Origin of the sequence: Cupriavidus sp. P-10 (assembly GCF_003402535.2) — a bacterium.
GTDB lineage: Bacteria > Pseudomonadota > Gammaproteobacteria > Burkholderiales > Burkholderiaceae > Cupriavidus.
On the sequence record NZ_AP025173.1, the window covers coordinates 284,698 to 342,368 of the forward strand.

48 protein-coding genes and 1 pseudogene (2 of these 49 only partly in view) are annotated in these 57,671 nt (G+C 63.5%); 19 read left to right on the forward strand and 30 right to left on the reverse strand.

Annotation, left to right across the window (positions count from 1 at the left end; genetic code table 11):
* Positions 1-234 carry the 3' portion of an SDR family NAD(P)-dependent oxidoreductase gene (locus CTP10_RS38885; protein WP_058697543.1) on the forward strand. It extends 483 nt beyond the left edge of the window, so the window shows 234 of its 717 coding nt (coding positions 484-717); its start codon lies off the left edge, out of view; the stop codon is at positions 232-234.
* A 15-nt stretch (positions 235-249) separates the two neighbouring features.
* Complete coding sequence (locus tag CTP10_RS38890; RefSeq protein WP_058697542.1) at positions 250-1,308, forward strand: SDR family oxidoreductase; 1,059 nt, start codon at positions 250-252, stop codon at positions 1,306-1,308.
* Positions 1,309-1,350: 42 nt separating this feature from the next.
* Here CTP10_RS38890 and CTP10_RS38895 read toward each other — a convergent pair whose 3' ends face one another.
* On the reverse strand, positions 1,351-3,033 hold the full coding sequence (locus CTP10_RS38895; RefSeq protein WP_058697541.1) for a sigma-54 interaction domain-containing protein: 1,683 nt from the start codon (positions 3,031-3,033) through the stop codon (positions 1,351-1,353).
* Positions 3,034-3,301: 268 nt separating this feature from the next.
* Between CTP10_RS38895 and CTP10_RS38900 the strand changes: the two genes are divergently transcribed.
* From CTP10_RS38900 to CTP10_RS38955, 12 genes are all read left to right on the forward strand, one after another.
* A complete protein-coding gene (locus CTP10_RS38900) occupies positions 3,302-4,531 on the forward strand; it encodes a CaiB/BaiF CoA transferase family protein (RefSeq protein WP_058697540.1) in 1,230 nt (409 codons plus the stop codon).
* A gap of 12 nt (positions 4,532-4,543) precedes the next feature.
* On the forward strand, positions 4,544-5,323 hold the full coding sequence (locus tag CTP10_RS38905; RefSeq protein WP_058697539.1) for an enoyl-CoA hydratase-related protein: 780 nt from the start codon (positions 4,544-4,546) through the stop codon (positions 5,321-5,323).
* A 16-nt stretch (positions 5,324-5,339) separates the two neighbouring features.
* On the forward strand, positions 5,340-7,022 hold the full coding sequence (locus CTP10_RS38910; protein WP_058697671.1) for a class I adenylate-forming enzyme family protein: 1,683 nt from the start codon (positions 5,340-5,342) through the stop codon (positions 7,020-7,022).
* A gap of 2 nt (positions 7,023-7,024) precedes the next feature.
* Positions 7,025-7,795 carry an enoyl-CoA hydratase/isomerase family protein gene (locus tag CTP10_RS38915; RefSeq protein ID WP_058697538.1) on the forward strand — a complete coding sequence of 257 codons (771 nt, stop codon included), beginning with the start codon at positions 7,025-7,027 and terminating at the stop codon, positions 7,793-7,795.
* Positions 7,788-8,543, forward strand: coding sequence for an SDR family NAD(P)-dependent oxidoreductase (locus CTP10_RS38920; RefSeq protein WP_058697537.1), 756 nt, complete (start codon positions 7,788-7,790; stop codon positions 8,541-8,543). The genes CTP10_RS38915 and CTP10_RS38920 overlap by 8 nt, the downstream gene beginning before the upstream one ends.
* Positions 8,544-8,745: 202 nt before the next feature.
* Positions 8,746-9,912 (forward strand): acyl-CoA dehydrogenase family protein, encoded by a 1,167-nt coding sequence (locus CTP10_RS38925; RefSeq protein ID WP_058697536.1) that lies wholly within the window; start codon positions 8,746-8,748, stop codon positions 9,910-9,912.
* 9 nt (positions 9,913-9,921) lie between these two features.
* Positions 9,922-10,797 (forward strand): 3-hydroxyacyl-CoA dehydrogenase family protein, encoded by an 876-nt coding sequence (locus CTP10_RS38930; protein WP_081050224.1) that lies wholly within the window; start codon positions 9,922-9,924, stop codon positions 10,795-10,797.
* Position 10,798: 1 nt separating this feature from the next.
* Positions 10,799-11,464: a 3-hydroxyacyl-CoA dehydrogenase family protein gene (locus CTP10_RS38935; protein ID WP_058697535.1), complete on the forward strand. Its 666-nt coding sequence runs from the start codon at positions 10,799-10,801 to the stop codon at positions 11,462-11,464.
* Positions 11,465-11,469: 5 nt separating this feature from the next.
* A complete protein-coding gene (locus CTP10_RS38940) occupies positions 11,470-12,582 on the forward strand; it encodes a CaiB/BaiF CoA transferase family protein (RefSeq protein WP_058697669.1) in 1,113 nt (370 codons plus the stop codon).
* 12 nt (positions 12,583-12,594) lie between these two features.
* The gene (locus CTP10_RS38945) at positions 12,595-13,584 is read left to right on the forward strand and encodes an NADPH:quinone oxidoreductase family protein (protein WP_058697534.1); all 990 of its coding nucleotides are present in this window, start codon (positions 12,595-12,597) and stop codon (positions 13,582-13,584) included.
* 111 nt (positions 13,585-13,695) lie between these two features.
* Positions 13,696-15,240 carry a 3-hydroxyacyl-CoA dehydrogenase gene (locus CTP10_RS38950; protein WP_058697533.1) on the forward strand — a complete coding sequence of 515 codons (1,545 nt, stop codon included), beginning with the start codon at positions 13,696-13,698 and terminating at the stop codon, positions 15,238-15,240.
* Positions 15,237-15,869 (forward strand): hypothetical protein, encoded by a 633-nt coding sequence (locus CTP10_RS38955; protein WP_143010700.1) that lies wholly within the window; start codon positions 15,237-15,239, stop codon positions 15,867-15,869. The genes CTP10_RS38950 and CTP10_RS38955 overlap by 4 nt, the downstream gene beginning before the upstream one ends.
* Before the next feature lie 82 nt (positions 15,870-15,951).
* Here the strand turns inward: CTP10_RS38955 and CTP10_RS38960 are convergent, their stop codons facing one another.
* The 6 genes and pseudogenes from CTP10_RS38960 to CTP10_RS38985 all read right to left on the reverse strand — a co-directional run.
* Positions 15,952-16,986: a branched-chain amino acid ABC transporter permease gene (locus CTP10_RS38960; protein ID WP_081050223.1), complete on the reverse strand. Its 1,035-nt coding sequence runs from the start codon at positions 16,984-16,986 to the stop codon at positions 15,952-15,954.
* Positions 16,986-17,873 (reverse strand): branched-chain amino acid ABC transporter permease, encoded by an 888-nt coding sequence (locus CTP10_RS38965; protein ID WP_058697531.1) that lies wholly within the window; start codon positions 17,871-17,873, stop codon positions 16,986-16,988. Before CTP10_RS38965 ends, CTP10_RS38960 begins: the two co-directional genes overlap by 1 nt.
* A 14-nt stretch (positions 17,874-17,887) precedes the next feature.
* Positions 17,888-18,613, reverse strand: coding sequence for an ABC transporter ATP-binding protein (locus CTP10_RS38970; RefSeq protein WP_058697530.1), 726 nt, complete (start codon positions 18,611-18,613; stop codon positions 17,888-17,890).
* A gap of 13 nt (positions 18,614-18,626) precedes the next feature.
* Positions 18,627-19,397: an ABC transporter ATP-binding protein gene (locus CTP10_RS38975; protein ID WP_058697529.1), complete on the reverse strand. Its 771-nt coding sequence runs from the start codon at positions 19,395-19,397 to the stop codon at positions 18,627-18,629.
* Between the two features lie 136 nt (positions 19,398-19,533).
* Positions 19,534-20,733 (reverse strand): ABC transporter substrate-binding protein, encoded by a 1,200-nt coding sequence (locus CTP10_RS38980; protein WP_058697528.1) that lies wholly within the window; start codon positions 20,731-20,733, stop codon positions 19,534-19,536.
* Between the two features lie 288 nt (positions 20,734-21,021).
* Positions 21,022-21,202 (reverse strand): annotated as a pseudogene (locus CTP10_RS38985) (electron transfer flavoprotein-ubiquinone oxidoreductase); the annotation flags it as partial.
* Between CTP10_RS38985 and CTP10_RS41525 the strand changes: the two are divergent.
* On the forward strand, positions 21,196-21,615 hold the full coding sequence (locus tag CTP10_RS41525; protein WP_412459398.1) for a tripartite tricarboxylate transporter substrate-binding protein: 420 nt from the start codon (positions 21,196-21,198) through the stop codon (positions 21,613-21,615). The pseudogene CTP10_RS38985 and the gene CTP10_RS41525 sit on opposite strands and share 7 nt — an antisense overlap.
* Before the next feature lie 297 nt (positions 21,616-21,912).
* Here CTP10_RS41525 and CTP10_RS38995 read toward each other — a convergent pair whose 3' ends face one another.
* The 3 genes from CTP10_RS38995 to CTP10_RS39005 form a co-directional block, all read right to left on the reverse strand.
* Positions 21,913-23,574, reverse strand: a complete 1,662-nt coding sequence (locus CTP10_RS38995) for a thiamine pyrophosphate-binding protein (protein WP_143010699.1) — start codon at positions 23,572-23,574, stop codon at positions 21,913-21,915.
* A gap of 388 nt (positions 23,575-23,962) precedes the next feature.
* Positions 23,963-25,081: a branched-chain amino acid ABC transporter substrate-binding protein gene (locus tag CTP10_RS39000; protein ID WP_058697525.1), complete on the reverse strand. Its 1,119-nt coding sequence runs from the start codon at positions 25,079-25,081 to the stop codon at positions 23,963-23,965.
* Positions 25,082-25,317: 236 nt separating this feature from the next.
* A complete protein-coding gene (locus CTP10_RS39005) occupies positions 25,318-26,556 on the reverse strand; it encodes an aminotransferase-like domain-containing protein (RefSeq protein WP_058697524.1) in 1,239 nt (412 codons plus the stop codon).
* A gap of 687 nt (positions 26,557-27,243) precedes the next feature.
* Between CTP10_RS39005 and CTP10_RS39010 the strand changes: the two genes are divergently transcribed.
* Positions 27,244-28,143, forward strand: coding sequence for a helix-turn-helix domain-containing protein (locus CTP10_RS39010; RefSeq protein WP_058697523.1), 900 nt, complete (start codon positions 27,244-27,246; stop codon positions 28,141-28,143).
* A gap of 118 nt (positions 28,144-28,261) precedes the next feature.
* Here the strand turns inward: CTP10_RS39010 and pntB are convergent, their stop codons facing one another.
* The 11 genes from pntB to CTP10_RS39065 form a co-directional block, all read right to left on the reverse strand.
* Positions 28,262-29,719 carry a Re/Si-specific NAD(P)(+) transhydrogenase subunit beta gene (pntB, locus tag CTP10_RS39015; protein ID WP_058697522.1) on the reverse strand — a complete coding sequence of 486 codons (1,458 nt, stop codon included), beginning with the start codon at positions 29,717-29,719 and terminating at the stop codon, positions 28,262-28,264.
* Positions 29,720-29,743: 24 nt separating this feature from the next.
* A complete protein-coding gene (locus tag CTP10_RS39020; RefSeq protein WP_058697521.1) occupies positions 29,744-31,366 on the reverse strand; it encodes a Re/Si-specific NAD(P)(+) transhydrogenase subunit alpha in 1,623 nt (540 codons plus the stop codon).
* A 434-nt stretch (positions 31,367-31,800) separates the two neighbouring features.
* Positions 31,801-33,594, reverse strand: coding sequence for an acyl-CoA dehydrogenase (locus CTP10_RS39025; RefSeq protein ID WP_058697520.1), 1,794 nt, complete (start codon positions 33,592-33,594; stop codon positions 31,801-31,803).
* A 147-nt stretch (positions 33,595-33,741) separates the two neighbouring features.
* On the reverse strand, positions 33,742-34,536 hold the full coding sequence (locus CTP10_RS39030) for an enoyl-CoA hydratase-related protein (protein WP_058697519.1): 795 nt from the start codon (positions 34,534-34,536) through the stop codon (positions 33,742-33,744).
* Between the two features lie 29 nt (positions 34,537-34,565).
* Entirely contained in the window at positions 34,566-35,441 is an 876-nt protein-coding gene (locus CTP10_RS39035) for a DMT family transporter (protein ID WP_058697518.1), read from the reverse strand.
* 80 nt (positions 35,442-35,521) lie between these two features.
* Entirely contained in the window at positions 35,522-36,295 is a 774-nt protein-coding gene (locus CTP10_RS39040; RefSeq protein WP_058697517.1) for an enoyl-CoA hydratase/isomerase family protein, read from the reverse strand.
* Complete coding sequence (gene badI, locus CTP10_RS39045; protein ID WP_058697516.1) at positions 36,292-37,092, reverse strand: 2-ketocyclohexanecarboxyl-CoA hydrolase; 801 nt, start codon at positions 37,090-37,092, stop codon at positions 36,292-36,294. Before badI ends, CTP10_RS39040 begins: the two co-directional genes overlap by 4 nt.
* Positions 37,093-37,110: 18 nt before the next feature.
* Positions 37,111-37,878 carry a glucose 1-dehydrogenase gene (locus CTP10_RS39050; protein WP_058697515.1) on the reverse strand — a complete coding sequence of 256 codons (768 nt, stop codon included), beginning with the start codon at positions 37,876-37,878 and terminating at the stop codon, positions 37,111-37,113.
* Positions 37,879-37,905: 27 nt separating this feature from the next.
* Positions 37,906-39,555, reverse strand: coding sequence for an AMP-binding protein (locus CTP10_RS39055; protein WP_058697514.1), 1,650 nt, complete (start codon positions 39,553-39,555; stop codon positions 37,906-37,908).
* A gap of 28 nt (positions 39,556-39,583) precedes the next feature.
* Positions 39,584-41,614 (reverse strand): NADPH-dependent 2,4-dienoyl-CoA reductase, encoded by a 2,031-nt coding sequence (locus CTP10_RS39060; protein WP_058697513.1) that lies wholly within the window; start codon positions 41,612-41,614, stop codon positions 39,584-39,586.
* Positions 41,615-41,953: 339 nt separating this feature from the next.
* Entirely contained in the window at positions 41,954-43,294 is a 1,341-nt protein-coding gene (locus CTP10_RS39065) for an MFS transporter (protein ID WP_058697512.1), read from the reverse strand.
* Positions 43,295-43,639: 345 nt separating this feature from the next.
* Between CTP10_RS39065 and CTP10_RS39070 the strand changes: the two genes are divergently transcribed.
* From CTP10_RS39070 to CTP10_RS39080, 3 genes are all read left to right on the forward strand, one after another.
* Positions 43,640-44,632, forward strand: a complete 993-nt coding sequence (locus CTP10_RS39070; RefSeq protein WP_058697511.1) for an NADPH:quinone oxidoreductase family protein — start codon at positions 43,640-43,642, stop codon at positions 44,630-44,632.
* A 78-nt stretch (positions 44,633-44,710) separates the two neighbouring features.
* The gene (locus tag CTP10_RS39075) at positions 44,711-45,121 is read left to right on the forward strand and encodes an HIT family protein (protein ID WP_058697510.1); all 411 of its coding nucleotides are present in this window, start codon (positions 44,711-44,713) and stop codon (positions 45,119-45,121) included.
* Positions 45,122-45,328: 207 nt separating this feature from the next.
* Positions 45,329-46,252 (forward strand): LysR family transcriptional regulator, encoded by a 924-nt coding sequence (locus tag CTP10_RS39080; protein ID WP_058697509.1) that lies wholly within the window; start codon positions 45,329-45,331, stop codon positions 46,250-46,252.
* A gap of 59 nt (positions 46,253-46,311) precedes the next feature.
* On the opposite strand, the gene CTP10_RS39085 is transcribed toward CTP10_RS39080, so the two are convergent.
* The 9 genes from CTP10_RS39085 to CTP10_RS39125 form a co-directional block, all read right to left on the reverse strand.
* Positions 46,312-47,409 (reverse strand): branched-chain amino acid aminotransferase, encoded by a 1,098-nt coding sequence (locus CTP10_RS39085; RefSeq protein ID WP_058697508.1) that lies wholly within the window; start codon positions 47,407-47,409, stop codon positions 46,312-46,314.
* 172 nt (positions 47,410-47,581) lie between these two features.
* The gene (locus tag CTP10_RS39090) at positions 47,582-48,283 is read right to left on the reverse strand and encodes an ABC transporter ATP-binding protein (protein ID WP_058697507.1); all 702 of its coding nucleotides are present in this window, start codon (positions 48,281-48,283) and stop codon (positions 47,582-47,584) included.
* The gene (gene livG / locus CTP10_RS39095) at positions 48,283-49,062 is read right to left on the reverse strand and encodes a high-affinity branched-chain amino acid ABC transporter ATP-binding protein LivG (protein ID WP_058697506.1); all 780 of its coding nucleotides are present in this window, start codon (positions 49,060-49,062) and stop codon (positions 48,283-48,285) included. The genes CTP10_RS39090 and livG overlap by 1 nt, the downstream gene beginning before the upstream one ends.
* The gene (locus CTP10_RS39100; protein ID WP_058697505.1) at positions 49,059-50,318 is read right to left on the reverse strand and encodes a high-affinity branched-chain amino acid ABC transporter permease LivM; all 1,260 of its coding nucleotides are present in this window, start codon (positions 50,316-50,318) and stop codon (positions 49,059-49,061) included. Before CTP10_RS39100 ends, livG begins: the two co-directional genes overlap by 4 nt.
* A 7-nt stretch (positions 50,319-50,325) precedes the next feature.
* Positions 50,326-51,252, reverse strand: a complete 927-nt coding sequence (livH, locus tag CTP10_RS39105; RefSeq protein ID WP_058697504.1) for a high-affinity branched-chain amino acid ABC transporter permease LivH — start codon at positions 51,250-51,252, stop codon at positions 50,326-50,328.
* An 85-nt stretch (positions 51,253-51,337) separates the two neighbouring features.
* Entirely contained in the window at positions 51,338-52,456 is a 1,119-nt protein-coding gene (locus tag CTP10_RS39110; protein WP_058697503.1) for a branched-chain amino acid ABC transporter substrate-binding protein, read from the reverse strand.
* Between the two features lie 88 nt (positions 52,457-52,544).
* Positions 52,545-53,663 (reverse strand): branched-chain amino acid ABC transporter substrate-binding protein, encoded by a 1,119-nt coding sequence (locus CTP10_RS39115; protein ID WP_058697502.1) that lies wholly within the window; start codon positions 53,661-53,663, stop codon positions 52,545-52,547.
* Positions 53,664-53,812: 149 nt separating this feature from the next.
* Positions 53,813-57,382, reverse strand: coding sequence for an indolepyruvate ferredoxin oxidoreductase family protein (locus tag CTP10_RS39120; protein WP_058697501.1), 3,570 nt, complete (start codon positions 57,380-57,382; stop codon positions 53,813-53,815).
* Positions 57,383-57,407: 25 nt separating this feature from the next.
* Positions 57,408-57,671, reverse strand: partial view of an SDR family oxidoreductase gene (locus CTP10_RS39125; RefSeq protein ID WP_081050222.1) — the final stretch only. Its footprint extends 528 nt past the window's final position; the window shows 264 of its 792 coding nt (coding positions 529-792); the start codon falls outside the window, past its right edge; the stop codon is at positions 57,408-57,410.

The window sequence follows — 57,671 nt, forward strand, 5'->3', positions numbered from 1 at the left end:
AACGACGGCATTCGCGTCAACGCGATCTGCCCCGGCACCGTCGATACCCCGATGTTCCGCAACATTCATGGCAACACCGCGGATCGGGCCCAGGAGCGGCTGGCGTTGCATCCCCTGAAGCGAATCTCGACCGCGGAAGACCAGGCAGCGGCGGCGGCCTTCCTGTGCAGCGCGGAAGCCGCCTTCATCACCGGAGCGTCCCTGAGCGTCGACGGCGGCCGGGCCATTCGATAACCAGCAAAAGACACCATGACACAACCAAGGAAGACCGCACTGATTGCCGGCGCCACCGGCGTGGTAGGACGGAACCTGCTGCGGCTGCTTGCCGCCGACCCGGAATGGGATGTGATCGCCGTTTCGCGTCGCGAGCCAGATATCACCGGCGAGTACCGCCACATCCCGGCCGACCTGCTTGACGCCGGCGATACGAAGGCCAAGCTCGGCGGGCTGCGGGAGGTCACCCATATCTTCTTCTCTGCCTACATCGAGAAGGCCGGCTGGGCCGAAATGGTGGCGCCGAACATGGCATTGCTCGCGAACCTGATGGATGCCATCGAGCCGGTGGCGGACCGGCTCCAGCACGTCAACCTGATGCACGGCACCAAGTGGTATGGCAATCATCTCGGACCGTTCAAGACGCCCGCAAAGGAAACCGACCCGGGTCACATGCCGCCCAACTTCTACTATGACCAGCAGGCATTCATCGCCCAGCGCCAGAAAGGCAAGGCGTGGACGTGGTCTGCCGCGCGCCCCCACGGCATCTGCGGCTTTGCCATCGGCAACCCGATGAATCTCGTCATGGTCCTCGCCGTGTACGCCACTATCTCCAAGGCACTGGGGCTGCCGTTGCGCCATCCGGGCTCCGAGGCCAACGCGCGCGCGCTGTACAACGTGACCGACAGCGGCTTGCTGGCACGCGCCTGCAAGTGGATGGCAACCGATCCGGCCGCTGCCAACGAGCCGTTCAACATCACCAACGGCGACATTTTCCGGTGGCAGGACTTGTGGCCCGCCATCGCGCGCTACTTCGACATGGAAACCGCTGCGGCCCAGAAGATCGATCTGGTCCACATGATGGCCGACAAGGGACCGCTCTGGGAGCGACTGGTCAGGGAGCACGACCTGCGGCCGATCCCGTACGAGCAACTGGTGGGCTGGAAGTACGGAAACTTCGTCTTCACCCCGGAGTTCGACGTCATTTCGTCCACCACCAAGGCTCGCCAGCATGGCTTCAGCGAAGCCGTGGATTCGGAGCAAATGTTCCTGCGCCAGTTCGACGAACTGCGCGCAAACCGGATCATTCCGTAGGCGGGCACTAGCGACGCTTGCACCGCCGGCCCGCGCAACCGCCTAGCGCGGCGCCGGCACCTCGCTCTTTTCTTCCTCCATCATGCTCAGGCGCTTGTAGAGGTACGAACGCGAGATCCCAAGTTCTTCGGCGACGCGCTTCTTGTTACCACCGGTACGGCGCATGGCTTCCAAAATCAACGCCGATTCCAGCCGTTCCTTCGCTTCACGGATATCGGGCTGCCGCGACTTTTCCGCGGCGCCCGCCGGGGCTCCGCTCTGGCGCCACGCCAGCGTCTGCTCAGCGCCTTCCATACTGCCGAACTCTGCGACCGACAAGACCGGTCCGTCGCAGAAGATTGCCGCGCGCTCGATCGCATGTTGCAGTTGCCGGATATTTCCCGGCCAGGCGCGCGACTGGAGGAAGCGGATCGCGGATTCGGCAATCGACTTCTTCGGCGCGCCGTGCCGGATCGCAAACGCCTCCAGGAAGGTATCGGCCAGCTCCGGAATGTCCTCCAGACGGTCGCGCAATGCCGGCAGCCGCAGCGTCACCGCGCTGATCCGATAGAACAGGTCCAGCCGGAAGCTCGAGTTGGCGATCATCGCCTTGAAGTCCCGATTGCTGGCCGATATCAGGCGGAAATCCGAATGCCGGGCGCGATCGCCCCCGACACGCTCGAACTGGCCATCCTGCAGCACGCGAAGCAGCTTGACCTGCATGTCGATCGGCATGTCGCCGATTTCATCGAGAAACAGCGTGCCGGTATCGGCGGCCTCGAACTTGCCCTTGCGGCCTTTTCGGTCCGCGCCGGTGAAAGCGCCGGGCTCATAGCCAAACAGTTCGCTCTCGACCAGGTTGGGCGGCATCGCCGCCGAGTTCACCAGCACTAACGGCTTGTCGCTGCGCGGGCTTAGCATATGGATCGCGTGCGCCACCATCTCCTTGCCGGTCCCGCTCTCGCCCGCCAGCAATACCGGCACATCCAATGGCGCCACGCGCAGGATGTCCTCCTTCAGCCGTCGCACGGCATCGCTGCTGCCCACGATCTGATCCAGGCCGTAGCTCCGGTTGCGGATCCCGGACAACTCCCGGCGATAGAAATCGAGTTCCTGCTTGACCTTGGCAAGCTCCACGGTGAGTTCGCGCATGGCCTCGGGCCCCTTGAACATCACCTGCCCGATGGCTGCCACGACGCGCTTGTTGCGATCGAAGATCGGCAGCCGCGACACCACGCGCGTCACGCCGTTCATCTCCTGCAACTGGGCCACCTGCCCCTTGCCGGTCGCTACCACCTCCTGCAGCTTCGTGTTCTCGATCACCGATGTCACATCCCGCCCGATCGCCTCGCCATGCTTGAGGCCGAAAAAGCGCTCATGGACCGGGCTCATGTAAGTGATGCGCGCCGACGTATCCACCACGACCATCGCCTTGTAGGGATCGGTAATGAAATGCCTGAGGATGTCCGGCGCCGCATCCACGCTTGCCAGGAACTCGCTCAGCTCATCGCCTTCCTGCACGGCAAAGATCAGGAAGCACACTGAATCGCGCGTCGGGATCGCCGCGACCGTCAGTGGGCGCTCCAGGTCGGCCATGGCCGACATCCGCCTGAGCGGCACGCGGTCGCGGTTCTGCCAGAGCCGGCCCAGCGACTTGGCGACCAGCGAATCCCTGCCGAGTCCGCTGGCGAATGTTGTGTTGCCCTCGGCATCGAGTACGAGGACGCCCTCTGATTCTCGTTTCATGTCTCCACCACGGTTCGTCTGTTTTACGGAACGCTGTGTATTCGGCGACTACACAATTGCCTTCTCGATGGCAGGCAAGGACACTGCAAAGACAGTCTCATTCTAAGCAGTTTCCCCCCGGTTCGTCGGCCTTCCGATCCGCCCGCAAGGCCGCTAACGCAGGCAGTGCCTAAGCCCCCAGGCAATCACTCGCGTAGCCGCAAATTTCGCGCCATGTGTTGGCACACGCTTTGCAGTATGTCGGTCACTTGCGTAGATCCGACCTGAAATGGACACACTGAAGACACTCCCGTTCCAGACACCCGGCGCAGGCCTTTCCTGCCTGCGGGGTATTCGCGTGCTCGACTTCACCACCTCGGTGGCTGGCCCTTATGGCACGCTCCTGCTCGCCGACCTGGGGGCCGAGGTCGTCAAGGTGGAAAAGCGCCATGGCGGCGACGATACACGCAGCTGGGGGCCGCCGTTCCTGGACGGTGAGTCCCTGTGGTTCCTGAGCATGAACCGCAACAAGCAGAGCATGACCATCGACCTCACACGCCCGGAGGGCCAGCGGGTGGCGCATGAACTGGTGCGCCATGCCGACGTCGTCGTCCTCAACACCGCCCAGCGTGTGCAGGAAAAGCTCGGCCTCGATTACACGACGCTCAAGGCCATCAACGGCAGGCTGATCCATGTGTCCGTGACCGGGTTCGGGCTCGAGGGCGAACGCGCCGACCTGCCATGCTACGACCTCATCGCAGAGGGCTACTCAGGAGTCATGCACCTGACCGGCGAGGCGGATCGCCCGCCCCAGAAGGTCGGCACCCCTGCCGCCGATCTGCTGTCCGGCCAGGACATTGCCATGGCCACGCTGGCCGCGCTGTTCGAACGGGAACGCACGGGGGCCGGAAAGCAGATCGATGTGTCGATGGTGGCGACGATGGCGCGGTTCATGGCGCCGCGGATCGTGCCCTATCTGGGTTCCGGCGAGGCGCCGAACCGCTCGGGCGGGACTGATTCCGTGATCGCGATCTATCAGGTCTTCGATACCGCGGATTCCCCCATCACGCTGGGACTCGGCAACGACGCCATCTGGCAGCGCTTCTGGACGGCGGTCGGGCGTCCGGACTACGCGCGGCAACCGGGATTCGAGACCAACGCCCGCCGGCGCGAGGCGCGCCAGGCGATCGTGCAGGCCATTGCCGAACTCCTTGCGACGCAACCACGCCAGCACTGGCTTGCGCTGTTTGCGCAACACCGCATCCCGTCCGGCCCCATCAACAGCATTGACCAACTGGCCGACGACATCCCGCTGCGCGAGAGCGGCATGTTCTTCGCCACCCAGGGCATTACCGGCCTGGTGCCGCAGGTTGGCCTGGGCATCCGCTTCGACGGCGCCAGTGCCGTGCTCCGCAACCCGCCGCCGGCGCTGGGCGAGCACACCGAACGCATTCTCAGGGAAGAACTTTCCATGTCCGCGACATGCATCGCGGGCCTCATCGACTCAGAAATCGTCTAAACAGGAGACACGATGTCCTATACCGAAATTCTCTACAAGGAAGACGGCCCCATCGGCACGATCACGCTGAACCGTCCCCACGACGGCAACATGTTCACCGAGACCATGTGCCACGAGATCCGTGACTGCATCAACGCGATCCGCCGCGAAACCCGCACCCGCGTCATCGTGATCACCGGCGCGGGCGACAAGTTCTTCTGCACTGGCGGGCGCAAGGACGGCATGCAGGACACCACGCTCTACGCGGGCGTGCTGCCGACGCTGGAGATGTACGAAAGCATCGACCGCCTGCAGAAGCCGGTCATCGCCTCGGTGAACGGCTTTGCCGTCGGCGGCGGCAACGTGCTGCAGGTGGTCTGCGACCTGACCATTGCCAAGGAGTCGGCCATCTTTCGCCAGGTCGGTCCGATGGTCGGCAGCTTCGATGCGGGCTATGGCACCTGGTATCTGGAAGACCTGGTGGGAAAGAAGCGCGCCAAGGACATCTGGTATCGCAATCCCAAGATGACGGCACGCGAAGCCATGGAAATCGGGCTGATCAATCGCGTCGTCCCGGATGAGCAACTGGCCGAAGCCACGCGCGAATATGCGCTGGAGGTGGCCGAGCGCGGCGCGTTTGCGCTCGCCTCGCTGAAGAGCGCGTTCAACGCGCGTCATGGCGGTGTCAGCGGGCTGTCCCGCATGGCGCATGACCTGCTGCTGCGCGGTTATCTCGACACCAGCGAACACGACGAACTGGCGGCGGCGTTTGCCGAACGCCGCAAGCCGGATGCTTCCAAATTTGGCCATTGATGCCCGGGTGAAGATCATGCAAAACATCCTGACGCTGCACAATCCGCAGAATGCACGGGACTACTACCTGTCGGGGATCTGGCAGCAGGAGACCCTTTACACGCTCGCCCGTCGCCATTCGCGGGAACGCCCCACGTCGGCCGCCCTGCGCGACGCGGATGTCCGGTTGACCTGGCGCGAAGTGGTCGACTGGGTCGATAGCGTAGCCGAGGCGCTGCACAGGCAGGGCCTGAAACCTGGTGACCGGGTCGGCATCTGGCTGCCCAACGTGGTACAGGCAACCATCGTGTTCCTGGCCTGCTCGCGCAATGGCTACGTCTGTTGCCCGTCACTGCACCAGAACTACACCGTCGACGAGATCTGCACGCTGCTGAACCGCATCCAGTGCCGGGCCCTGTTCGCAATGCCCGGCTACGGCGCCGATTCGGACCACAACTCGATCTTCGGCCGCGCCGCCGACATTCCGACGCTCGCCGCCATGTTTGCCATGCCCGGCCAGGCCAATGGCGACTTCACCCTGCCCGCCGACGCCCATCCATTCCCGGATCAGCTGCCGCCCTCCGCACTGTCGACGCCGGACCTGAACCCGGACAAGATCGTGTATCTGGCCTTCACGTCTGGCACCACAGGCCTCCCCAAGGGTGTGATGCACAGCGACAACACGCTGCTGGCCAACGGACGCGCACTGGTCAACGACTGGGGTCACTCGGCCGATACCACGGTTCTGACGCTGAGCCCGATGAGCCACCACATTGCCACCGTGGCCCTGGAACAAGTGCTGGTGGCAGGCGCGGAGCTGGTCATGACCAACCTGCGTGCCGGCAAGCATGCTCTCGATTGGATCCTGGAAACCGGCGCCACGTATGTGATGGGGGTGCCGACCCACGCCATGGACATTCTGCAGGCCGTGCGCGACCGCAAGCTGACGTCCCTCGGCGAAGTCCGCACCTTCTACATGGCGGGCGCGGCAATCCCGCGTGATGTGGCGCAGAAGTTCCTGACGCTCGGCGTGACGCCGCAGAACGTCTACGGCATGACCGAGAACGGTTCGCACAACTACACCATCCCGTCCGATACCGCGGACACCATTGTGTCGACATGCGGGCGCGCGTGCCGCGGATATGAGGTCCGCCTGTGGAAGCAGGACAACTGGGACGTCGAGGCCGAAGTGGGCGAGATCGGTGAGATCGGCGGGCGCGGCGGCTTGCTGATGCTGGGCTACTTCAGCAACCAGGTCGCCACGGAAACGTCGTTCAACATCCATGGCTGGTTCATGAGCGGCGACCTCGGGATCATCGACGAGAACGGCTGCATCGTGATCGTCGGGCGCAAGAAGGACCTGATCATCCGCGGCGGCCACAATATCCACCCCGCCCGTATCGAGGAACTGGCCATGCGGCATCCCCTGGTGGAGCGCGCAGCGGCCTATCCCGTGCAGGACGAACGACTCGGCGAGAAGGTCTGCCTGTCGGTTGTGCTCCGCGCGGGTCAAACGCTGGAACCGGCTGACATGCTCGCCCACCTGGCGAGCTGCGGCCTGTCGAAGTACGACATGCCGGAGTACTTCCTGGGCCTGGACCAGTTCCCGCTGACACCCAGCGGCAAGATCCTGAAACGCGATCTGGTCGAGATGACCATGCGTGGCGAACTCAAGCCGCAGGCGGTGCGCTACAAGGCCAGCGCTACAGCAGGAGCATGACCATGTCCATCGATATCAAGTTTGACGGCCCGTACGCGATCCTCACGCTCAACCGGCCCGAAGCCCGCAACGCCTTGCAGTTCACGATGATCGAAGCACTGTCGTACACGCTCGATCAGGTGGCAGCCTCCGGCGCTCGCGCGCTCATTGTGACTGGGGCCGGGCCGAAGGCGTTCTGCGCCGGCGCCGACATCAAGGAACTGATGGACCGCAGCCTGATGGCACAACGCCAGGGCGCACAGCTGGGTCAACGTATCTTCGACAAGCTGGCCAGCCTGCCGATTCCGTCGGTCGCCGTATTGCATGGCTATGCCTTTGGCGGCGGGCTGGAGCTGGCCATGGCCTGTACCTTCCGTATCGCGACGGTACATGGCCGAATGGGTCTGCCGGAGATCAAGCTCGGTCTGATCCCTGGCTACGGTGGCACGCAACGTTTGCCACGCCTCGTTGGCGAAGGCCGTGCGCTGGAGATGGTGATGTCCGGACGAACAGTCGACGCGATCGAAGCCGAGCGCATCGGATTGGTGAACCGTGTGGTGGCCGCCGGCGACCCGGCCGAACTTGGCAAGGCTTTCATGTCCGAGTTCATCGGCTATAGCCGTTGCGCCTCTCAGTTCGCAAGAGAGGCAGTGGTACGCGGCATGGAGACCACGCTCGACGCCGGACTCGAGATCGAGGCCGACCTGTCCACGCTGGCCTACCAGACGGATGACTCCGTCGAAGGCATGCGCGCCTTTATCGAGAAACGCACACCGGAGTTCAAGGATGCCTGATCTCACCCAGGGCGCCGTCATCGTGACCGGCGGGAGCCGCGGCATCGGTGCCTCCATTTCCGTGGAGCTGGCACGCGCCGGCCTGCACGTTGCCTGCCTTTCGCGTTCGGGCGAACTTCCTGACGCCGGCTCGCTCGATGCCGATGCACAGAAGCGGCTGGCGGCAATACACTGCGATATCACCGATGCCGCTTCTGTCGACGCGGCATTCGCCGAGGTGCCCACTCTGTTCGGCAAGCCGATCGTCGGCCTGGTCAACAACGCGGGCATCCACCTGCAGGGGCCGTCCGCATCGTTCCCGATCGCCGACTTCGAGCGCGTGATGCAAACCAACGCCTCGTCGGTCCTGCTCGCCAGCCAGGTGGCCTACCCCTACCTGCGCGAGGCCGGCTCGGCGCTGATCGTCAACATTGGCTCGTTCTACGACAAGCTCGGCGTGCGCGGCAATGCCGCCTATTGCGCATCCAAGGCTGCCGTCGGCGCGATCTCGCGCTGCCTGGCCGTCGAATGGGCGCGCGATGGCATACAGGTCGTCAATATCGCGCCTGGCTATATCGAGACCGATCTGAACCGCGACGAGTTGAACGAAGGTGCGCTCCAGGCATTCCTCAAGAAGCGCATTCCCGTCGGAGGCCCCGGGCAGTCCGACGATATCGGACGGCTTGCCGCCATGCTGTTCCGGCTGCCCGGCCGCTTCCTGACCGGCGAGACGCTCTATGTCGATGGCGGCCAGGGCATGGCGCTGTAGCACTAGTCCACTGAATCATTGAAATGGGAGGCGAAGGACATGTCAGGCGGGATGCAGCGCAGGCGCAAAGCGCAGCAATAGCACGGCTATTGCGAGCATTTGCAACGACGCGATGCGCCCGCATGACATGGCAGGCGCCGACCAATTTCAGTGATTCAGTGGACTGATCCGGGCGGTTCACAGCCCACCAACGGAGGAAGACATGAACATGCTGGACCGGATGGACGCGCGGCTGCCGCTATCGTCCGAGGAACGCATGCTCCTCGACAGCGTCAAGGAGCTTTGCAACACCCAGATCGCGCCACGGGCGGCCGAGTACGACCGCACCGGGGTGTTTCCCTGGGAGAACGTGAAAGCCATCAATGAACTGGGCCTGAACGCCATGTTCATCCCTGACAACTATGGCGGCGCGCAACTGTCCTTCCTGAGCTATCTCGCTTGCGTGCGGGAGATTTCGAAGGCTTGTGCCTCCACCGGTATTGTCTGGGCCACGAACTTCCACGCCATTAAGCCGCTGATCCAGTACGGGAGCGAAGAACAGAAGAGTCGTCTGCTGCCGCGCATTGCCGAAGGCGGCCTGGCGTCGCTGGCAATCACCGAGCCCTCTGCGGGATCGGATGCCACTGGCATGCGCACCACCTTTACCCCCGACGGTGACGACATCGTCATCAATGGCGGCAAGACCTTCATTACCAACGGCGACGTGGCCGACCTGTATCTGGTGTTCGGCAAATGGTCCGAGATCAGCGATCCGAAGGCCGCCATCTCCGTGCTGATTCTGGAAAAGGGCACGGAGGGTCTGCGCGTGCTCGGCACCGAGCACAAGATGGGCACCCGTGCGTCCAGCACGGCCAGCCTGGCCTTCGACGGCTGCCGCGTGCCACGCGCCAACCTTATCGGCGCTCCCGGCGAGGGCCTGCAGATCCTGTTCGGCTCGCTGAACCGCTCGCGCCCCAGCGTTGCCGCGCATGCCCTGGGCATTGCGCGCGCGGCGTTCGAGGATGCGGTCGACTACATCAACGAGCGGCGCCAGTCCGGCAAGCGGATCCTCGAGTTCCAGGGCATCCAGTTCATGCTGGCAGACCTGGCCACGGAGCTGGCCTTGTGTGAATCGTGGCTCTGGCGCGTGGCCGAGATGGTCGATGCCGGCGACCAGGATTTCGGCATCGAAGCCTCGATGCTCAAGCAACGCGCCACCGACGCGGCCATGCGCATCACGACCGATGCCGTGCAACTGTTCGGCGGCTATGGCTACTGCAACGACTACCGGGTCGAGCGGCTGATGCGCGACGCCAAGATTACCCAGATCTGGGAAGGAACCAACCAGGTGCACCGGCAGCTGATCGGGCGCAGCTTCCTGAAGAAATAGGAGACGAACGTGACAACCATTCAAACCGTCGGCGTCGCGGGCGCCGGCACCATGGGCGCGGGCATCGCCATCGTTGCGGCCCGCGCGGGCTTCAAGACCATCGTATTCGATGCCCGGCAGGATGCGCTGGACCGCGCCCGCGGCCAGACCGAAGCGTTCCTGAAGAAATCCGAGGAGCGCGGCAAGCTGCCGGCCGGCGCCGCCGCTGAGGCGTTGTCCCGCTGGGAGGGCACTACCTCACTGAGCGACCTGGCCAAATGCGACATCATCATTGAAGCCATCTTCGAGGATCTTGCAGTCAAGCATCAGTTGTTCGGCCAGCTCAATGAGGTCTGCCCGCCGGCTACCCTCTTCGCATCCAATACGTCCACGATCTCTATCACCGAAATCGCCGGCGGTTCCGGCCGGCCGGACCGCTTCGTCGGCATGCATTTCTGCCTGCCTGCGCAGCTGATGAAGCTGATCGAGATGTCGCCAGGCCTGGCCACTTCGGATGAGACCTTCCAGAAAGCGTGGGCCTTTGCCGAGGCAATGGGACAGAAGCCGGTGGCCACACAGGATACGCCGGGCTTCATCCTCAACTACTTCCTGATCCCGTTCAATAACGATGCGATCCGGCTGGTGGAACAAGGCGTCGCCGAGCCGGCCGACATCGACACCGCCATCAAGACTGCGCTGGGCTATCCGATGGGCCCGCTCGAGCTGCTGGACCTGGTCGGCATGGACACCCAGAAGCTGCTGTGCGAAGCCATGCATGGCCTGACCCACGAGCCGCGCGCCGCCTGCCCGCCGCTGGTGCGCCGCATGATCGCCGCCAGGCGCCTGGGCAAGAAGACCGGCAAAGGCTTCCATACCTACGGCGACACCAAGATGTTTGGAGCCTGATATGCGCTACGAAATCATACAAGCTGGCGAGAGCCGTTCCTTTCCCGAATCCCATCCCTTCCTCGAACAGGCAGCGGCGCAAGGCGACGGGCTGGTCTACCTCGGTTCGCAAGCCGGTCGCGCCTACAGCGTAGGCAAAGGACACGAAGCGCGCACCTTTGTCGCCATCGAGCTGGGCACCGAATGCCTGGGCATCCACACAGGCGAGAGCCGCGGCGTCGAAGGCTCCAATGTGGTTGGATTCGCCCGCTTTCGTCTCGGCGACGCCGACCCGAGCCCGCTGGTGGAACTCGTCAGGCAACCGGGCACGACCCCTGGCGCGATCGAAGCCGCCAAGGTGGTGTTCCAGGCTGCGGGGCTGGTTGTCGCGGTATGTCATGACTTTCCGGGTCGCATCGTCGACCGGCTGATCCGCCCGTACTTCAATGCGGCGCTGCGCCGCCTGGACGAGAAACTGGCCAGCGCCGATGACCTGGACAAGACCTTGTGCCTGGGCCTCGGCTACCCGGAGGGTCCGATCTCGCTGCTGGAACGGACTGGCCTGGCGCACCATTTCCGTGTCACTCAAGCCTTGCATGAAGCTCTCGGGCAGGAGCCTTATGCCCCGGCGCGGCGCGCGCGCGTCGCAGCGGAGCGCGAGGAACGCGAAGAGCGGGTAAAGCGATGATTGCCATGAGCCAACCCCTGACCGGTGTGAAGGTGCTGGATTTCAGCACCCTCCTGCCCGGACCGCTGTGCTCGCTGCTGCTGGCCGAGGCGGGAGCCGAAGTCATCAAGTTCGAGCGCCCCGGCCGTGGCGACGAAATGCGCGCGTATGAGCCGAAGGTCGATGACGACAGCGCGAATTTCGTGCTGCTCAACCGCGGCAAGCAATCTGTCGCGATCGACCTGAAGGCGCCTGAGACGCTGAGCCAGTTGACGCCGTTGATCCGCGATGCCGATGTCCTGATCGAGCAGTTCCGTCCCGGCGTCATGGATCGTCTGGGCCTCGGCTATGCAGCGCTTTCGGAAATCAACCCACGGCTGGTCTACTGCTCGATCACCGGCTTCGGACAGTACGGCCCGCGCGCATCAGAAGCCGCGCATGACCTGAACTATGTGGCGGCATCCGGCACGCTGTCGCTGACTGCCGGCAACGATGGTGCGCCGGTCCTGCCGCCTGCCCTCATTGCCGACATTGCTGGCGGCACCTATCCGGCCATGATCAATATCCTGCTCGCCTTGCGTCAGCGCGACCAGACCGGCAGGGGCGTTCACCTGGATGTGGCCATGGCCGACAACCTCTTTACGTTCCAGTACTGGGGGCTTGGCAACGGCGCGCTGGGATCGTGGCCCGCACCGGCGTCGGAGCTGGTCACGGGAGGCACGCCGCGCTACCAGATCTACCGTACCGCCGATGGTGCCTTCCTGGCGGCCGCGCCACTGGAAGACAAGTTCTGGGACAACTTCGTCGCACTGGTCGGGCTGGATGCGGACGCGCTGGCGCGGATGTCACCGGACCAGGCCATCGGTGCCGTTGCGGCGGCCATTTCCCGGCACCCGGTTGCCTATTGGGAAGACCGCTTCGCCGGGCAAGACGTCTGCACCAGCCGTGTGGTCAGTCTGGAAGAAGCCCGGCACGATCCGCATTTCCGGGAACGCGGCCTGTTTGACCGCACCGCTACCACTGCGGCGAACGGGAGCATGCCGGCATTGCCGGTGCCCATCGATGCCGCCTTTCGCAGCCAGGATCGCTCCGCCGCGTCCCCGGCCCTGGGAGCACACAACCAACTTCTGAATCGCTGAGGTCCAGCCGACATGAAAGCCATCGTCATCCAGGAATTCAATGCACCAGACGCCGTCACCATCGGCGACCTTCCCGACCCGCAGGTTGGCGACGGCGACGTGCTCGTCGAAGTCCGAGCCGCCGCGGTCAACTATCCCGACGTGCTGGTGGTGCAGGGCAAGTATCAGATCCTGCCGCAACGCCCGTTCGCACCGGGCAAGGATGCCGCCGGCGTGGTACGCGCCGTCGGTGCCAATGTCACCCATGTCCAACCTGGCGATCGCGTGGTGGCGCAACTGGAATATGGCGCGTTCGCCGAGCTCGTCAGCGTGCCTGCCGATTCATGCTTCCGCATCCCCGATGCCATGCCGTTCGAAGACGCTGCCGCGATGGGGCTGGCATATCAGACCGCCTACTTCGCCCTGGTGGAACGTGGCGGATTCCGTGCCGGCGAGACTGTGCTTGTCACCGGGGCTGCCGGCGGCGTCGGCTCGGCGGCCATCCAGATCGTCAAGGGTCTCGGCGGCATCGCGCTGGCCGGCGTCAGCGGTGCCGAGCACGCGCAGGCGGCACGGGAACTGGGAGCCGACGCAGTGATCGATCTTTCCGCCCCTGACCTGCGCGAATCGCTGCGCGAGCAGGTGCGCAATGCCACCTCGGGCCATGGCGCCGATGTGGTGCTTGACACCCTGGGCGGCGATGTCTTCGATGCCGCACTGCGTGCGATCGCATGGTGCGGCCGCGCGGTGGTCATTGGCTTCGCGGCCGGCCGCATCCCCGAGATCAAGGCCAACTATCTGCTGCTCAAGAACATTGGCGTCAGTGGCCTGCAGTGGAGCGACTATCGCGATCGCCAGCCGGAAAAGGTGCTGGCCGTACAGCAAGAGATCTTCAAGCTGTATCAGCAAGGTGCGCTCAGGCCGAAGATCGCCGGTGCCCTGCCCCTTTCCCGTGCCGGTGAAGCGCTGGCGCAGCTCGCCTCCGGGCAGGTGTCCGGCAAGTACGTGCTGACGCTGAACTGAGGCTTACCGAACAACCCTGGGCGAATGCCATGCCCGTCTGCAGCCGTGGGTTCCTCCTCACGGCTGCAGTGCTTTGCGGCGTCGCCCACCATCTCCTGCGATCCGGACATCATGAACACAACCTCTCCTTCGATCACCGCTATCCAGACACTGGGCATCGTCGGCACCGGCGCCATGGGCCGCGGCATCGCCCAGATCGCCGCGCAGGCAGGCCTGACCGTCAACCTGTACGACGCCAACCCGCAAGCGGTGGAAGCGGCACGCAAGTACCTGCAGGATACGCTCGGCAAGCTGGCCGAAAAGGGCAAGATCTCGGCGGCTGACGCCCAGGCCACGCTGGGCCGCGTGAAGCCGTGCGGCGCGCTGGAAGACCTGGCCGGCTGCGACATGGTGGTGGAAGCCATCGTCGAGAAGCTCGAAGTGAAGCGAGATCTCGTGGCGAAGCTGGAAGCCGTGCTGCGTCCTGACGTGGTCATCGCCTCGAACACCTCGTCGCTGTCGATCACCGCGATCGCCGTGGGCGCAAAGGAACCGGGCCGCGTGGTCGGCTACCACTTCTTCAACCCGGTGCCGCTGATGAAGGTGGTCGAGGTCATCGACGGCCTGTCCGGCAACCCGGCCGTGGGCGATGCGCTGATGGCGCTGTCGCGCCGCATGGGCCATACGCCGGTGCGCTGCAAGGACATGCCGGGCTTTATCGTCAACCATGCCGGCCGCGGCATGAATATCGAAGGCATCAAGGTCGCGCAGGAAGGCGTGGCGGAGTTCGCCGACATCGACAACATCATGCGCGAGCAGGCCGGCTTCCGCATGGGGCCGTTCGAGCTGATGGACCTGACCGGGCTGGACGTGTCGCACCCGGTGATGGAATCGATCTACAACCAGTTCTACCAGGAGCCGCGCTACCGCCCGTCGCCGATCACGGCGATCCGCTCGGTTGGCGGGCTGGTCGGCCGAAAGGCCGGCGCCGGCTTCTACCGCTACGTGGATGGCCAGAAGCAGGTCCCGGCCACGGCCGCGGCCGCGGTCCCGTCGGCCCGTCCGGCCAGCGTGTGGGTCAGCCGCGCCAGCGAACGCGGCCATGCCATGGTGACGAAGCTGCTCGGCGCGCTCGGTATCACGCCTGAAAGTGGCGACCAGCCTTCCGCCGAGGCACTGATCGTCGTCACGCCGCTGGGCCTGGACGCGACCACCACCGCGCTCCAGCAGGGCCTGGACGCCTCGCGCACGGTGGCCATCGACACCCTCCTGCCGTTCGAGGCCACCAAGCGCCGCACGCTGATGACCACGCCGGCCACTGGCGCCGCCGCGCGCGACGCCGCGCACGGCCTGTTCGCGAGCGACGGCGTGCCGGTCACGGTGATCCGCGACTCGGCCGGCTTCGTGGCCCAGCGCGTGCTCTGCTGCATCATCAACATCGCCAGCGATATCGCGCAGCAGCGCATTGCCTCGCCCGCGGACATCGACCTGGCCGTGAACCTGGGCCTGGGCTACCCGAAGGGCCCGCTGGCCCTGGGCGACGCCGTCGGCCCGCAACTGGTGCTGGAGACGCTGCGCAACATGGAAGCCCTGACCGGCGACATGCGCTACCGCCCGAGCCCGTGGCTGTGGCGCCGCGCCGGCCTGGGCCTGTCGCTGCTGACGGACGAGGCTTGATCGCCCCCCGACCATCAAAGACCGCAGTGCAGCCAGAGGTCGCTCCCCTTTCGCTCATTCTCCAATCGCCAGCGTATGCGCGTGTCCATCTGCGCGGGCTGCGTTTCCCGTTCCCCGTGATTGCAGAGGTCATCGAAGGTGATTGTGAGCTCAACGTGCCGGGTCAGATGCGTGCAACCCACGACGGTGGATGGCACGCGATCCGCCCGCTCGAGTCGCCACACCTTGTGCTGGCAGAGCGCGCCCGCGTAGCGTTCCGGCAGCTGCCGTGGTCCGGTCAGCGGATACGGGTAGAAGAGCGATCGCACAAGCCAATTGCGAGTAGCCTGGCTATGGCGGTGTTCCAGGCACCGCAAAAGCCGTGGCGGCTCGCATCGGCGTCGCGAGAGCTCCGCATCGATCAGGCGGGTCAATTGTCCCGAACCTTGTTGAGTGAAGGCGAGAGCTTTGTCGATCTGGTGGCGACGCAGCGCCTGATGCGCGCGCTGTTTGACCTCGCCGGCGCCGACCGGGAAGCTGCAAGGGTCGGATCCTATGGCTTCCCGGATCGCGCTCGCTTCGAAGATGCGATCTTCGATCGATTCGGGGTGAACGCTTCACTGCTGCATCGTCTGCTGAATGGCCGCTAGCAAGGGCGAACAACCTGCCCGCGGCGCCCCGTAGCGATGACTTAGCCGGCCGACCGCGTGCTGCCGGCCGTCTTTCTAGCAATCATCGTCCGGACGGAAGCCGGCCAAGGACCGCCCCAACCAGTCCTTTCCGGAACAACAGAACGCACAGAATGAAAATGACACCGGTCACGAGCGTCACTGACTCGCCAAGGGATGCGAACCAGTCGATCCCGGTGACATTGGCAAGTCCGGCACCTATCTCGCCCAGCTTGTTCTCCAGGATCACAATGACGAGCGCACCGGCGACTGGCCCGCTCAACGTCCCCATCCCGCCCACCAGCGTCATCAGGATGACTGCCCCCGACATGGTCCAATGGACGTCGGCCAGCGTCGCAAAGCCAAGCACCAGCGCTTTCATCGCTCCCGCCAGTCCCGCCAGCGCGGCCGACAGCACGAAGGCCATCAGCTTGAAGCGGTCTGTACTGTAGCCCAGCGAGATGGCGCGACTCTCGTTCTCCTTGACCGCCTGGAGGAGCTGGCCAAACGGGGAACTGACTATGCGGGCAATCAGCACCATCGCTGCGACAAAGACGGCGACAACGACATAGTAGAAGCTGACATCCGATGACAGGTCGATCACCCCGAACAACGCGCCGCGCGGAACGCCTTGCAAGCCGTCCTCGCCGCCCGTTTGCGGTGTCTGCAGGCAAATGAAAAAGAACATCTGTGCCAGCGCGAGCGTGATCATGGCGAAGTAGATGCCCTGGCGGCGGATTGCCAGCACGCCCATCAGAAATCCAATCGCTACGGCGGTTGCCACGCCGATCAGCAGGCTGACCTCCGTCGTGACATGCCAGTTCTTGATCGCATACCCGGCTATGTAGCCCGCGCCGCCGAACAAGGCGGCATGGCCGAACGACAGCAAGCCGGTGTAGCCGAGCAGCAGGTTGAATGCCGCGGCAAACAGCGCAAAGCACAGGATCTTCATCACGAAGACCGGATAGAAGCCAAGATGGGGCGCCAGCAACAGCAGTGCAACCAGCACGATGGAGATGTATGCCGGCGCCCGGCTTCGCACCAACGCGTCCCCACCGGCCGCCGAGGTCACCGTTGAAGGGAGAGAGAATTCGGTCATCACTTTTCCTTGCCAAACAGCCCCGCCGGACGAAGCAGCAGGACAATCACCATTACAACAAAGACCACCGTTGACGACGCTTCCGGGTAGACCACCTTGGTCAGCCCCTCGATCACGCCCAGGCCCAGACCGGTGACGATGGCGCCGAGGATCGAGCCCATTCCACCGATCACTACAACTGCAAACACCACGATGATCAGGTTCTGTCCCATCAGCGGCGACACCTGGATCACCGGCGCGGCCAGCACCCCGGCGAACGCAGCCAGTGCCACGCCGAAGCCGTAGGTCAGGGTGACCATCAGCGGCACATTGACGCCGAACGCCTCGACGACCTTGGGGTTCTCGGTGCCCGCACGCAGGTAGGCGCCCAGCTTGGTCTTCTCGATCACGAACCACGTGCCCAGGCAGACCGTGATGGAAGCCACCACGACCCAGGCGCGATAGTTCGGCAGGTGCATAAAGCCAACGTCGGTAGCGCCCTGCAGCAGCTCGGGCGCGGAGTAAGGCTGGCCCGAGACGCCGTAGATTGACCGGAACACGCCTTCGATCACCAGCGTAATACCCAGCGTGAGCAGCAGACCGTAAATATGGTCTAGCTTGTAGATCCAGCGCAGCATCGTCTTTTCGATCAGCACGCCCAACAAGCCGATGACCAGGGGCGACAGCAGCAGCATTGCCCAGTAGCTCAGCCCGACGTACTCCATGCCGGCCCACGCCAGCAGAGCGCCCAGCATGAACAGCGCACCGTGCGCGAAGTTGATCACGTTGAGCAATCCAAAGATCACCGCCAACCCCAAGCTTAGCATTGCGTAGAACGCGCCATTCGCCAGGCCGAGCAGCAACTGCGACATCAAAGCCGGCAGGGGAATTCCAAAATCAAGGTTCATTGCACTTCCCCTCGTTACACGCCGAGCAGCTCATTGAGCACCGGCATCTTGTCCTGCAGCTCGTCGGCGGCAAAGCGCTCGACGATCGCGCCGTGCTCCATCAGGTAGAAGCGGTCGGCCAGCGGCGCGGCGAATCGGAAATTCTGCTCCACCATTACCACCGTGTAGCCCTTCTTCTTGAGCATCAAGATCATGCGCGCCAGGGCCTGCACAATCACAGGCGCCAGCCCTTCCGAGATCTCGTCAAGCAGGAGCAGGTTCGCCCCGGTACGCAAGATCCGGCCCACGGCAAGCATCTGCTGTTCACCGCCGGAGAGGCGCGTGCCCTGGCTCTGCTTGCGCTCCATCAGGTTCGGGAACATGTCGTAGATCTCGGCCTTGCTCATGCCTTTTCCCGCATTGGCGCTCTTGAGTTCCGGCGGCAGCAGCAGGTTCTCTTCGCAGGACAGGCTTGAGAAGATCGCCCGCTCTTCGGGACAGTAGCCAATGCCGTAGTGCGCGATCTTGTGTGTCGGCAGGCCGATGGTTTCGTGGCCGTTGACCTTGATCGATCCCTTGCGCGTACCGGTGAGTCCCATGATCGCGCGCAGCGTTGTCGTGCGCCCGGCACCATTGCGCCCAAGCAGCGTGACCACTTCGCCACGATTGACGGTCAGGTCCACACCATGCAGGATGTGCGACTCGCCGTACCAGGCATGCAGGTCCCTGATCTCGAGGGCCGGGGTGTTGTCGTTTGCCATTACTTTTTCCCCCTCAATGCGCGCCTTGCAGCTCGGCGTCGGCCGTACCCATGTAGGCTTCCATGACGCGCGAATCCTTCGAGACTTCGGCGTAAGGGCCCTCGGCCAGAATCGCACCGCGTTGCAGTACGGTGATCTTGTCGGCAATCGACGACACGACATTCATGTTGTGCTCGACCATCAGGATCGTGCGGCCGGCAGAAACCTGCTTGATCAGCTGGGTCACGCGATCCACGTCCTCATGGCCCATGCCCTGCGTCGGCTCATCGAGCAGCATCAGTTCCGGCTCCATCGCGAGGGTGGTCGCGATCTCGAGCGCACGCTTGCGGCCGTAAGGCAGGTTGACAGTGATGGTCTCGGCGAACTCGGTCAGCCCGACTTGTTCGAGCAAATCCATCGCGCGGGCATTTAGCACGTCGAGCGAACGCTTGCTGCGCCAGAACTGGTAGGCAGTACCCAGTTGACGCTGCAGGCCGATGCGTACGTTCTCGCGTACGGTCAGGTGCGGGAACACCGCGGAAATCTGAAACGAGCGGATCACGCCCCGCCGCGCAATCTGCGCTGGCTTTTCGCGCGTGATGTCGATGCCGTTGAACAGAATGGTGCCGGCGGTCGGCTCCAGGAACTTGGTCAGCAGGTTGAAGCAGGTGGTCTTGCCCGCGCCGTTCGGCCCGATCAAGGCGTGGATCGAGCCGCGGCGTACATTCAGGTCGACTTCACTGACGGCAGTAAAGCCTCTGAATGACTTGGACAACCGCTGCGTCTGCAGAATGAAATCCGGCATAACAGGAGCAAAGCCAATCTGGAGAAAAAGGAAGCGTCTTCCGCGCGGCCGGGGCGACGCAGCGGCCGTGGAAAGACGCCCGGAGAGTGCGTAGAAGCGTGGCCAGCTGCCTGGCCACCTCAAGTTCCCTAGTGCGTCAGCCCTTGAGCGGACAGGCGCTCTTTTCCAGTGGCTCGAAGGCCTTGTCCTTGGGGATGATCTTGCGGATCTTCAGCAGGTCCCATTCGCCCTTGGACTCAGACGGCTTCTTGGCTTCAGCCAGGTACATGTCATGCGCCATCAGCCCGTTTGCCAGAATGCGGCCGTCCTTGGCAAAGAAGTCATTGACCGGCGTCGCGCGCATCTTCGCCATGACCTTGTCGGGGTCCGCGCTACCTGCCGCCTGTACCGCCTTCAGGTAGTGCGTCACCGCGGAGTACATACCGGCCTGAACCATGGTCGGCATCATCTTGGTCTGTGCGAAGAACTTCTTGCCAAAAGCGCGGGTCTCGTCGTTGTAGTCCCAGTAGAATGCCGTGGTGAACTGCAGTCCCTGCGCCGCCTTCAGGCCCATGCCTTTCAGGTCGCTATCGAAAATCAGCAGCGGCGCCACCACCTGCTTGCCAGTCCCGAGTCCGAACTCCGAAGCCTGGCGAACCGCATTCTGTGTATCGCGTCCCGCGTTGGCCAATGCAATCACCTGCGCATTTGACGCCTGTGCCTGCAGCAGGAACGATGCGAAGTCCGATGCCGCAAGCGGATGGCGGACCTTGCCGGCAACCTTCCCGCCCAGCTGCTCCACCACATTGATGGCATTCGACTCGAGCGAATGGCCGAATGCATAGTCGGCGGTGATGAAGAACCAGTCCTTCTTGCCTTCTTCCAGGATTGCGCGTGCCGTGCCGTTTGCCAGCGCGTAGGTGTTGTACACGTAGTGAATACCGTAAGGCGAGCACTGCTTGCCCGTCAGTTCCGTAGTGGCGGAACCCGCGAAGATCGTGATCTTCTTTTTGCTCTCGCCAAGTTTCTGCAGCGCCAGCGCCGAGGCCGAGTCGGTGGACTCGATGATCATTTCGACGTTGTTCCGGTCATACCACTCCCGGGCACGGGTGGAAGCAATATCGACCTTGTTCTGGTAGTCGGCACCCAACACCTCGATGGGCCGGTCCAGAACCTTACCGCCGAAGTCCTGAACCGCCATCTTGACGGCTGCGATACCGCCAGGACCGCCGATGCCGGAATAGACCCCGGACATATCTACCAAGGCGCCGATGCGGAATGGCTCCGCGGCGGAAGCCAACTGGCAAATCGCCGTCAGTGCGGCGAGTGCGCCGAAGCGCAGTGCGGGTGCATTCATGGATGTCTCCAATCGTTCGTTATCATGACGGACAGCGTTTTCCTCGAACACATTCACCGTCCATACCCGCTATCTGCAACTTCGGTGCCAGGTCCAATTACGTCCGTTTTAGCCATAAATATGCCCTTGGAGGTGTATTCGCCCCCCGCTGAGTACACTCGTGCCTGCGAACATGTATTTACCGAAGACAGTCCCAAGGCAGGCCATCGGCTACAAGTCCGGCATGCAAACCTTCTGCAAGCGCACAGCAGCGAACTCTCCTTGAAGCAGTTCTTGAAATTTTGATAGATCCGTGCAGCCAGGTTCCCTCGAAGCTCTCTGAGAAGCCTGTGAGTTCATCGTACTGGCAGCCGGCGGCGATCGCGTCGGAAGCCGCCTCGGCGCACAGCATGCCGCTCTTGATGGCGGCGTGACTGCCCTTGAGGCGCGCCGCATTCAGAAAGCCGGCGTCGCAACCGACGAGTGCGCCGTACGATCCTTTCAAGGACTTCGCCTACCTCACCGTTGCCGTGCAGGCGCCCAACGTCCTTTCGGTGCCAGCAAACTCCCGCTTCAAGACCATTCAGGACAACATCGTTTCCTACGAGAAGGCCAATCCCTGAGACGAAGACGTCCGCATCTGCCGGAAACGGGACAAGCGACCATCTCACCGCGGATCTGTTCTGGCAGAAAGGATCTGTTCTGGCAGAAAACCGGCACAACCGGGATCCACATACGTACATGGGCGGCGCCCCGGCGAAGAACGACCTGCCTGGCGGACAGGTCGACGCCACCTTCATGAATCTCAATACAGCGGTCCCGCACATCAAGGCAGGCAAGCTGCGCGCTCGCCTATCCTGCCCGACGTGCCGACCATGGAAGAGTCCGTCGTCAAGGGCGTGACGGTCTACTCCTGGCAAGCGGTTGCTATGTTCCGTTGACTAACTCGAGCATGAAGATGCTCGGCACTACATCGCAGTTGCATCGCCTGACGGCCGGAAAAGGCTGTATCGCTCAGTGAATCGCTCTGCTCAGCTAGTATCTACATCTGAGCTTCTTTGTGATGCGCCGCCCACTTGCCGGCGGCCGATGGGTTCCCGGCGCGCAGGGGCACCGTCGGAGGCTGCAGCCCGCCCGACGCGGAAAACGAACGCGCAGACCTGCCGCCACAGGAAGAAGGTCCGGCGGCGTGGCGCCGACCTATTTGTCATCGAAGAGCCAACCCACGGGAATCGCCCCGTTGATCTTGACGTCGAGGAGCACAGGCCCCTCGGGGTTCCTGAGCATCGGCGCTGCCTGTTCCAGGTCCTGCATGCTGCGAATGGTGGCCGTCTGGAAGCCCAAGGCCTCGGCAATCGGCGCAAAGTCGATATCCAGGAAAACCGTCTTTGCGGTCGGCATGTTCTGCAGCTTGAGGAAGTGGACTTCCGCGCCATAGGCACAGTCGTTCATCAGGATCACGACGAGCGGAATATCTTCCCGAACCACGGTCTCCAGCTCACCGAGCGTCATCAGCAGGCCACCGTCACCGATCACTAGTACAGTGGTGGCATCGGGTTCGCCGCGCGCGTAACCCAGTGCCGCGCCGATGCCCAGGCCGATCGAGGCGAAGTCTGTGGCCTGGCGGATGCTGCGTGGATCGGGAACGCTCAAGTAGGGCAACGCCTGCAGGAAATTGCCGGCGTCGTACACGACGTTACGGTTGCGCGGCAGGATGTTGTCCAGCGCGAGCGCGGCCGCGCGTGCATCGACGGTTCGGGGGGTGTGCTGCGGCGTGAAGTCCTTGTCCAGCGTGAAGCTGTCGAGCCAGCTCCGGTAGGACTCGCCGTGGAATTCCTTGATCTCCGGGCGGCGAGCGGGAACCGACTCAAGCAGCGCCTGGGCCGCGAGCTTTGCATCGGCCACCATGGCCACGTCGGCATCCAGCCAGCGTCCGATGTTGGCGCGGGTGCTGTCGACGTGAATCACGGGCACCTCGGTCGGTATAGCCGTTCCCATGGAGGTGGTCCGGCCGTTCAGACCGGCGCCGAACGCAAGAATGCAGTCCGCCTGCTCGATCAGCCGGCGTCCGCCGGCATGGGAATAGGAGCCCACCAGCCCGCAGTCCATCGGGTGGCCTTGGAATAGATCCTTGGCCTTGAGCGTCGTGCTGAGTGCCGCCCCCAGGTGTTCGGCCAGGGCGATCAGGTCTTCTCGCGCTCCGGCCTCGTAGGCCCCCCAGCCAGCGATGATCAGGGGGCGCTTGCTCGCGGCCAGCAGTGTGGACGCGGCCGCGAGCGCCGTCTTGCGCGGAGGACGCCTGATTATGGTCGGGGGCGGCGCGAGCGTCGGGGTGGTGGCCGAGAGGTCGACGCTGGCCCGCTGTACGTCGGTTGGCAGCAGCAGTGCCGCCGCGCCGGCATGGGCGGCACTGACCGCCTGCGCGAGCACCTGGCGGGCGCTATGGGCGTCCCTCGCGACGAAGGGCTCGAGTCCGGCTGAACGCAGCGCGCCCACGGCGTCGAAGGCCTTCAGGTCGGGGCCACAGCTGTGAGCGGGCGGCCGAAGCGCCGCGTCACCGAAGATCATCAACACCCCCGAACGGCTGCGTTGCGCATAGGTGGCCGCGTGCATGGAGTTCGCGGCGGCGGGGCCCCGTCCCAGCACCGCGACGCCCAGCTTGCCGGTGGCAGCCGCATAACCGTCGGCCATGGCGATCGCGGTGTTCTCATGTCGGCTGCCATGGAACTGAATGCCTATGGAGTCCAGGGTTGCGACGAAGAGTGCCGTATCGTCGCTAATCAAGCCGAACGCGACCTCCACGCCCATCGTCTTGATGTCCTGAGCCAATGCCTCATACACGGGCACGAGTTTCTGAGTCAATTTATCTACCTCCAACGATTGCCACACACTGCTGCCTGGGCCAGAAGGCCGTGGGTTTCAGTATCGAATGCTTGGTACAGCAACTTGCGTGTGCCACGCGATGACCACGGTGAATCTGTTGGACACTCTTTGCATCCCAGCCTATGGCGTGCGAGGCAGTGTATTCCGTGAACACAACCTGTCCATGTCGCGGACATGAAGTCGCCATGCGTGTCGCTGCCGCTTCAGGTCATCAGCACACGGCCCGAGCTGATCGATGCTCGCGCTTCCGGTGCGAGCGCGTGCGCCCGATCCATGAGGCTCTTGATCAAGCCCCCATCCCGCATGCTCGATACCAAACGCCCCGCTCGCCGAATGAGTAGCGGGGCGTTTCGGCAAAGGCGCTGGCTCAGTTGACAGCTGTCTTCGTGGCATCCTTATGCCAGGTGAAGACCACGAACTGGAACGACTTCAGGTCGCCCTGGGCATCGTATTCGACCTTGCCGATCGGGGTCTGGAAGGTCTTCTGGTGCATGAAGGCCGCAACCTTGGCGGGATCGGTGCTCTTGGTTTCACTGATCGCATCGGCGATGATCTTCACGCCCGCGTATGCGGACATCTGGAACGGACCATTGACGTCACGCTTCTTGTCGGCAAAGGCCTTGACAAGCGCAGCATTGGCCGGATCGGCCGAGAAATTGGCCGGCAGCGTCACCAGCATACCCTCGGAGGCCGCTCCGCCAATCGATGTCACATCCTTGTTGCCCACGCCCTCCGGTCCCATGAAGGTTGCCTTCACGCTCTGCTCCCGCGCCTGGCGCAGCAGCAGCCCCATTTCGGGGTGGTAGCCGCCGAAGTAGACGAAGTCCACACCCTGCGACTTGAGCTTGGTGATGATGGCCGAGTAGTCGGTATCACCTGCATTGAGGCCCTCGAACAGAACCACCGGTACCTTGGCAGCATCCAGCTCTTTTTTCACCGCAGCAGCAATGCCCTGACCATAGGACTGCTTGTCGTGCAGCACGGCCACCTTCTTGGGCTTGACCTTGGCGATGATGTACTGGGCGGCGACAGGCGCCTGCTGGTCGTCACGGCCGATGGTGCGGAAGATGAGCTTGCGCTTCTTGCCCTCGGTGATTTGCGGCGCAGTGGCAGTCGGAGTCACCATCACAACGCCTTCGTTCTCGTAGATCTCGGAAGTCGGGATAGTCGAGCCGGAGCAGACATGTCCGATGACGAACTTGATGCCCTGGCTCACGATCTTGTTCGCCACTGCTACGGCCTGCTTCGGTTCGCAGGCATCGTCCATGATGACAGGTTCGAGCTTGTTCCCACCGGCTCCGCCAGCGGCATTGATCAGTTCGATAGCGGTCAGGGCTCCGGCTTTGATCATGTCGCCGTTCTGGGCCATGGGACCGTTCATGGGGCCGGCAATGGCAATTTTGACCGTCTGGGCCTGTGCCGACAGGCCAAGGAAGGTCAACACAACTGCCGTCCCGATCGAGCGAAGGTTCTTTGTGGATTTCATGGATGTCTCCTGGGTTGAAAAAGTCAAGGGTGCTCGACTGGTGTGCGGCTTTCATTGCGCCGCTTCCAAGGTGTACCCTGAAGCGAAGGCACGCGCTCAGGTCAGAGCATCAGCACGAGGCAGCCGGCCGTGTGGCGGCGTTCTAGCGCGCGACCACCAGGGGTGTGGATGCTGACTACTTGAGCCATTGATGTTCTCCTAGTGGCTCTTGTTGCGGACACTGTCCGGGCTTGAGGTCACACGCCCGCAGACTTCAGTTTTCGAACTGCCTGGGCCAGACGGCGCACCCCTTCGGCGAGCCGCTCAGGAGAATTGGCGGTGAAGTTCAGTCGAAGCGCGTTGCGGCTTTTCACCCAAGGATCAAATGCGCTACCCGGCCCTGCAAGGACACCGACTTCGGTGCCGACGGACACAAGGCGATCAGTGTCCATCGAAGGATCCCGCGCGGTGGCCCACACGAACATTCCACCAACAGGCACCTCCCACACAAACCATTCGGCAAGGTGTTCCGCCATGGCAGCGCAGAGTGCGTCGCGCCGCTCCCGATACAATTCGACCATCCGAGGGCTCAGCCGCTCCATCAGACCGCTGTCAATGGCGGCCAGGGCAATCCGCTGATTGAGGCCGCTCGAGCAGAGATCCGCACCTTGCTTTGCCGCGGACAGCATCTGGATCATCTGGGGGGCTGCGATGATCCAGCCAACACGAAGCCCCGGCGCCAACTCCTTCGAGACGCTGCCCAGATGGATGATGGGACCTTCGTACCCTCCCTTCCCCAAGCGCTCAGCCGAGAGTTCGATCATCCGAGGCAAAGGCACTCCCTCGTATTGGAGGGCGCAGTAGGGATCGTCCTCGACTAGCCACACTCCCGTCCGGTGGGCGGCATCGACCATCGCATTGCGGACCGAGACGCCAACCAACCTGCCTGTAGGGTTGGAGAAGTTCGGCACCGAGTAGACGAACTGCGCACCCTCGAAGGAGGACAGGGGGTCGAACGCGTCGTCTTCCAGCACAAGATTGCGATACCGAGGTGCCCGTGGCCTCCAGGCGTCCATAGCGCCGACATAGCTGGGGAACTGGGCAGCAATGACGTCCCCCTGCTCGATCAGCACCTTCCCAATGAGATCCAGACTCTGGGTGCCGCTGGCGGTAAGCAGGACGTTTTCACGCCGCAACCGCAGCACAGGCGAGCTGTAGCGCGTGGCAATCGCATCGCGCAGCTCCGGAAGACCATCGGTGGGAGCATACCCGAGGCAATCCTGCGGATGCTTCAAGATCACCTCCCGAGCGTAAGTGGCCAACTCCTCAGTCGGAAAAACTGTCGGCTCGGGCAATCCCCCGGCAAGATTGATCAAACCCGGAATACGCCCGGCGGCGACAAAGCGAGCCGTCAGGTCGTTCCTTGTCGCCAGCCACGCGGCGTAGCGGGGTCCCTTGACAGCGACCACGAGGGATTGGTGCGCCAGTTTAGTCATCCTGGAAGCCTTTCTCGGGCGCCATGGACGCTTCGACAGGGTCCGTGGCGAATACGAACTCACACTCACCCCAACCGTCGGGGGGCGGCCGGTGCCAACAACCATCCTGCCACCTCTTCAAGCGGGGTCTCTCTGTCTTCGAAAACGCATGATCCAAGCGGAACTGTCCGCGTCGAATACACATGGGTGACAGTACCGACAACAGTACCGCTGGCTAACACCATCCGTATTGCTCTGATTTGCGGAGCCGTTGCACCACCTTGGGAATATTTCGGGCGCCGGACAACCCATCCAAATCGCTCAGGCCACTTGATGTCAGCCTTGACAGGGCACACAAAATGGCCTGCCCGATTGTTTTGCGATACGGCATCACCATGGGCCGGGCGACGTTGCCTGTCAGATCAGATCTGAGAGTCCCGACCGACGAAATGACTGCCCGACAGGGATCCCGTACGATACTGTTTCTCAACGCCAAGATCGGGCGCCAATGCACGACAACGGCAAGGCCGAAGCGGCACATCTTTTGCATGTGACTGGCTGACCGTGAGCCTCCCTGCGTCCCAACAAACCGCCCTTGAGTCCGTAAATGACAGAGCAGCCAACGCACCGATGTATCAAAATGCCTTTACAGACTCCCGATGGATGGGCTCAACCGTGCGATGCCCGAGTAAACTAGGGGTGAAAAAAATGGAGACTTCCGCGATCCATGTGAGCGAGGTCCTTTCTCAGACCAGCGCTCGTCTTTGGCGCAAGGGAACGGCCGCGTGCGGCCTTGCCTTTGCGGAATGGGAGTGGCGGGACGCTGAAGGTTGGGCGAACTACGACCAGCCGGATCACCATACGCTGAGCGTGTATCTTGACGGTGGAGACAAGATCGTCCGTGCGGACAGGCAACTGCTTGGAGGAGGTCCCGACAAGTTTTGTTTGATGCCTGCGGGACATGCAAGCCGGTGGCACGTCGGGGGACCGATTCGAATGTTCCATCTCTACATCGATCCGGCTGTTCTCGCCTACCAGGCCCATGCAGCATTCGACATCACCCCGCGCCGGATCGATCTGCAGGATCTCACGTTCGTTGATGACCCGGCGCTCGCAATGATCGTGAGAGGAGCCGTCCTTCCCCTCGACTGGTCCGATCTCGCCGATCGAATGGCGCTCGAATCAGCCTGCCATTTGCTTCTTCATCGCCTGCTGCGCCACCACACCAACCGAGCAACAACAGAGGTCATAAAAGGCCGCTTGGCTCCCGCTGTCCAGAGAAACATTATCGAGTACATCGAAGCGAATCTGAGCTCTGCCCTCAAGCTCGAAGAGTTGGCTTGCCGAGCCAAGCTCAGCACCTTTCACTTTGCAAAGATGTTCCGTGCAAGCGTGGGATTGCCCCCCCACGCTTATGTCGCAAAGCGGCGTGTCGATCGGGCAAAGTCTCTTCTTCACGACGGCAAGTTGGAGCTCGCGCAAATCGCCCTGGCCTGTGGCTACGCTTCGCAGAGCCATTTCACGAGAGCCTTCAAAGGGGAAGCAGGCATGACCCCCGGTGCGTGGCGACGCGTCCAGGAGGTGAGACTCAGGGGCCTGGGGGATTGAATTCCGAGTTGGCGCCCGGGCGGGAGGAAGTCTATGGCGTCCGCGGGAATTCACCCGCCCCAACGCGCCGTCATCGAACAGCTCAAGGACGAGGTCTCCATTCGGATCAAATACGAGCCTATCCAGCCGATGGATCAATCCAAGGAGCCGACTTCTGCATTCGGCCTCCTTTGAGCGCGGCCAGCCCTTCGTCCAGCATCTTCTTGGCGTCGCCGAACAGCATTCGGTTGTTCTCCTTGTAGAACAGCGGGTTATCCACGCCGGCGTATCCCGAAGCCATGGAGCGTTTCATGACGATCGAGTGCTTGGCCTTCCAGACCTCCAGCACCGGCATGCCCGCGATCGGGCTGGTCGGATCGTCCTGCGCCGCCGGGTTCACGATGTCGTTGGCGCCGATGACCATCGCCACGTCGGTGTCCGGGAAGTCCTCGTTGATCTCGTCCATCTCCATCACGATGTCGTAGGGCACCTTGGCCTCGGCCAGCAGCACGTTCATGTGGCCCGGCATGCGGCCGGCCACCGGGTGGATGGCGAAGCGCACATCCACGCCCTTCTCGCGCAGCGCCTTGGTGATCTCGTTGACCGTGTGCTGGGCCTGCGCGACGGCCATGCCGTAGCCCGGCACGATGACCACGCTCTTTGCCTCGCGCAGCATCTCGGCGGTTTCGGCGGCGCTAATGGGCGTGACCTCGCCTTGTGGCGAGGCGGCTTCGCCCTTCTTGGCCGACTTGCCCGCGCCGGAGCCGAAGCCGCCGGCGATCACGCTGATGAAGTTGCGGTTCATCGCGTTGCACATGATGTAGCTCAGGCTCGCGCCCGACGAGCCCACCAGCGCGCCTGTGACGATCAGCAGGTCGTTGTTCAGCATGAAACCGGTGGCGGCCGCGGCCCAGCCCGAGTAGCTGTTGAGCATGGACACCACCACCGGCATGTCAGCGCCGCCGATGGCCATCACCATGTGCACACCGAATAGCAACGCGATCACGGTCATCACGACCAGGGCCGTCATGCCGGCGCCGCTTTCGTGGGTGCCCAGGAACTGCTTGCCGAACCAGATCACCACCAGCAGCGCAACGAGGTTGAGCCAGTGGCGCGCGGGCAGCAGCAGTGGCTTGCCGCCGATCTTGCCGTTGAGCTTGCCGAAGGCGATCAGCGAGCCCGAGAAGGTGACGGCGCCGATCAGGATGCCGACGTAGATCTCCACCTCATGGATGGCCTTCTCGGCGCCGCTGAACTGCACCGAGGTATCGACATAGCTGGCAAAACCCACCAGGCAGGCCGCCAGGCCCACCAGGCTGTGCATGAGCGCGACCAGTTCGGGCATCTGGGTCATCTTTACGATCTTCGCGGCGTAGAAGCCGATGCCGCCGCCGATGACCAGCGCGATGACGATCCAGGCAATGCCGCCCGAGCTCACACGCGGGCCGAACACCGTGGCCAGCACGGCCAGCGCCATGCCGACCATGCCCAGCAGGTTGCCGCGGCGCGAGGTTTCGGGGTTCGAGAGCCCGCCCAGGCTCAGGATGAAAAGTATGGCGGCGCCCAGGTAGGCCACCGTCGACAAGCTGTGGGACATGTTCCGTTCTCCTCGTCGTTCTGGTTATTTGCGAAACATGGCCAGCATGCGGCGCGTGACGGCAAAGCCGCCGAACATGTTGACGGCCGTGAGCACCAGCGCAGCAAAGGCCAGCCAGCGGATCAGCTCGTCCGGCCGCCCGCCGCCCACGCCGTCGGGCGGCGCGATCTGCACCAGCGCGCCGATGGCGATGATGCTGGAGATGGCGTTGGTCACGCTCATCAACGGCGTGTGCAGCGCGGGCGTGACGTTCCACACCACCATGTAGCCGATGAAGCAGGCCAGCGCGAACACCGTGAAGTGGCTCAGGAAGGCCGCGGGCGCATAGGCGCCGATACACCAGAACAGCACGGCCGCCACGCAGAAGATGAGGGTCAGCGCCTTGGCGGACATGGGCGCGCCGGCGCCATGGCCGTGGCCGTTCTTCTTCTCGGCGACGGGGACCGCCGCCGCCTTGGGCGCCGGCACGGGCGCAGCCTTGAGCGGCGGGGCCGGCCAGGTGATAGCGCCATCCTTGATGAGGGTCAGGCCGCGGATCGCGTCGTCCTCCATGTTGACCACGGCCACGCCGTCCTTGGCCTTGCACAGTTCCTCGGTCAGGCGCAGCAGGTTGGTGGCGTACAGCGTGGACGATTGCTTGGCCAAGCGCGACGCGAGGTCCGTGTAGCCGATGATGGTCACGCCATGGCGCACCACGGCCTCGCCGGGCACCGTGAGTTCGCAGTTGCCGCCCTGCTCGGCGGCCATATCCACGATCACGCTGCCGGGGTTCATGCTCTGCACCATCTCGGCGGTGATGAGCTTGGGTGCGGGCTTGCCGGGGATCAGCGCGGTGGTGATGATGATGTCCGCGTCCTGGGCCTGCTGGGCGTACATCTGGCGCTGCGCGGCCTGGAAGCCTTCGCTCATGACCTTGGCGTAGCCGCCGCCGCCGGAGCCGTCTTCCTCGTAGTCCACCTTGACGAACTCGCCGCCCAGCGACTTGACCTGGTCGGCCACCTCGGCACGCGTGTCGTTGGCCCGCACGATGGCGCCCAGATTGGCCGCCGTGCCGATGGCGGCGAGGCCCGCCACGCCGGCACCGGCGATGAACACCTTGGCAGGCGGTACTTTGCCCGCCGCCGTGATCTGGCCATTGAAGTAGCGGCCGAAGGCATGGGCCGCCTCGATGACGGCGCGGTAACCGGAGACGCCAGCCGTAGAGGTCAGCGCATCCATCTTCTGGGCGCGCGAAAGTGTGCGCGGCAGGCAGTCGATGGCGAGGACCGTGGCCTTCCTGGCGGCGAGCTGCTGCATCAGCTCGGGGTTCTGCGCCGGCCAGATGAAGTCGATCAGTGTGCCGCCTTGGCGCATCAGGCCCACTTCCTCGGGGCAGGGCGGGCGCACCTTGAAGACAATGTCCGAGGCGGCCCACAGCGCCGCGGCATCCGGCAGCACTTCGGCCCCGGCGGCGCGATAGGCTTCGTCGCTGAAGTTGGCGGCCTCGCCCGCGCCCGATTCGATGGCGACCGAAAAGCCCAGCTTGATGAGTTTTTCCACCACGTCGGGCACGGTGGCTACACGTTTTTCGCCGGGGAAAGTTTCGCGGGGGACGCCGATGCGCTGGGTGTCACTGCGCTGCGCTGCCAAGCTTGGGTCTGTCTGCATGAAAGATCCTCTCCTGATATTTGGTAATCCTTCTGGTATGGCCCTATGCCCGTTGGGCTGGGGATCCGAGCGAAACCTCGCCGAGTGACCGCTTGCAACGGCAAGCGGCCCCAAAGAAGCCAGGAGCCGACTGAGATATGGCGCCGCACCAGCCCTCGAAGGAACGTTTGAAGACACTACCCCGTAATACCTTCTCTTTCATGAAGATCCGCCGACCCAAATCGCCACGGTGCACGGACGAGTATTCGGAACTAACACCTACAGCAGCGTGAAAAATAGGCAGCGTGGTTTTCGCATACGACCTTCCTCGCCGGAAGCCTTGCCAAGGCTTCCCGTAGAGTCAGGCCACTCGACCACGCGATCACAACGCTCGCGCATTTACAGCACAAAACACTAACTGTGTTCGCGCAATGGCATTGCAAGTCGTCGCCTCTTCAAAACGCCGCTTCAGGGAACGCCAGCGTGGCGCCAGCGCCAGAAACGATGGTATGACGCAGCCCCGCCGACTTGGAAAGAACGTGGTCAACGTAGAAGCGGCAACTCAGTATCTTGCTGCTCAAAAATTCCGAACCTGGATCCGATTCAAGGAGCCGGTTCGCAGCCAATGCGGCGCGACCCATCTGCCACCCACCCGCCACGATACCCAAGAGCTCCAGGAACGGCCCAGATCCCGCCAGAGCAGGCTTGGGGCCGCCTGCCCACGACTTCACGAGCGATTCGACTGCCGCCTCGAGATCGCCGATGCCCTTGTTCAGCTGAGCCCCGATAGCGCGCAGTTCGGCATGCGCGTGGGATGCCAGGTCGGCCTGCACCTGCCGCATGCGCACGATCACCGCGCCGATCGCGTGTCCGCCATCGCGACCGATCTTGCGTCCAACCAGATCCATCGCCTGGATGCCCGTGGTACCTTCATAGATCGTCGTGATGCGAGCGTCGCGCAGATACTGGGCCGCCCCGGTTTCCTCAATAAAGCCCACGCCGCCGTGAACCTGGATGCCCATGGAGGCAACATCCAGCCCGGTTTCCGTGAACCATCCCTTGGCGATAGGCATCATCAGTTCGACGAAAGCCTGGTGGGCATCCCGGACTTCCGCATCCGGATTGAGCGCCGCCTGGTCCATGCTTCCCGCCATCACCGCCGCCAGCGCGCGCATGGCCTCGATCCGGGATTTCATGCTCAACAGCATGCGGCGCACATCAGGGTGGCGGATGATCGGAACCTTGGCGCCAGTCTCGCCGCCCTGCTCCACACCTTGAACCCGCTCCCGTGCATAATCCCTGGCTTTCTGGTACGCGCGTTCGGCCAAGCCGATGCCCTCCAGACCCACGGCGAAACGCGCCGAGTTCATCATGATGAACATGTATTCCAGCCCGCGGTTCTCCTCGCCGACCAGATGGGCCACCGCTCCCGCCCCATCGCCAAAGGCCATGACGCAAGTGGGCGTGGCGTGCAGGCCAAGCTTGCGCTCGATCGACACCGCCCGGACGTCGTTGTGCTCGCCCAGCGAACCATCGTCGTTGACCAGGACCTTGGGCACCGCGAACAGCGAGATCCCCTTGGTTCCGGCCGGGGCGCCTTCGACCCTGGCAAGCACCAGATGCACCACGTTAGGGACGAGATCATGGTCCCCATAGGTGATGAAGATCTTGGTGCCGTGCAGCCGATAAGCGCCATCGGCTGCGCGGGTAGCGCGGGTACGCACAGCGGACAGGTCGGAGCCTGCCTGGGGCTCGGTTAGCACCATCGTGCCGGTCCATTCGCCGCTGATCATGCGCGGCAAGTACCGCTGCTGCAGTTCGGGCGAGCCCGCGTGCCGCAATACGTTCACCGCCCCCCGTGACAGCAGGCTCAGCAGGCCGAACGCCACGCTCCCGCTGTTCCACATTTCTTCGACCGCAGCGGCCAGCACACCGGGAAGGTTCTGTCCGCCCAGTTCTTCGGGGGCGGCCAGTGCCGGCCAGCCAGCTTCGACAAAGCGCGCATAGGCCTGCGCCCATCCGGCAGGCATGCGCGGGAGGCCGTCTTCCAGGCGAACACCTTCGACGTCGCCCGAATGATTCAGAGGCGCGATGACCTCGGAGGCAAAAACCCCAGCCTCTTCCAGCACGGCTCGAGCGACATCTGGAGTGGCCTCGCCATAGCCGGGCAGCGCCGCAATTTCGTGCAGGTCCGCCAGTTCATTCAGCACGAACTGCATGTCCTGCATGGGTGGTGTGTAGTGACTCATAGGGCCTCCTATGGCGAAGCGTTTGCGTCCATCAATGCAAACAGGTGGAAAAATTTCTTGTTCGTCTCCCCAACTGGGTTGGGTGCCTGGTTCCGGCAGAGCCAGCGCCTGAGACATTGGCAGGGACTGGCTGCGACAACATGCCGGTCACTCGCCGGTGAAGTTCGGAGCCCGCTTTTCTGTAAATGCCTGCAAGCCTTCGCGATAGTCGGCACTCCATCCCATTTCGCGAATGAAGCTGGCCTCCATGAACAGTTGCTGCTCCAAGGTATGGCCGGTGGCCGCATGCATCAGTTGCCGAGTGCGTACCAGCGCCTTCGTCGGCATCCGGGCGATCCGTGCTGCCAGAGCGTCGATGGCGCTTGCGAATTCCGAGTCGTCGACCACCTGCCAGATGAGTCCCCATTCGGCCGCCTTGGTGGCCGGCAGCTTCTCGGCGAGCATTGCCAGACCGAGCGCACGCACAGTGCCAACGGATCGCGTGAGGAACCACGTACTCCCGGTATCCGGCGTCAGCCCGATCCTGGAGAAGGCCTGCAGGAAATACGCGGATTGCGCTGCGACCACCAGATCGCAGGCCAGGGCAATGGAGGCACCGCCTCCGGCAGCCAACCCTTGAACCGCCGCGACCGTGGGGACATGCAGGTTCTGCAAGCGCATCACCAGCGGCTTGAAATACCGCTCCACGAGATTGCCGATGTCCGGCAACTTGCCATCGACGGCCTGCATGGCGGGATCGGCGAGATCCTGTCCCGCGCAGAAGGCGCGCCCCGCCCCGCCGAGCACCAGAACCCGCAACTGGCGATCGGCTTCAATGCGGGACATGGCCTCATGGATCTCAACCATGGTCGCCGCGTCGAGGCTGTTGAGTTTTTCCGGCCGGTTCAGGACGATGCGAGCCACACCGCTTTCGACCGTGAACAGAATGTTCTTGAATGTCATGGTCCTTCTCCTTCGGGAAGTGATCGAACTTAGTTCTGCTTACGCACGACGATTCCCACGCCGATTGCAGTGGCCACCGTACCGGCGACCGTCAGGCCCGTGATCGGCTCACCAAAAAGCATCCACGCCATCACCGCTGTGGTCGGAGGCACGAGGTAGAAAAGACTGGTGACGGAGGTTGCGGCGCCACGCTGGATCAGCAGGTACAGCAGAGAACTGCCCCCCAACGTCAGCCCCAGCACCGACCAGGCCATGGCCCCTGCCAATTCGGAATTCAGTCCTCCTGCGGCATCGACCCACTGCATCGGCTCCGTTTCCAGCAACGCCAGGGGCGTGGTGACCGCAAACGCCGCCAGCAGTTGGATGAAGCTGGCAGTGCGGACATCGCAGGGCGTCACGAACCGCTTTTGGTAAAGCGTTCCCGCCGTGATGCCCAGCAGGGCCAGCAGCGCACCACCCAAGCTGGCAGGGCCGACCTCTCCGAAGCCCAGCTTCGCCCACACCACCAGCAGCAAGCCCAGCAGTCCGAGAAAAAGGCCAACCCATTGCGCCCCTGTCACTCGGCCGCCTCGGCGGGAGAGCCAGATCGCTGTCAGAACCGGCTGCAACCCGACGAGCAGTGCAGTCAGACCCGCGCCCATCCCCAGCTTCACCGCGCTCCAGACGCCGCCAAGGTAGATGGCGTGCATCAGCATCCCGGTGACGCTCAGGTGCAGCCAACCCCGCGCGCCCTGCGGCCAGGTCGCCCGCGCGGCAAGCGCCCAGACGCCAAAGCAGCCGACCGACAAGGCATAGCGCGCCGCCAGGAATTTCATCGGCGGTGCATGCGGCATGCCGTATCGGGCAACCACAAAGCCCGTGGCCCAGATGACCACAAACACAAAGGGCATCGAGCGCACCAGCATCGGACTCGCCGCCGCATGCACCGGCTCCGGGAGATGAAGGTCGCTGGAAATAAGGGACTCCTGGTCTGAAGGCGACGCGCTCAATGTCCGGCGAACTGAGGCTTGCGCTTGCCCAGGAAGGCGGTGACGCCTTCATCGGCATCCCAGGTCTGGGTCGCCGCCGAGAAGCACTCTGCCTCCTCCTGCAGCCCATCCTCCAGGCGCATGGACTGCGAATGCCGGATGGCCTCGAGTGCATGGCCCAGCGATGCCGGAAACGGCTCTCCGAGGCTTTTCAGGTAAGCGGCTCCCGCATCGACCGGGTCTTCGGCTTCGACGATGCGATGGATGAGACCGATGCGTTCAGCTTCCTGGGCATCGATCGCACGGCCGCTGGCAATCAGCTCGACGGCTCGCCCAACGCCAACCAAGCGGGGCAGACGCTGCGTGCCTCCGTAGCCGGGAATCAGGCCCAGCTTGATTTCGGGGAGCCCGAGGCGCGACGTGGGCGTCGCGATGCGAAAGGTGCAGGCCATCGCCAGTTCGAGCCCGCCCCCGAACGCCACCCCGGTAATAACGGCGACCGAGGGGATGCGCAGCCTGTCCAGCTTGGCAAACACCAACTGACCACGCCGTGCGGTTTTGCGCTGCTGGTCGGCATTCTTGCCCTGCAGTTCGCCCACGTCGGCGCCGGCGCAAAAGGCCTTGCCACCGCCTGCGCCAACGATGAGCAGCGCCCGAGCCTTCGACACAGCAACCTCGTCAAGGCGCTCCGCGATCTCGCCCACCATTTCGGCGTTCAAGGCATTCAATGCCTTCGGACGGTTCAGCGTCAGTACCGCGACATCCTCACGGTAGGTCAGTTCGGCACTCATGCCTGGCTGCCTTCGTCAGGCTGGGGACGGAAGCGGGGCTTGCGCTTTTCCATGAAGGCCTTGACGCCCTCGTGCGACTCCTCGGTGCCGTAGTACAGCGCCAGCGCCTGCATGCCCAGGCCGCCGATACCGCGGATCGAATCCGAGTCGGCATTGAAGGAGCGCTTGGCGATGGCGATAGCCGTGGGGCTCAGCGCCAGGATTTCATCGCACCACTTCTGCACTTCGGCATCGAGCTGGTCGGCGGGCACCACGGCATTGACCAGGCCCATGGCCAGCGCATCCTGCGCCTTGTAGCGACGGCACAGGTACCAGATCTCACGGGCCTTCTTCTCACCGACCACGCGGGCCAGGAACGCCGTGCCGAAGCCGGGATCCACCGAGCCGACCTTGGGGCCGACCTGGCCGAACTGCGCCGTCTCGGAAGCAATCGCCAGATCACAGCAGGTCACCAGCACGTTGCCGCCGCCGATCGCATAGCCGTTGACGCGGGCGATCACGGGCTTTGGCACCTCGCGGATCAAGCCCTGCAGCTCCTCGACCGGCAGGCCGACCAGACCACGGCCGTCGTAACCACCGTCATGCGCGGACTGGTCGCCGCCGGTGCAGAACGCCTTGTCGCCCACGCCGGTCAGCACGATGACGCCAACAGCCTTGTTCCAGCCGGCGCGGTGCAGCGCGTCGATCAGCTCATCGCAGGTCTTGCCACGGAAGGCGTTGTACTTCTCGGGGCGGTTGATCGTGATGCGGGCAACGCCGCCCTTTTCTTCGTAGAGAATGTCGGTGTAGTCGCTCATGTTCGTCTCCTGATGGGGTTAGCCGTGCATGGTCAGGCCACCGGACACCGACATGACCTGGCCGGTGATGAAGTTGGCATCGTCACTCGAGAGGAACGCCACGGCGCCGGGAATGTCCTCGGGCTGGCCGAGGCGTTTGAGGGGGATGGCACGCTTCAGGCCGTCGTAGATCTTCTGGCCGAACTCACCGCCACCCGTGAAGGACTGCAGCAGCGCGGTGTCGGTCGGACCGGGACACACCACGTTGACGCGCACGTTGTTGCGCGCGGTCTCGCGTGCCAGCGTCTTGCTGAAGGCGATGATGCCGCCCTTGCAAGCAGCGTAGACCGATTCTCCCGACGAGCCGACGCGGCCCGCATCGGAGGCGATGTTGACGATCTTGCCGCCACCAGCCTCCACCATGAGAGGAACCACGGCGTGCTGCAGGCTCAGCGGCCCCTTGAGGTTGATCGCGATCAGCTTGTCCCACAGATCGGGAGTGGTCTCGACGAACTGCATGGCCACGTCCCAGCCAGCGTTGTTGACCAGGATGTCGATCTGCTTGAGGTCGGCATGGATCCTCTGCACGGCCTTGGCAACCGCATCGTGATCCGTGATGTCCAGCTGAACCGTGGCCAGTTGACCCGCGTACTGCTGGAACTGGCCCTTGAGTTCATCGAGGCCGGCCTGGTTCAGATCCAGGGCGGCAACGCGCGCGCCCTCTTCCAGGAAGCGTTGCACCAGGCTGCGCCCGATGCCGCCGGCTGCGCCAGTGATGATGGCGACTTTGTCTTTGAGTCCACGCATAGGAATGCTCTCCTGTAGTAAAACGAGTCAGTAGTTGCGGTTGGCGATGACCTGAGCGACATGGTCGCGCAGCTTGAATTTCTGGAGCTTGCCGGTCGCGGTGCGCACGATCGGCTCGAAGATCACGTGCTTGGGTGTCTTGAAGCCCGGAAGCCTGGAGCGGCAGAACTGGATGACCTCCTCCTGCGTCAGCGTGCCTACGTACTGCGGATGCAGTTCCAGCACAGCACAGGGCACTTCACCCCACTTCGCATCAGGCACAGCGACCACTGCGACCTGGAACACCGCCGGATGCGTGAACAGCACTTCTTCGACCTCGATGGACGAGACGTTCTCGCCACCGGAGATGATGATGTCCTTGGAGCGGTCCTTGATCTCGATGTAGCCGTCCTCGTGCACCACGGCCAGGTCACCGCTGTGCATCCAGCCGCCCTGGAAGGCCTCGCGTGTGGCCTCGGGATTCTTGAGGTAGCCCTTCATGCCCAGGTTCCCGCGGAACAACACCTCGCCAATCGTCTTGCCGTCCCGCGACACCGGCTGGAGGGTATGGGGATTGGCCACGATCATGTCTCCCGCCACGGCCGTGCGCACGCCCTGGCGGCCCATGTGGCGCGACCTCTCCTCCGGCGCCATGGCGGCCCAGGAATCCTGGGTCACGCACACCGTGTTGACGCCGTGCTGTTCGGTCATGCCATATACATGCAGCACCTCGAAACCCAGCGCCTCGGTTTGCGCGATCACTGACACCGGCGGCGAGGCACCGGCGCAAGCAACCAGAATGGGTGAGCTTGGATTGCTCCAGTTCTGCGGCTTGCCAGCCACCAGCGAACTCAGCACCGCCGGCGCACCACAGAAATGCGTCACGCCATGTCGGCCGATGGCTTCGTAGATGTCTTCGGCGACAACCTTGCGCAAGCACACGTTCGTGCCGCCCACGGCTGCCATGGCCCAGGCATAGCACCAGCCGTTGCAATGGAACAAGGGCAAGGTCCACAGATAGACCGGCGTTCCGATGTTCAGCCGCGCATAGATGGCGGTGCCCAGGGCATTGAGATAGGCCGCGCGGTGGTGGTAGACCACCCCCTTCGGATTGCCCGTGGTTCCCGAGGTGTAGTTCAACGCGACGGCATCCCACTCGTCCTCGGGGTACCGCAGCTGCGCATCAGCCGGCGCATTAGCCAAGAAGCTCTCGTAGTCGATCACGCCGACCGGCTCGGCATCGGGGACGTCGCTGCCACGGATGTCCACGACATCCATCTGCATGCCGGAAAGCTTCACCGCCGCACGCGCCACATCTGCAAACTGCTGATCCACCAACAGCAAACGGGTCTCCGAGTGCTGCAGGATGAAGGCGATCGCTGCCGCATCCAGGCGGATATTGATGGAGTTGACGACCGCGCCCGCCATCGGCACGCCAAATTGCGCCTCCAGCATCTCCGGGATATTGGCCGCGAGGATGGCGACCGTGTCGCCGCGCTCAATGCCCGCACCGATCAGGGCACGCGCCAGGCTGCGGCAGCGCTCGGCATACGCGGCCCAGGTATAGCGCCGCTCGCCGTGGATGACGGCGATGCGGTCTGGATAGACATCCGCCGCACGGTCGAGAAACCCCAGCGGGGTCAGCGGCCGGTAGTTGCCGGGATTCTTATCGAGGTCTTGCTTGAACTTGTTCGTCATGCTTTTCTCCGGGTGGGACTGGTGAAGATCAGAACGAAACCGCCAAGCGCGTTGCCTGGTCGATGGCGCGCAATGCGTCCAACTCAGCCGCGACATCCGCTCCGCCGATCACGTGGGCCTTGACACCCCGCTTGGCCAAGCCATCGAACAGCGCCCGGTTCGACAGCTGTCCCGCGCAGAGAATGACGGTGTCCGCGTCCAAGACGCGAGCCTCGCCATTCACGCTGTAGTGCAGGCCCTGATCGTCGACCGCCCGGTAGCTCGCACCGGCAGTCATGGCCACATCGGCCTTGCGCAGCTTGGCCTTGAGAATCCAGCCCGTGGACTTGCCCAGGTTCTTGCCCAGTGATTCGGGCTTGCGCTGGAACATGTGGATGACGCGCTCAGTCGCGTGCTGCGCAGGCGCCTTGAGGCCTCCCGCGCTGCGGATACCCGTATCCACCCCCCAGGCATCCATGAACACCTGTGGCTTGAGCGACTCCTCGGCATTGCCGACCAGGTACTCGGCCACGTCAAAGCCAATGCCGCCCGCGCCGATGATGGCTACCTTGTTGCCCACCGGCGCGCCGTTGGCCAGCACATCCAGGTAGCTGACCACCTTCGAGTGATCGAGCCCGCGGATATCGGGCTCCCTCGGCACCACGCCGGTCGCAATCACCACCTCGTCGAACTCTCCCGAGCGCACACGCCCGGCCAGATCTCCGGCCTCGACACGCGTTTGCAGATGCACGGCCACCTGCAAGCGTTCCAGCGTGACCCGGAAGTACCGCAACATCTCGTTGAACTCGTTCTTGCCGGGCACCTTGCGGGCCATGTTCAGTTGGCCGCCCAACTGGTCGCCCGCCTCGAACAGCGTGACCCGATGTCCGCGCTGGGCGGCGTTGATCGCGAACGCCATGCCCGCGGGCCCACCGCCGACAACGGCGAAATGCTTGGGAGTGGCGGTCTTGCTGTTGTCGAACTCGATCTCGCGCCCCGCTCTGGGGTTGACCAGGCAAGTCGCCACGCGGTCAGTGAAGATGCGATCCAGACAGGCCTGGTTGCAGGCAATGCAGGTGTTGATTTCGTCGGCACGGTCTTCGCGCGTCTTGCGGGCGAACTCAGGGTCGGCCAGCAACGGGCGGGCCATCGAAACCAGATCCGCCGCGCCGGAGGCAATGATCTCCTCGGCCACATCGGGCGCGTTGATGCGGTTGGACGCCATGACCGGAATGCCAACCGCGCGCTTGACGTTGCGGATCGCGTCGATCCAGGCAGCACGCGGCACCGGGGCCGCCATCGTCGGCACGGACGACTCATGCCAGCCAATGCCGGTGTTGATCATGTCCGCGCCCGCAGCCTCGACACGGCGGGCAAATTCGGCAACTTCCTCGCCGGTCATGCCCCCGTCCATCAGGTCGATGGACGAGATGCGATAGATGACCATGAACTGCGGGGAGACCCGCGCCCGCACGGCCTTGACGATTTCGAGCGGGAAGCGGATCCGACGCTCGAAGTCCCCGCCGAACTCGTCGTCGCGCTGGTTGGTCAACGCTGCCGTGAACTCATTGATCAGGTAGCCCTCGGAACCCATGATCTCGATGCCTGCATATCCGGCCTGCTCCGCCAGCGCCGATGTGTGAGCAAAGCTCTCGACGGTTGTCCAGACCTCCGCGGTCGTCAGCGGACGCGGTGGATGAACGTTGATCCGCGCCTTGCCGGCCGAAGGTGCGACGCAGGTGGGCACCTTGGCATAGCGGCCCGCGTGAAGAATCTGCAGGACGATGTGGCCACCGGCCTCGTTCACCGCCGATGTGATGACGCGGTGCTCGTCCAGCTGCTCGGGCTTGTCCAGCACCAAACCGCCTTCGTCCATCACCCCTTCGGGCACGGGAGAGTAGCCACCGGTGAGGATGAGGCCGATCTCACCCGCGGCGCGGGCTGCGTAGAAGGCAGCCAGTCTTTCGTGGGGACGATCCAGCGTTTCCAGGCGCGTATGCATCGCGCCCATCACCATGCGGTTCGGCAGATCTACCCCAGCGACGCGCAGGGGGCTGAGGAGGTGTGGATAAGCGGGCATGCTTGTCTCTCGTGGTGGGCCTAGGGTGGTCTCAATGATCTCGGGTTCGCCCATTTACGTCAAGATCATGATGTATATTATTTCAATGATCTGGGGTTTATACCTACTTTTGCGGTCATTAGTCATCACAAAAGATCAATATCACTACACAAATAGGTGTGCGAGTGAGATCTCCAGCGGCAGCGCCGGCGCTGCGCGGCATCCGGGACATGCGGGGTTCGCAAGGGATCCCTTGCCCCCCCGGCTGTGCCGTTCGGGATCCGGCTCAGGGCAAGGCGGGACTCGAAGCGCAATAGCGCAGCCAACGGCTGGGCCGCCAAGGCCCAGCCGTTGGCGCACTCACACGGCGGTACCCGTTTTGAGGGTCAGTTCTGACGCCGATCGGCCATGGTTGATGCATGCGAGCGCAGCGGCTCCCAGGACGCCTGCGGCACCAATGACCAGGAAGTTCTGCTCAAGCGGAAGTTGCAGCGACACGATCAGCCCGATCAGCAAGGGAGCCGCGATCGCGCCAAGGCGCCCGATGCCCGACGCCATGCCGATCCCGGTCGAGCGGATGTCCGACGGGTAGTACTGGCCGCTGTAGGCATAGACGACGATTTGCGCGCCCGTGGAGCAGGCACCGACGGCAGCGATGATGAAATAGAGCACCTCGGTCGAGGTCTTGAGCGTCATCATGTACAGGAAAACGCCCCCAAGCGCGTACATGCAGACGACCACCCACTTGATGTGGAACCGGTCCGCGAGCCAGCCGCCGCCGATCGAGCCAATCACCGCCCCCACATTGAGTGCGATGACGAAACTCAACGCGGAACCCAGGCTGTAGCCCGACATGGCCATCAGCTTCGTCAGCCAGGTACTGAGCGCGTAGATCATGAACAAGCCGGTGAAGAAGGCCACCCAGAACATCACCGTGCTCAGCCCCCGGCCATCCTGAAACAGCTGCGCCACCGTCACGCCCGATTCCGAATGAGCCGCCTGAGGCGGGCGGAACGTGTCGTTCGTGCCGACCTTGAACGCCGGGTCGATGGACTGGACAAGCTGACGCAGCTGCCCGCTGTCGCGCCGGGACACCAGAAACGACAGCGATTCCGGCATCGACTTCAGGATGAAGGGAATCAACAGCACCGGAGCGCCGGCAGCGAAAAAGACAATCTGCCAGCCGAACTGCGCGATGAACTGCTTGCCCAGCACTGCGGCCAGGATTCCGCCGATGGCGTAGCCGGAGAACATGACGGTCGTCAGGAAGCTGCGGATCCGCTTCGGGGCGTACTCCGTCATCTGTGCGGTGATGTTCGGCATCACACCGCCAATGCCCAGCCCGGCGATGAAGCGCGCAATGCTGAACGTGACAGGGTCCTTGGTCAAGCCCGCTGCCGCAGTGAACACGCTGAAGAGAAAGACGCACAGCGAGATCGTCCAGCGACGCCCGATCTTGTCGGCCAATGCGCCCAGGAAGATGGCGCCGAACATCATCCCAAACAGCGCCGAGCTGGCCATAAATCCGGCGGTCGCAGCCTGCACGCCCATCTCTTTCATGATGGCTGGAAGCGCCGCTCCAGCGACCGCCAAGTCGTAGCCGTCAAGGATGATGACCAGAAAGCACCAGGCCAGCACCTTGGCGTGGAAGCGGTTGAACTTGGCCTTGTCGGCTAGTTCGTGAACGTTGATCTCTCGCATCGGTCTCGTCTCCTTCATTTCGGTATGAATGCATCGGAACCACGGCCAGGGACCCACTGCGCAGGCACTCTCATGCGAGACACAAGCGGCCTGAACAGACCTGCACGCGGCCCATCGTTTTCACGACGGCGGCATCTTCGCAGAACTTATCATATACATCAATATCTTGATGTATATGCAGCGACAAAACAGGGGTTTACACTAGTTTTTTGGAAATATTGTTATGAGATATGCAATGATGCATACATAATGACGTAGACGCGCGCCCCATTGTCAGCGGAACGGGGTAGCTACAACCGTTGGGTTTGAAGCGCGCACCCGCCACCCCTACCTCGTCCGATCAGCATGAAAGCCGTAGTCATCCGTCAATTCAGCGAAGACCCTCGCATCCATCGCGTCGAAGAGGTGACCGACCCAGTTGTCGGCCCCGACGACGTCCTGATCAGCGTCAAGGCCGCGTCGATCAACTTCCCCGATCTCCTGGTGATGAGCGGGAAATACCAAGTCCTGCCTGAGCCGCCCTTCATCCCTGGGAAGGATGCGGCGGGGATCGTGGAGGCGGTCGGTGCGAACGTGAGCTCACTCAAGAGCGGGGACCACGTCGTGGCGCAGGTGGAAAACGGCTGCTTTGCAAGTCGTCTGTCCGTTCCGCAGGCGAGCGCGCACAAGATTCCGACCGAAATGCCCTTCGTCGATGCGGCTGCGATGGGCCTCGTGTACCAGACGGCGTTCTTTGCGCTCACTGATCGCGGCGGCTTCCGCAAAGGCGAGACCGTACTGATCAGTGGCGCCGCCGGAGGCGTCGGCCTGGCCGCCGTGCAGATCGCCAAGGGGCTTGGTGCCAAAGTCCTCGCAGGCGTGACTTCGGAAGCCCAGGCGGAAGCGGTGCGCCAATCCGGAGCCGACGAGGTGATCGACCTGTCCGTCCCCAACCTTCCCGAGTCCGTTCGCGCACAAGTGCATCGCGCTACAGACGGCAAAGGTGCCGACGTATTTCTGGACCCCGTGGGTGGCGACGTGTTCGATGCGTGCATTCGACAGCTCGCTCGGCGCGGCCGGGCCGTGATCATCGGATTTGCCGCCGGCAAGATTCCGGTGATCAAGGGCTCCTACCTGCTGCTCAAGAACATCTCCGTCGCCGGCATGCAGTGGACGGACTATCCGATGCACTCGCCCGAGCTCGTCGCAGAGGCCCAGGCGAAGCTCAACCAACTCTACCAGCAGGGGTTCGTGCGCCCGCGCGTCATGCAAACGTTCCCTCTCGAATCCTTCGCTGACGCAGCGGCCCGGCTCGCGTCAAGAGGGGTGATCGGGAAGCTCGTCCTCACCATCCGATAGGACGGTTCCCCTCAAAGCAAGCCGGACACACGGCCCTCGCCGACAGCCGTCTGGCACAACATTCATGCAGGAACATATATGGGTGCCACGATTTTTACCCGCATCATTCAGCGCGAGATTCCCGCTGCCATCGTCTATGAAGACGATTTAACGATCGCTTTCATGGACGCAGGCCAGGTCAACCCCGGCCATGTGATTGTGGCCACCAAGGCGCAGGTCGAGACAATTCTCGATCTCGACGACGAGACAGCTGGCGCGCTGTTCCGGACGGCAACACGCATCGCCCGCGCCGTCGAAGCTGCCTTCCATCCGGACGGCATCACCGTGCTGCAGACGAACAAGCCAGCAGGTTGGCAGACGGTTCCGCATGTGCATCTGCACGTGCTGCCGCGCCAGCACGGTGATGGCGTGACATTGGGATGGCCACGCAAGGAGCCGTCGTTGACAGAACTGCAGTCATTGGCCTCCCGGCTGACTGGCTTTGTATAGCGCCAAGCAGCCGCAAACCCCATCGCGGATGTTCCGACGCAAGGCAAGTCGAACACCGTGAGCCATGCCGCACCGAGGATGATTTTTGAATTGATCGCCTATGCCGTCATCGGAAACCACCTTTGTTGATGCCTCGGCCAGGTTTCGGCAAGGCATTCTTGGCCGCTGCCGGTTGAGCCGGGCAAGACCAAAGCCAGCGAGGACAACATGGCCGTAGCGGATCCATCGAGCCCCTACAACTGGTCGCTGGGTGAGTTGCATGCTTTCTGCCTCATCTGCGAGTCCCGAAATCTGAGCCAGGTCGCCCTGCGGCTGGACATGAGCCAGTCCGCCGTTTCACTCATGGTGCGGCGCTGGCGCGACGTGGTGGGAGACCCGCTTTTCGTGCGGTCTCGCTATGGGGTGGCCCCGACCGATACAGCCCTCGCCCTGTACAAAAGGATCCAGCCGCTTCTTGAAGGCCTGAGACAGGCGCTCGTCCAGCCGACGGGTTTCGACCCCGCAAGATCGACGCGGGTCTTCAAGCTCCATATGTCCGACATCGGCCAACTGGTGTTTCTCCCGGAACTCCACGGGCACCTCAATCGCAAGGCACCGGGTGTTCGCCTTGCCATTCAGTCGCTTCGGTGGGAGGAAGTCGAGAACGGACTGGCCTCGGGAGCTGTCGACATCGCCATGGGTTCACTACCCATGATCAAGGGCAGAGTGCATGCCCGCACCGTGCGCAAGGACCGGTTCTTCACCATCATGCGCCGCGAGCACCACATGGCGCAGCGCAAGCTTGATCTGGCCAAGTTCGCCGAGGCAGAGCACCTGGTCATCGATGCGGCGAGCAGCGGGCATGCCCTGGTGGAGGGCGTGCTCCGCTCCAAAGGGGTGTTCCGCCGTATCGGATTGAGTGTGCCGCACTACCTGGCAGCCGAAAGCCTGCTGACCAAGAGCGACTACTTGCTGACGCTGCCCGAAGGCGGCCTGTCCATCATTCAACACCTCGACAGATTCCACGTGACCCCTACACCGCTCCAACTGCCCACCTTCGACATCCGCGTTCACTGGCATGAGAGAAGCCGCAGCGATGCAGGAATCCAATGGCTGCGCGATTCGATCATGGAGCTCTTTTCCAAGGGCTAGCCGCAAGGATGAAGACAGGAAGAAGCCCGCGGGTTTGGCAGACCTGCGGGCGGAGTGCTTCAGCCGATCCGTTCCATCCAGCCATGCGTGTCGGGAGCACGCCCCTGCTGGATATCGAGCAGGGCCGATTTCAAGCGGCTCGCCACCGGCCCCACATCACCGTCGCCAACCGTGAAGTTGTGCTGGCGTCCTTTCACGGTGCCGATCGGCGTCACCACGGCAGCCGTGCCGCAGGCAAACGCTTCGGTCAGGCGGCCGCTTTGGGCATCTGCCTGCCACTGGTCAATGGCATAGGGCTCTTCACGCACGGTCATTCCCATGTCGCCCGCCAGCACCATCAAGGACTCGCGCGTGATGCCGGGCAGGATCGTGCCGGTCAGGGGCGGAGTCTGGATCGATCCGTCGTTGAAGACAAAGAAGATATTCATCGCGCCCAGCTCCTCCACCCAGCACCGATCGACGGCATCGAGGAACACCACCTGGTCGCAGCCCTGGCGGGCCGCTTCCGCCTGCGCGGCCAGGCTCGCGGCATAGTTGCCGCCGCATTTGGCATCGCCGGTTCCGCCGGGCCCGGCACGGGTGAAGTCCTCGGAAACCCATACCGTCACGGCAGATGAGCCCGCCTTGAAGTAGGAGCCCACAGGCGACGCGATGGCGCAATACAGATACTCGGCCGAAGGCTTCATGCCCACCAACACCTCGGTGGCGATCATGAAAGGCCGCAGATAGAGTGCCGCGCCATCCGCCGCCGGGATCCAGTCGCGGTCGATACGCACCAGTTCCCGCACGGACTCCAGGAACAGGGATTCCGGCAGCGGCGCCATCGCCAGCCGGTTCGCGGAATTGCGAAAGCGGCGGGCATTGGCGTCGGGGCGGAACAGCGCCACGCTACCGTCTGGCTGGCGATAGGCCTTCATGCCCTCGAAGATTTCCTGAGCGTAGTGAAAGACCAGCGACGCCGGATCGAAGTTGAAGCCACCGCGCGGCTCAATCTTGGCGTCGTGCCAGCCGCGTTCCGCCGAGTACCGAGCGGTCGCCATGTGATCGCTGAACTGGCGCCCGAACGCCGGATTCTCCAGCAGCTTCGCGCGCACCTCTGGCGCAGTCGGCGACAGACTTCTCTCGATCGAAACCTTCAAATCGGCATCGTTGCCCATTTTTTACTCCTTGTGTAAACCCCAAACTCAACGGTCAGAAAATCCTGACCAACTCTTCGTGGCACTGGATGGCGAAGTGGCAAGCCGAGGCCGCGGCCATTGGCATTGGAGGACGCCCATTCGGCCTTTCAGAGAATCCCGTGCCAAAGCATTGCCACCCAGGGTGCCGCCCCTATCCACCCAGATAGGCTTGCTTAATGCGGTCATTGGTGAGCAGATTCCTGCCGGTGTCAGCGAGAACGACGCGCCCGGTTTCCAGCACGTAGCCCCGATCGGCCACTTGCAGTGCCTTGTTGGCGTTCTGCTCGACCAGAAAGACCGTGACCCCTTCTTCCCGGATCGTGCGGATGATGTCGAAGATCTGCGCAATGACCAGCGGCGCCAGACCCAACGTGGGTTCGTCCAGCAGCAGCAGACGTGGACGGCTCATCAGGGCGCGGCCGATCGCCAGCATCTGCTGCTCGCCGCCTGACATCGTTCCGGCGCGCTGAGCCGAACGCTCGCGCAGCCGCGGAAAGAGCTTGAACACATGCTCGATCCCGGCCTCGATTTCATGGCGATCGGCGAAGAAGCCGCCCATCTTCAGGTTGTCCACCACGGTCAGACTGGGAAACACCCGCCTGCCCTCCGGCGAGATCGCCATGCCCATGCGCATGATGTCGTGGGTGTTGCGGTTGGTAATGTCCCGCCCCTCGAACAGCACGCGCCCGCTGCTGGCGCGCGGGGAACCGCACACCGTCATCATCAGCGTCGTCTTGCCCGCGCCATTGCTGCCGATCAGGGTGACGATCTCCCCCTTCTTGACCTCGATCGATACCCCGGAAAGTGCCTCGATGGCGCCATAGTGGGTGTGGATTTTCTCCAGCTTTAGCATCACTCCTCCCCCAGGTAGGCCTTGATCACGCGCGGGTCGTTCCGCACCTCTTCGGGCCTGGCTGTGACGATTGGCCGCCCGTGCTCCATCACGAGAATGCGGTCGGAGACGCCCATGACCAGCCCCATGTCGTGTTCGATCAGCAGCACGGAGATCCCGAACTCGTGGCGCAGCCGCTTGATCAGGTGCTGGAGCTCGAGCTTTTCCTGCGGGTTCAGGCCCGCCGCGGGCTCGTCCAGCAACAGCAGCCGGGGTTTGGTGATCATGCAGCGGGCGATTTCCAGGCGGCGCTGGTGGCCGTAGGAGAGCGTCCCGGCCTCGCGATTGGCGACCTCGGTCAACTCCATCCGATCCAGCCATTGCGCGGCACGCACCAGCGCCTCCCGCTCGGCGCGGCGGTATGCGGGCGTCGCCAGCAACCCATGCAGCAGCCCCGTCTTGACCTGCAGATGCTGCGCGACCATCAGGTTTTCCACGACCGTCAGACGCTTGAACAGGCGGATGTTCTGGAAGGTGCGCACCAGGCCCTTGCGTGCCACGAGGTGGCTGGGCAGCCCTGCGATGCGGTGGCCATCCAGGATCACGTCCCCGCCGGTCGGCTTGTAGAACCCGCCGACGCAGTTGAACACCGTGGTCTTGCCCGCACCGTTCGGCCCGATGATGGCGAAGACCTCGTTGCGGCGGACCTGGAAGTCGATGCCGTTGACCGCCATCAGGCCACCAAAGCGCATCTGCAAGCCGGAGACTGTGAGCAATTCGGAAGATGCAATGGCAGTCATCGCGGCAACTCCAGATGGGGGCGGCTGGTGGGCAGCAGCCCTTGGGGGCGCCAGATCATCATCAGGATCATCACCAGGCCAAAGATCAGCATGCGGTACTCCGCAAACTCGCGCGTGAGTTCCGGCAGCACCGTCAGCAGAATGGCCGCCAGCGCCACGCCGAGCTGCGAGCCCATGCCGCCGAGCACAACGACCGCGAGGATCAACGCCGACTCGATGAAGGTGAAGGACTCGGGATTGACCAGCCCTTGGCGTGCCGCGAAGAAGGCGCCGCCGATGCCCGCGAAGGAAGCGCCCAGCGTGAAGGCCGACAGCTTCACGCGGGTCGGGCTCAGGCCCAGCGAGCGGCAGGCGATCTCATCCTCGCGCAGCGCCTCCCAGGCCCGGCCCATCGGCATGCGGATCAACCGGCTGGTGACGAAGAGCGTGAAGCCCACCAGCAACAGCGCCAGCAAGTACAGGAAGAGCACCATGTGGTCCCCTCTGTAGGTCAGGCCCAGCAGTTCATGGAAGGTCTGCGCGCCTGCCGTCTTAGCGGCGCGCGCAATCTCGAACCCGAAGGCCGTCGGCTTGGGGATGCCCGAGATGCCATCGGGACCGCCTGTCACGCTGGTGAGATTATTCAGCAACAGCCGGATGATCTCGCCAAAGCCCAAGGTGACGATGGCCAGATAGTCGCCGCGCAGGCGCAGCACCGGAAATCCGAGCAGGAAGCCGAATGTGGCCGACATCGCCGCCGCGATCGGGAGGCACTCCCAGAAACTCAATCCGAAATACTGGTTGAGCAACGCATAGGTGTATCCGCCGACGGCGTAGAAGCCCACGTAGCCCAGATCGAGCAGCCCGGCGAAGCCCACCACGATGTTCAGGCCCAGGCCCAAGATCACGTAGATCAGCGCCAGCGTGGCGATGTCGAGCGCCCCGCGCGAGCCGAAGAACGACCACGCGAACCCCGCCAGCAGCAAGAACCAGATCGCCACGCGCTGCTGATGCGGCCCCGGCATCGGAATGGCTGGCAGCCGCACGACGCCGCGCGCGCCTGCCAGCATCGGCTTGCACAACTGGAACAGGAACACCACGATCACGGCAATCCACACGGGACGCCAGTGCGGCTCCAGGACCATCTTGTACCCGTCGAGCTTGAGTTGGAGCCCAAGCGCCGGGATGGTCAACACCGCGGTCAACAGGGCCGCGATCGCCGCGTCCTTGAGGACGGCGGGGAACGGCGACGCTTTCATTGCAATGGCTTGTGTCATGTCGTCCTCACACTTTCTCCACATCCGGCTTGCCCAGCAGGCCGGTCGGCCGGAACAGCAATACGAGAACGAGCAGGCTGAATGCCACCACGTCCTTGTATTCCGCAGGCATGTAGCCGGTCGCGAACGTTTCCGCCAACCCCAGCACAATGCCGCCCAGCATGGCACCGGGAATGCTGCCGATACCGCCCAGCACCGCGGCCGTGAAGGCCTTGATGCCAGCGATGAAACCGATGAAGGGGTTGAGCTTGCCGATGGTCAGCCCGATCAGCACCCCGCCCACGGCGGCGAGAATGGCCCCGAGCACGAAGGTGAAAGAGATCACCTTGTTGGTGTCGATGCCCAGCAGATTGGCCATGCGCATATCCTCGGCGCAGGCACGGCAGGCGCGCCCCGTGCGCGAACGCGCGATGAACAGCGTCAGCAGGATCATCAGCGCCACGGTCACGCCCACGATGAGCAAGCGTGCGTAGGGCACGGTGACGGTGAAGTCCCCGCCCATGTCCAGCTCCAGTGCGCCAGACACCAGCACAGGCACGGAAACGTCCCGCGCGCCTTGCGCGATCTGCATGTAGTTCTGCAGGAAGATGGACATGCCAATCGCCGAGATCAGCGGCACCAGCCTCGGCCCGCCCCGCAAGGGGCGGTAAGCCACGCGCTCGACGACAAAGCCGTACGTGCCGGTGACCACCACCGACACCAGCAGCGCTGCGCCGAGCACCAGCGGCAGCGGATAGCCCGCCTGCGTCCCGATGGCGGTGAGCGTGACCAGACCGAGATACGCACCGATCATGTAGATCTCGCCGTGGGCGAAGTTGATCATGCCGATGATCCCGTACACCATGGTGTAGCCGATGGCGATCAGCGCATAGATAGAGCCCAGCGTCAGGCCATTGACCAGTTGCTGGGTGAATTGGGGAAGGAAGTCGCTCATCCAGGATGCCTCGCAACAAGAGCGTTCAAAGCAGGCCGGCAGCATCCGATCCTTGAACCGGACGCCGGCCTAGCCACGTGCTGCATCAGTTGGCAGCGGTCTTGGTGGCATCCTTGTGCCAGGTGTAGACCACGAACTTGAACGACTTGAGGTCTCCCTGGGCGTCGTACTGGACCGTGCCGATCGGGGTCTGGAAAGTGTTCTGGTGCATGAAGGCAGCGACCTTTTCCGGGTCCGTGCTCTTGGAGCCGGACATCGCATCGGCGATGATCTTGACCGCAGCGTAGGCCGGCATCTGGAACGCGCCGCCCGCGTCACGCTTTTTCTCGGCAAAGGCCTTCACGAGCCCGGCGTTCGCGGGGTCTGCAGAGAAATCAACAGGCAGCGTGAGCAGCATGCCCTCGGAAGCCGCGCCCGCGATGGCCGTCACCTCCTTGCTGCTCACAGCCTCCGGCCCCATGAAGACCGCTTTCACGCCCTGCTCCCGCGACTGGCGCATGAGGAGCCCGATCTCCGGGTGGTAGCCGCCGAAGTAGACGAAGTCGATGCCCTGGGACTTCAGCTTCGTGATGACGGCGGAATAGTCGGGCTCGCCGGCATTGATGCCCTCGTAGAACACCACCGGCACCTTGGCGGCATCCAGCTCCTTCTTGACCGTGGCGGCAATGCCTTGGCCGTAGGACTGCTTGTCGTGCAGCACCGCCACCTTTTTCGGCTTGACCGTATTGATGATGTAGCCTGCGGCCACGGGCCCCTGCTGATCGTCCCGGCCGATCGTTCGGAAGATGAGCTTGCGCTTCTTGCTCTCGGTCAGCTGCGGCGCCGTGGCCGTCGGCGTCACCATGAGCACGCCTTCGTTCTCGTAGATCTCCGAAGCGGGAATGGTCGATCCGGAGCACACATGGCCGATGACGTACTTGATGCCCTGGCTGACGATCTTGTTGGCGACTGCCACGGCCTGCTTGGGCTCACAGGCGTCGTCCATGATGACGGGCTCCAATTTCTTCCCATTCACCCCACCTGCGGCATTGACCTGCTCGATGGCGGTCAGGGCGCCTGCCTTCATCATGTCGCCGTACTGGGCCACCGAACCCGTCATGGCGCCAGCAATGGCGATCTTGACGGTCTGGGCTTGCGCGGACAGCCCCAGGACGGCGAGGACGGCAGCCGCAGCAAGCCGATGAGGACGAATCGTGGATTTCATGGCAGTCTCCATTGTTGAAATAGGTAGGGATGGGCAAAGCACCGAGGCCCGCCCCGCCCTCCCGGAGCGTGACGGACCCAGCGGAAAATCAGTTGGCGGGCGTCTTGGTGGCGTCCTTGTGCCAGGTGAAGACGGTGAACCGGAAAGACTTCAAGTCACCCTGGGCGTCGTACTCGACCTTGCCAATGGGCGTCTGGAAACTGTTCTGGTGCATGAACGCAGCCACTTTGGCGGGGTCGGTGCTCTTGGCGCCGGCAATGGCATCCGCAAGCACCTTGACGCCGGCATAGGACGGCAGCTGGAACGGACCATTGATGTCACGCTTCTTGTCTGCAAAGGCTTTCACCACGGCCGCATTGGCGGGGTCGGTCGAAAAATCCGCAGGCAGCGTGACCAGCATCCCCTCGGAAGCCGCACCGGCAATCGCGGTCACGTCCTTGTTGCCAACGCCTTCCGGCCCCATGAAGACGGCCTTGATGCCTTGCTCGCGCGCCTGACGCAGCAGCAGTCCCATTTCCGGGTGGTAGCCGCCGTAATAGACAAAGTCGATCTTCTGCGACTTGAGCTTGGTGATGATGGCCGAGTAGTCGGTATCGCCCGCGTTGATGCCTTCAAACAATGCGACGGGAACCTTGGCCGCATCGAGGTTCTTTTTCACAGTGGCGGCAATGCCCTGGCCGTAGGATTGCTTGTCGTGCAGGACGGCCACCGCCTTGATGCCTTTCTGGGCAATGACGTACCGGGCCGCCGCAGGGCCCTGCTGGTCGTCGCGACCGATGGTGCGGAAGATGAACTTGCGCTTCTTGCCCTCGGTCAGCTGCGGCGCGGTCGCGGAAGGCGTCACCATCACCACGCCCTCGTTCTCGTAGATCTCCGAGGCGGGAATCGTCGATCCCGAACAGAGGTGGCCGATCACGAACCGGATCCCCTGGCTGACGATCTTGTTGGCGACCGCCACGGCCTGCTTGGGTTCGCAGGCATCGTCCATCATGACGACCTCAAGCTTGCGCCCGCCGGTGCCGCCTGCAGCATTGATCTGCTCGACCGCCGTCAACACACCGGCCTTTGCCATGTCTCCGTACTGCGCGACGGGGCCGCTCACGGGGCCAGCCAAAGCGATCTTCACCGTTTCCGCGTGCGCGGACGGGCCAAAGCATGCAAGCACGGCCGCAGCCGGAATCGCAAGGAATGAGCGAGTTGTTTTCATGGTTGCTATGCCGGTGTTGTCCGGAATCGATCTGAATTTCGAGGAAAGAACTACGCAGGTCGGTCTGGCCTGCGTGGCCTGACCGGAGAAACCGGCGATGACGCAATGCCCGGTGTTTCGGGCACCGCGTCATGCCGAAGGCTGGTGAATCAGGCGACCTCCTTCGCCACGGTCCCGTTGCGCCACTGGTGGCGAAGGGCCGCCCACTTCTCGCGTGCCGCCGCAAGATGGCGCTCCTTCACGTGGCCATACCCCCGGATCTCTTCGGGAATGCGGGCGATTTCCACGGCGAGGGAGAGCTTCTCCGGCGACAGCATGGGAAGCAGCTCCTCGACGCTGGCGCGATAGTCCTGGATCAGGGCGCGCTCCGTCCTGCGTTCCTCGGTCCGGCCAAAGGGATCGAGCGCCGTGCCGCGCAGGCTCTTCATCTTGGCGAGGATTCCGAAAGCGCGGCGCATCCAGGGGCCGAAGGGTTGCTTGACCAGTTCACCCTTGTCGTTGCGTTTGGCAAACGTCGGGGGCGCGAGGTGGTGCACTACCTTGAAGTCGCCTTCAAACATGTCGGCCAGCTTCTGCGTGAATGCCGCATCGGTGTGCAGCCGCGCCACTTCGTACTCGTCCTTGTAGGCCATCAGCTTGAACAGGTAGCGCGCCACCGCCTCGGTCAGGCGAGTGCTCTTTAGGCGTGTTTCAGACGAGCGAACCTTCTCAACGAAGGACTGGTAGTCGGCCGCATAGGCTGCGTTCTGATACGCCGTCAGGAACTCGACGCGCTTGCGGATGACCTGGTCGAGCGACGGCTTGCGCACGATCTCGATCACGGCCGCGGCCTGGTACAAGGCCTGCACCGCCTTGAGGTCATGGGCGCACCGGCGTCCCCACTCGAAGGCCGCCTTGTTGTTCTCGATCTGCACCCCATTGAGTTCCATGGCACGCATCAAGGCAGCGTGCGAGAGCGGCACCTTGCCCATCTGCCACGCATAGCCCAGCATCAGCGGATTGGTGTAGATCGAATCGCCCAGCAACTGCACCGCAGCCTGCTCCGCGTCGAAGCTGGACACCATCTGCGCACCCGCCGCGGCGGCCAGCACCGCTTCGCAGTTGCCGCCGGGGAACTGCCAGTCGGGGTTCTGCGTGAAGGCAGCGGTCGGTGTGCCATGCGTGTTCAGCGCAACGAACGTGCGCCCTTCGCGGATCAGCCCCGTTGCGTACTTGTTCGCACCGACGATGGCGTCGCACGCGATCAGGAGGTCCGCGTTGGCCGTATCGATCTTGGTTGTGTGGATGGCTTCCGGCCGGTTGGCAATCTGGACATGGCTCCAGGTCGATCCGCCCTTCTGCGCCAGGCCCGCCGCGTCCTGCGTGACAATGCCCTTGCCCTCAAGGTGCGCGGCCATGCCCAGCACTTGCCCGATGGTGATCACGCCGGTTCCGCCAACGCCTGCGACGAGAATGCCCCAGGCCTCCTCGGCGACCGGCAGCACGGGCTCGGGAATGCGGGGCAGCGCGGCGAGGTCCCCCTTCTTCTCTTTCTTGGGCTTCTTGAGCTCGCCACCCTCGATGGTGACGAAGCTCGGGCAGAAGCCCTTGACGCAGCTGTAGTCCTTGTTGCAGGAGTTCTGGTTGATGCGGCGCTTGCGGCCGAACTCGGTTTCCAGGGGCTCGACCGACAGGCAGTTGGACTGCACCGAGCAGTCGCCGCAACCCTCGCAGACCAACTCGTTGATGACCACGGTCTTGGCCGGCGTGGCGAGCTTGCCGCGCTTGCGGCGGCGGCGCTTTTCGGTGGCACAGGTCTGGTCGTAGATGATCGCCGTGCAGCCCGCGATCTCGCGCAGCTCGCGCTGGATCTTGTCGAGGTCATCGCGGTGATGCACGGTGACCCCCGCCTCCAGCGTCACGCCGTCGTATTTCTGCGGCTCATCGGTGACGATGACCAGCTTCTTCACGCCTTCCGCGACCAGGCTCTTCTGGATCTGCAGCACGCTGTGGCCTTCGGGGCGCTCGCCCACCTGCTGGCCGCCGGTCATGGCCACCGCATCGTTGTAGAGCACCTTGTAGGTGATGTTCACCCCGGCCGCGATCGATTGGCGAATGGCCAGCAGGCCGCTGTGGAAGTAGGTGCCGTCACCCACGTTGGCGAACACGTGCTTGTCGGTCGTGAACGGGGCCTGCCCCACCCAAGCCACGCCCTCGCCGCCCATCTGGCTGAAGGTGCTGGTGCTGCGGTCCATCCACTGCGACATGTAATGGCAGCCGATGCCCGCCAGCGCGCGCGAGCCTTCCGGCACGCGGGTGCTGGTGTTGTGCGGGCAGCCGCTGCAGAACCACGGCATGCGATCCCCGGTGTCGATCTTCATCTCCGCCATGGCTCGCTCGCGCTGATCGATCACGGCCAGTCGCGCATCCATGCGCGCGGCGATGTCGCTGCCTTCCGGCGCCATGCCGATCTTGCGCAAGCGCTTGGCGATCGCCTTCGCGATGATGGCCGGCGTGAGGTCGGCCTTGGCACGCAGCAGCCAGTTCTCGCTGGGGTTGGGCATGGACCACTCGCCGCCGGTGTGGTCACCTTCCTGCTCGTCGAACTTGCCGAGCACATTCGGCCGCACGTCGGGACGCCAGTTGTAGAGCGCCTCCTTGATCTGGTACTCGATGACCTGGCGCTTTTCCTCCACCACCAGCACCTCCTGCAAGCCCATCGCGAACTCGCGGGTGGCGGTCGCCTCCAGCGGCCAGACGACGTTGACCTTGTGCAGGCGAATGCCCAGGCGGCGGCAGGTATCGTCGTCCAGGCCCAGATCGACCAGGGCCTGCCGGGTATCGTTGTACGCCTTGCCGCTGGCGATGATGCCGAAGCGATCCTGAGGGCCCTCGATCACATTGCGATTGAGGCGGTTGGCGCGCATGTACGCGAGCGCGGCATACCATTTGTAGTCCATCAGCCGGGCTTCCTGCTCCAGCGGCGGATCCGGCCAGCGGATGTGAACGCCGCCGGGGGGCATGGCGAAATCCTCCGGCAGAGCGATCTGCACCCGATCCGGATCGACGCTGACCGAGGTCGTGGACTCGACCACTTCCTGAATCGTCTTCATGCCCATCCACACGCCGGAGAAGCGGCTCATGGCAAAGGCGTGCAGGCCGAGATCAAGGATCTCCTGCACGCTCGAGGGAAAGAAGACCGGCATCCCGCAGGCCTTGAAGATGTGGTCGCTCTGGTGCGCCGCCGTGCTGCTCTTGGATGCGTGGTCGTCGCCCGCGATGGCGATCACGCCGCCGTGCTTCGCGGTTCCGGCCATGTTGGCATGCTTGAAGACGTCCGAGCAGCGATCCACCCCCGGCCCCTTGCCATACCAGAGACCGAAGACCCCGTCGTACTTCTTGGTCTGGGGATACAGATCCAGTTGCTGCGACCCCCACAGCGCGGTGGCGGCCAGTTCCTCGTTCAGCCCCGGCTGGAAGACCACGTGGTTCGCCTGCAGGTGCTTCTTCGCGGCCCAGAGTGCCTGGTCGTAGCCGCCCAGCGGGCTGCCGCGGTAGCCGCTGATGAAGCCGCTGGTATTCAAGCCAGCGGCAAGGTCGCGCTGGCGCTGCAACATCGGCAGGCGAACCAGCGCCTGTACGCCGCTCATGAATGCCCGGCCGCGATCCAGGCTGTATTTGTCGTCGAGCGTGACTTTTTCGAGAGACTTGCGGATCGCCTCGGGAAGTGGACTGTTCATGTGATTTCCTCTGTCCTAAACGGCGTCAATGCCCTGCTCCGGTCGCCGGGCGAGGCCCGCCGTGCCCATGGCCCCATCCCCCGTCGCACAGGAGAACCTGGCCTGTCACGTACCCGGCAGACTCCGATGCGAGAAAGGCCGCGCCGGCACCAAACTCCGCTGTCGTCCCCAACCGCCCCACCGGTATCTGGCCCAGGATCGATTGCGGCACGCCGAGTTGACGCATCCGGTCGGTCTCGTGGTAACCCGGTGCAATCGCGTTCACCGTCACGCCGCTTCCCGCGTACTC

Coding starts and splice junctions, on each gene's coding strand:
- CTP10_RS39115 (WP_058697502.1), bottom strand. CDS start 53,663: ATGAAAACAACTCGCTCATTCCTTGCGATTCCGGCTGCGGCCGTGCTT.
- CTP10_RS39025 (WP_058697520.1), bottom strand. CDS start 33,594: ATGAGTCACTACACACCACCCATGCAGGACATGCAGTTCGTGCTGAAT.
- CTP10_RS39070 (WP_058697511.1), top strand. CDS start 43,640: ATGAAAGCCGTAGTCATCCGTCAATTCAGCGAAGACCCTCGCATCCAT.
- CTP10_RS39110 (WP_058697503.1), bottom strand. CDS start 52,456: ATGAAATCCACGATTCGTCCTCATCGGCTTGCTGCGGCTGCCGTCCTC.
- CTP10_RS39060 (WP_058697513.1), bottom strand. CDS start 41,614: ATGCCCGCTTATCCACACCTCCTCAGCCCCCTGCGCGTCGCTGGGGTA.
- CTP10_RS39075 (WP_058697510.1), top strand. CDS start 44,711: ATGGGTGCCACGATTTTTACCCGCATCATTCAGCGCGAGATTCCCGCT.
- pntB (WP_058697522.1), bottom strand. CDS start 29,719: ATGTCCCACAGCTTGTCGACGGTGGCCTACCTGGGCGCCGCCATACTT.
- CTP10_RS38965 (WP_058697531.1), bottom strand. CDS start 17,873: ATGAACCTTGATTTTGGAATTCCCCTGCCGGCTTTGATGTCGCAGTTG.
- CTP10_RS38970 (WP_058697530.1), bottom strand. CDS start 18,613: ATGGCAAACGACAACACCCCGGCCCTCGAGATCAGGGACCTGCATGCC.
- CTP10_RS39000 (WP_058697525.1), bottom strand. CDS start 25,081: ATGAAATCCACAAAGAACCTTCGCTCGATCGGGACGGCAGTTGTGTTG.
- CTP10_RS38950 (WP_058697533.1), top strand. CDS start 13,696: ATGAACACAACCTCTCCTTCGATCACCGCTATCCAGACACTGGGCATC.
- CTP10_RS38910 (WP_058697671.1), top strand. CDS start 5,340: ATGCAAAACATCCTGACGCTGCACAATCCGCAGAATGCACGGGACTAC.
- CTP10_RS39085 (WP_058697508.1), bottom strand. CDS start 47,409: ATGGGCAACGATGCCGATTTGAAGGTTTCGATCGAGAGAAGTCTGTCG.
- CTP10_RS38940 (WP_058697669.1), top strand. CDS start 11,470: ATGAGCCAACCCCTGACCGGTGTGAAGGTGCTGGATTTCAGCACCCTC.
- CTP10_RS38975 (WP_058697529.1), bottom strand. CDS start 19,397: ATGCCGGATTTCATTCTGCAGACGCAGCGGTTGTCCAAGTCATTCAGA.
- CTP10_RS38945 (WP_058697534.1), top strand. CDS start 12,595: ATGAAAGCCATCGTCATCCAGGAATTCAATGCACCAGACGCCGTCACC.
- CTP10_RS38920 (WP_058697537.1), top strand. CDS start 7,788: ATGCCTGATCTCACCCAGGGCGCCGTCATCGTGACCGGCGGGAGCCGC.
- badI (WP_058697516.1), bottom strand. CDS start 37,092: ATGAGCGACTACACCGACATTCTCTACGAAGAAAAGGGCGGCGTTGCC.
- CTP10_RS39040 (WP_058697517.1), bottom strand. CDS start 36,295: ATGAGTGCCGAACTGACCTACCGTGAGGATGTCGCGGTACTGACGCTG.
- CTP10_RS39050 (WP_058697515.1), bottom strand. CDS start 37,878: ATGCGTGGACTCAAAGACAAAGTCGCCATCATCACTGGCGCAGCCGGC.
- CTP10_RS39005 (WP_058697524.1), bottom strand. CDS start 26,556: ATGACTAAACTGGCGCACCAATCCCTCGTGGTCGCTGTCAAGGGACCC.
- CTP10_RS38915 (WP_058697538.1), top strand. CDS start 7,025: ATGTCCATCGATATCAAGTTTGACGGCCCGTACGCGATCCTCACGCTC.
- CTP10_RS39090 (WP_058697507.1), bottom strand. CDS start 48,283: ATGCTAAAGCTGGAGAAAATCCACACCCACTATGGCGCCATCGAGGCA.
- CTP10_RS39080 (WP_058697509.1), top strand. CDS start 45,329: ATGGCCGTAGCGGATCCATCGAGCCCCTACAACTGGTCGCTGGGTGAG.
- CTP10_RS38935 (WP_058697535.1), top strand. CDS start 10,799: ATGCGCTACGAAATCATACAAGCTGGCGAGAGCCGTTCCTTTCCCGAA.
- CTP10_RS39035 (WP_058697518.1), bottom strand. CDS start 35,441: ATGCTGGTGCGCTCGATGCCCTTTGTGTTTGTGGTCATCTGGGCCACG.
- livG (WP_058697506.1), bottom strand. CDS start 49,062: ATGACTGCCATTGCATCTTCCGAATTGCTCACAGTCTCCGGCTTGCAG.
- CTP10_RS38895 (WP_058697541.1), bottom strand. CDS start 3,033: ATGAAACGAGAATCAGAGGGCGTCCTCGTACTCGATGCCGAGGGCAAC.
- CTP10_RS39020 (WP_058697521.1), bottom strand. CDS start 31,366: ATGCAGACAGACCCAAGCTTGGCAGCGCAGCGCAGTGACACCCAGCGC.
- CTP10_RS38925 (WP_058697536.1), top strand. CDS start 8,746: ATGAACATGCTGGACCGGATGGACGCGCGGCTGCCGCTATCGTCCGAG.
- livH (WP_058697504.1), bottom strand. CDS start 51,252: ATGAGCGACTTCCTTCCCCAATTCACCCAGCAACTGGTCAATGGCCTG.
- CTP10_RS39010 (WP_058697523.1), top strand. CDS start 27,244: ATGGAGACTTCCGCGATCCATGTGAGCGAGGTCCTTTCTCAGACCAGC.
- CTP10_RS39055 (WP_058697514.1), bottom strand. CDS start 39,555: ATGACGAACAAGTTCAAGCAAGACCTCGATAAGAATCCCGGCAACTAC.
- CTP10_RS38890 (WP_058697542.1), top strand. CDS start 250: ATGACACAACCAAGGAAGACCGCACTGATTGCCGGCGCCACCGGCGTG.
- CTP10_RS38960 (WP_081050223.1), bottom strand. CDS start 16,986: ATGACCGAATTCTCTCTCCCTTCAACGGTGACCTCGGCGGCCGGTGGG.
- CTP10_RS39065 (WP_058697512.1), bottom strand. CDS start 43,294: ATGCGAGAGATCAACGTTCACGAACTAGCCGACAAGGCCAAGTTCAAC.
- CTP10_RS39100 (WP_058697505.1), bottom strand. CDS start 50,318: ATGACACAAGCCATTGCAATGAAAGCGTCGCCGTTCCCCGCCGTCCTC.
- CTP10_RS38980 (WP_058697528.1), bottom strand. CDS start 20,733: ATGAATGCACCCGCACTGCGCTTCGGCGCACTCGCCGCACTGACGGCG.
- CTP10_RS39030 (WP_058697519.1), bottom strand. CDS start 34,536: ATGACATTCAAGAACATTCTGTTCACGGTCGAAAGCGGTGTGGCTCGC.
- CTP10_RS38905 (WP_058697539.1), top strand. CDS start 4,544: ATGTCCTATACCGAAATTCTCTACAAGGAAGACGGCCCCATCGGCACG.
- CTP10_RS38900 (WP_058697540.1), top strand. CDS start 3,302: ATGGACACACTGAAGACACTCCCGTTCCAGACACCCGGCGCAGGCCTT.
- CTP10_RS39120 (WP_058697501.1), bottom strand. CDS start 57,382: ATGAACAGTCCACTTCCCGAGGCGATCCGCAAGTCTCTCGAAAAAGTC.